The organism is Chitinophaga caeni (assembly GCF_002557795.1).
GTDB classification, from domain to species: domain Bacteria; phylum Bacteroidota; class Bacteroidia; order Chitinophagales; family Chitinophagaceae; genus Chitinophaga; species Chitinophaga caeni.
Genome location: NZ_CP023777.1, coordinates 519,044 through 576,714, shown reverse-complemented (window position 1 = coordinate 576,714; position 57,671 = coordinate 519,044). Strand labels below are relative to the sequence as shown.

Annotated in this window: 41 protein-coding genes and 1 tRNA gene (2 of these 42 running past the window's edge); 25 read left to right on the top strand and 17 right to left on the bottom strand. The window is 40.8% G+C overall.

Annotated elements, in window-relative coordinates; genetic code table 11:
- Positions 1-7 carry the final stretch of a replication-associated recombination protein A gene (locus tag COR50_RS02310; protein WP_098192479.1) on the top strand. It extends 1,265 nt beyond the left edge of the window, so 7 of the gene's 1,272 nt are visible here — the last part of the coding sequence; its start codon lies off the left edge, out of view; it ends in the stop codon at positions 5-7.
- A 72-nt stretch (positions 8-79) separates the two neighbouring features.
- Here COR50_RS02310 and pbpC read toward each other — a convergent pair whose 3' ends face one another.
- Positions 80-2,485, bottom strand: coding sequence for a penicillin-binding protein 1C (gene pbpC / locus COR50_RS02305; protein ID WP_098192478.1), 2,406 nt, complete (start codon positions 2,483-2,485; stop codon positions 80-82).
- Between the two features lie 349 nt (positions 2,486-2,834).
- On the opposite strand from pbpC, the gene COR50_RS02300 reads away from it, so the two are divergent.
- The 4 genes from COR50_RS02300 to COR50_RS02285 all read left to right on the top strand — a co-directional run bounded on the left by COR50_RS02300 (position 2,835) and on the right by COR50_RS02285 (position 6,185).
- Positions 2,835-3,482, top strand: coding sequence for a bacteriocin fulvocin C-related protein (locus tag COR50_RS02300; RefSeq protein WP_317044443.1), 648 nt, complete (start codon positions 2,835-2,837; stop codon positions 3,480-3,482).
- 88 nt (positions 3,483-3,570) lie between these two features.
- Positions 3,571-3,957 (top strand): DUF1573 domain-containing protein, encoded by a 387-nt coding sequence (locus COR50_RS02295; protein WP_098192476.1) that lies wholly within the window; start codon positions 3,571-3,573, stop codon positions 3,955-3,957.
- Positions 3,958-4,018: 61 nt separating this feature from the next.
- The gene (locus COR50_RS02290; RefSeq protein ID WP_098192124.1) at positions 4,019-5,239 is read left to right on the top strand and encodes an IS256 family transposase; all 1,221 of its coding nucleotides are present in this window, start codon (positions 4,019-4,021) and stop codon (positions 5,237-5,239) included.
- Positions 5,240-5,285: 46 nt separating this feature from the next.
- A complete protein-coding gene (locus COR50_RS02285; protein WP_157760590.1) occupies positions 5,286-6,185 on the top strand; it encodes a TlpA family protein disulfide reductase in 900 nt (299 codons plus the stop codon).
- A 160-nt stretch (positions 6,186-6,345) separates the two neighbouring features.
- Here COR50_RS02285 and COR50_RS02280 read toward each other — a convergent pair whose 3' ends face one another.
- The 3 genes from COR50_RS02280 to COR50_RS02270 all read right to left on the bottom strand — a co-directional run bounded on the left by COR50_RS02280 (position 6,346) and on the right by COR50_RS02270 (position 14,625).
- Complete coding sequence (locus tag COR50_RS02280; protein ID WP_098192474.1) at positions 6,346-11,913, bottom strand: alpha-2-macroglobulin family protein; 5,568 nt, start codon at positions 11,911-11,913, stop codon at positions 6,346-6,348.
- An 82-nt stretch (positions 11,914-11,995) separates the two neighbouring features.
- Positions 11,996-13,486, bottom strand: coding sequence for an ATP-binding cassette domain-containing protein (locus COR50_RS02275; protein WP_232516256.1), 1,491 nt, complete (start codon positions 13,484-13,486; stop codon positions 11,996-11,998).
- 71 nt (positions 13,487-13,557) lie between these two features.
- Positions 13,558-14,625, bottom strand: coding sequence for a fatty acid desaturase family protein (locus COR50_RS02270; RefSeq protein ID WP_098192472.1), 1,068 nt, complete (start codon positions 14,623-14,625; stop codon positions 13,558-13,560).
- A gap of 485 nt (positions 14,626-15,110) precedes the next feature.
- Between COR50_RS02270 and COR50_RS02265 the strand changes: the two genes are divergently transcribed.
- From COR50_RS02265 to COR50_RS02255, 3 genes are all read left to right on the top strand, one after another.
- The gene (locus COR50_RS02265; protein ID WP_098192471.1) at positions 15,111-16,127 is read left to right on the top strand and encodes a LacI family DNA-binding transcriptional regulator; all 1,017 of its coding nucleotides are present in this window, start codon (positions 15,111-15,113) and stop codon (positions 16,125-16,127) included.
- Positions 16,128-16,990: 863 nt separating this feature from the next.
- Positions 16,991-19,285, top strand: a complete 2,295-nt coding sequence (locus COR50_RS02260; protein ID WP_198405759.1) for a GH92 family glycosyl hydrolase — start codon at positions 16,991-16,993, stop codon at positions 19,283-19,285.
- Positions 19,286-19,392: 107 nt separating this feature from the next.
- On the top strand, positions 19,393-21,687 hold the full coding sequence (locus tag COR50_RS02255; protein ID WP_098192469.1) for a GH92 family glycosyl hydrolase: 2,295 nt from the start codon (positions 19,393-19,395) through the stop codon (positions 21,685-21,687).
- Positions 21,688-21,746: 59 nt separating this feature from the next.
- Here COR50_RS02255 and COR50_RS02250 read toward each other — a convergent pair whose 3' ends face one another.
- A complete protein-coding gene (locus COR50_RS02250; protein WP_098192468.1) occupies positions 21,747-22,361 on the bottom strand; it encodes a hypothetical protein in 615 nt (204 codons plus the stop codon).
- 545 nt (positions 22,362-22,906) lie between these two features.
- Here COR50_RS02250 and COR50_RS02245 point away from each other — a divergent pair.
- The 6 genes from COR50_RS02245 (at position 22,907) to COR50_RS02215 (ending at position 28,543) form a co-directional block, all read left to right on the top strand.
- Positions 22,907-22,981, top strand: a tRNA-Pro gene (locus COR50_RS02245).
- Between the two features lie 352 nt (positions 22,982-23,333).
- A complete protein-coding gene (locus tag COR50_RS02240; RefSeq protein ID WP_098192467.1) occupies positions 23,334-26,156 on the top strand; it encodes a porin family protein in 2,823 nt (940 codons plus the stop codon).
- A gap of 316 nt (positions 26,157-26,472) precedes the next feature.
- Positions 26,473-26,670: a hypothetical protein gene (locus COR50_RS02235; RefSeq protein WP_098192466.1), complete on the top strand. Its 198-nt coding sequence runs from the start codon at positions 26,473-26,475 to the stop codon at positions 26,668-26,670.
- Between the two features lie 248 nt (positions 26,671-26,918).
- Positions 26,919-27,176, top strand: coding sequence for a 6-bladed beta-propeller (locus COR50_RS02225; RefSeq protein WP_232516255.1), 258 nt, complete (start codon positions 26,919-26,921; stop codon positions 27,174-27,176).
- A gap of 235 nt (positions 27,177-27,411) precedes the next feature.
- Positions 27,412-28,080 (top strand): hypothetical protein, encoded by a 669-nt coding sequence (locus tag COR50_RS02220; protein ID WP_157760589.1) that lies wholly within the window; start codon positions 27,412-27,414, stop codon positions 28,078-28,080.
- 220 nt (positions 28,081-28,300) lie between these two features.
- Positions 28,301-28,543, top strand: a complete 243-nt coding sequence (locus tag COR50_RS02215; RefSeq protein WP_098192462.1) for a 6-bladed beta-propeller — start codon at positions 28,301-28,303, stop codon at positions 28,541-28,543.
- A gap of 880 nt (positions 28,544-29,423) precedes the next feature.
- Here the strand turns inward: COR50_RS02215 and COR50_RS02205 are convergent.
- From COR50_RS02205 to COR50_RS02190, 3 genes are all read right to left on the bottom strand, one after another.
- Positions 29,424-31,790: an outer membrane beta-barrel protein gene (locus COR50_RS02205; protein ID WP_098192460.1), complete on the bottom strand. Its 2,367-nt coding sequence runs from the start codon at positions 31,788-31,790 to the stop codon at positions 29,424-29,426.
- 651 nt (positions 31,791-32,441) lie between these two features.
- The gene (locus COR50_RS02195; protein ID WP_098192458.1) at positions 32,442-34,022 is read right to left on the bottom strand and encodes an FAD-dependent monooxygenase; all 1,581 of its coding nucleotides are present in this window, start codon (positions 34,020-34,022) and stop codon (positions 32,442-32,444) included.
- Between the two features lie 40 nt (positions 34,023-34,062).
- Positions 34,063-34,896 (bottom strand): helix-turn-helix domain-containing protein, encoded by an 834-nt coding sequence (locus COR50_RS02190; protein WP_098192457.1) that lies wholly within the window; start codon positions 34,894-34,896, stop codon positions 34,063-34,065.
- Positions 34,897-35,079: 183 nt separating this feature from the next.
- Between COR50_RS02190 and COR50_RS02185 the strand changes: the two genes are divergently transcribed.
- The gene (locus COR50_RS02185) at positions 35,080-35,577 is read left to right on the top strand and encodes a leucine-rich repeat domain-containing protein (protein WP_098192456.1); all 498 of its coding nucleotides are present in this window, start codon (positions 35,080-35,082) and stop codon (positions 35,575-35,577) included.
- Between the two features lie 101 nt (positions 35,578-35,678).
- Here COR50_RS02185 and COR50_RS02180 read toward each other — a convergent pair whose 3' ends face one another.
- The 5 genes from COR50_RS02180 to COR50_RS02160 all read right to left on the bottom strand — a co-directional run bounded on the left by COR50_RS02180 (position 35,679) and on the right by COR50_RS02160 (position 41,991).
- Positions 35,679-36,488, bottom strand: coding sequence for a hypothetical protein (locus tag COR50_RS02180; protein ID WP_098192455.1), 810 nt, complete (start codon positions 36,486-36,488; stop codon positions 35,679-35,681).
- A gap of 18 nt (positions 36,489-36,506) precedes the next feature.
- Positions 36,507-39,821: a TonB-dependent receptor gene (locus COR50_RS02175; protein WP_098192454.1), complete on the bottom strand. Its 3,315-nt coding sequence runs from the start codon at positions 39,819-39,821 to the stop codon at positions 36,507-36,509.
- Between the two features lie 67 nt (positions 39,822-39,888).
- On the bottom strand, positions 39,889-40,875 hold the full coding sequence (locus COR50_RS02170) for a FecR family protein (protein WP_098192453.1): 987 nt from the start codon (positions 40,873-40,875) through the stop codon (positions 39,889-39,891).
- 65 nt (positions 40,876-40,940) lie between these two features.
- Positions 40,941-41,537, bottom strand: a complete 597-nt coding sequence (locus COR50_RS02165; RefSeq protein WP_098192452.1) for an RNA polymerase sigma factor — start codon at positions 41,535-41,537, stop codon at positions 40,941-40,943.
- Positions 41,538-41,691: 154 nt separating this feature from the next.
- A complete protein-coding gene (locus COR50_RS02160; RefSeq protein WP_098192451.1) occupies positions 41,692-41,991 on the bottom strand; it encodes a hypothetical protein in 300 nt (99 codons plus the stop codon).
- Between the two features lie 111 nt (positions 41,992-42,102).
- Here COR50_RS02160 and COR50_RS02155 point away from each other — a divergent pair, with 111 nt between their 5' ends.
- The 8 genes from COR50_RS02155 to COR50_RS02120 all read left to right on the top strand — a co-directional run bounded on the left by COR50_RS02155 (position 42,103) and on the right by COR50_RS02120 (position 53,503).
- Positions 42,103-42,681, top strand: coding sequence for an RNA polymerase sigma factor (locus tag COR50_RS02155; RefSeq protein WP_098192450.1), 579 nt, complete (start codon positions 42,103-42,105; stop codon positions 42,679-42,681).
- An 84-nt stretch (positions 42,682-42,765) separates the two neighbouring features.
- Positions 42,766-43,806 carry a FecR family protein gene (locus COR50_RS02150; protein WP_098192449.1) on the top strand — a complete coding sequence of 347 codons (1,041 nt, stop codon included), beginning with the start codon at positions 42,766-42,768 and terminating at the stop codon, positions 43,804-43,806.
- Positions 43,807-44,033: 227 nt separating this feature from the next.
- On the top strand, positions 44,034-47,426 hold the full coding sequence (locus COR50_RS02145; protein ID WP_157760588.1) for a SusC/RagA family TonB-linked outer membrane protein: 3,393 nt from the start codon (positions 44,034-44,036) through the stop codon (positions 47,424-47,426).
- A gap of 17 nt (positions 47,427-47,443) precedes the next feature.
- Positions 47,444-48,886: a RagB/SusD family nutrient uptake outer membrane protein gene (locus COR50_RS02140; protein ID WP_098192447.1), complete on the top strand. Its 1,443-nt coding sequence runs from the start codon at positions 47,444-47,446 to the stop codon at positions 48,884-48,886.
- A gap of 18 nt (positions 48,887-48,904) precedes the next feature.
- Positions 48,905-49,609, top strand: coding sequence for a DUF4843 domain-containing protein (locus tag COR50_RS02135; protein ID WP_098192446.1), 705 nt, complete (start codon positions 48,905-48,907; stop codon positions 49,607-49,609).
- Positions 49,610-49,648: 39 nt separating this feature from the next.
- Positions 49,649-51,088 carry a PKD-like family lipoprotein gene (locus COR50_RS02130; protein ID WP_098192445.1) on the top strand — a complete coding sequence of 480 codons (1,440 nt, stop codon included), beginning with the start codon at positions 49,649-49,651 and terminating at the stop codon, positions 51,086-51,088.
- A 21-nt stretch (positions 51,089-51,109) separates the two neighbouring features.
- The gene (locus COR50_RS02125; protein WP_098192444.1) at positions 51,110-52,216 is read left to right on the top strand and encodes a TlpA disulfide reductase family protein; all 1,107 of its coding nucleotides are present in this window, start codon (positions 51,110-51,112) and stop codon (positions 52,214-52,216) included.
- A gap of 141 nt (positions 52,217-52,357) precedes the next feature.
- On the top strand, positions 52,358-53,503 hold the full coding sequence (locus tag COR50_RS02120) for a sialidase family protein (RefSeq protein ID WP_098192443.1): 1,146 nt from the start codon (positions 52,358-52,360) through the stop codon (positions 53,501-53,503).
- Positions 53,504-53,827: 324 nt separating this feature from the next.
- Here the strand turns inward: COR50_RS02120 and COR50_RS02115 are convergent, their stop codons facing one another.
- Positions 53,828-54,019: a DUF6496 domain-containing protein gene (locus COR50_RS02115; protein WP_098192442.1), complete on the bottom strand. Its 192-nt coding sequence runs from the start codon at positions 54,017-54,019 to the stop codon at positions 53,828-53,830.
- Between the two features lie 236 nt (positions 54,020-54,255).
- Here COR50_RS02115 and COR50_RS02110 point away from each other — a divergent pair, with 236 nt between their 5' ends.
- Complete coding sequence (locus COR50_RS02110) at positions 54,256-54,606, top strand: hypothetical protein (RefSeq protein ID WP_098192441.1); 351 nt, start codon at positions 54,256-54,258, stop codon at positions 54,604-54,606.
- Positions 54,607-54,709: 103 nt separating this feature from the next.
- On the opposite strand, the gene COR50_RS02105 is transcribed toward COR50_RS02110, so the two are convergent.
- From COR50_RS02105 to COR50_RS02095, 3 genes are all read right to left on the bottom strand, one after another.
- Positions 54,710-55,159, bottom strand: coding sequence for an META domain-containing protein (locus COR50_RS02105; protein ID WP_098192440.1), 450 nt, complete (start codon positions 55,157-55,159; stop codon positions 54,710-54,712).
- A gap of 110 nt (positions 55,160-55,269) precedes the next feature.
- Positions 55,270-56,727: a DNA/RNA non-specific endonuclease gene (locus tag COR50_RS02100; protein WP_098192439.1), complete on the bottom strand. Its 1,458-nt coding sequence runs from the start codon at positions 56,725-56,727 to the stop codon at positions 55,270-55,272.
- 43 nt (positions 56,728-56,770) lie between these two features.
- Entirely contained in the window at positions 56,771-57,148 is a 378-nt protein-coding gene (locus tag COR50_RS02095; RefSeq protein WP_098192438.1) for a ribosomal maturation YjgA family protein, read from the bottom strand.
- Positions 57,149-57,325: 177 nt separating this feature from the next.
- On the opposite strand from COR50_RS02095, the gene COR50_RS02090 reads away from it, so the two are divergent.
- Positions 57,326-57,671, top strand: the 5' portion of a protein-coding gene (locus COR50_RS02090; RefSeq protein WP_098192437.1) for a DUF2147 domain-containing protein. 95 nt of this gene lie beyond the right edge of the window; only the first 346 of its 441 coding nucleotides appear in the window; its start codon is at positions 57,326-57,328; the stop codon falls past the right edge of the window.

Here is a 57,671-nt window from a genome sequence, read left to right as displayed (position 1 = left end):
GTATTGACCGGTGCGAGTAGAGACAAGGCATGCTTTGTCTCTACGATATGTATCCACGTTATACACTTGGCATCAACCATTATTTCCCACGTTTTTTATCCAAAATTTCAAACCGCACCATCTCTTGCTCCCCGGACTCGTCAATAATTGATAATACATGATTTCCCGGGCTTGGATTCAACGAAATTTGATGAAAGGTTGTCGTACTGCCGATATATTCATCATCCAAATGCCAGAATATAACTGCATCCGGATCCCGGTGCGTGGCTTTAAATACCGTGGCGCCTTGCTTCCCATCGATTTCAACAGGTACGTAAATCTTAGCTTGATCCCTGGGGTAGATGATCTCCATGCTTTGTCCAGCTTGCCCCCCGGTTTCACACCCAGGTTTAAAAGGAGGTAAAGGCTTATAAAGATGCTTGGCCCTGTAATAAAACTCCATCGTGGGCGGTAAAACGAACCAAGATACATGTTGCATATTATAAGGCGCTTCGCAATTAGATGTGACGCGGTATTTCCCGGTAGCATCTAAATGGATCAACTGGTGATAGGGACAAGCCTTCACCTTGCTGCCGGATTTGGGATATAAAACACTGTCAACATCGGGGCAATTAGGCCCGGCTTGATAGCCCGATTGCTTACATACTGCGATCTTCTCCATATCCTGCGAAGGTTTACTAAACCATTGCCTGCTATCCATCATCCTTGCCACTTCAAATAAAATCGGCGCCGCCGTTTGTACGCCGATCAATCCCGGTCTTCCTTCCCCGTCAGCATTACCGGTCCAAACGCCGATGGCAAACCGGGGCGTCATCCCGATGGCCCAACCATCCCGGAAGCCGAAGCTGGTGCCGGTTTTCCATGCTACCCGCTGTGAAGAAGAAAATTGTTGCCAAAGCATTTCTTCACCGGGACGCATCACATCTTCCATGGCTTGCAATGTAAACCATATGGAACTGGCATTTAATAAGCCATGCGTTGAGGGCGAAGAATTTGAAATAACTTTTTCTTCACGGTTGTATATGGGTGGATGAATATCATCCGCATCATATTGATAATTCAAATCCTTGTAATGCAATAATTGTCTGCCTAAGCTCGCATATGCGCCCGTCAGCTCCCATAGGGTCGTTTCACCGCCTCCCAGTATTAAACTTAACCCGTAGTGGCTGGCAGGCTTTTGCATGGTGGTGATCTTCATCTTTTTTAACAAGGCTTGAAAGCGTTCCGTACGGTATTGTTTTAACATACCCACGGCAGGCACATTTAAGGAGCGGGATAATGCCTCCGATGCAGGAACGGCGCCATCGAAGCCCAGGTCAAAGTTTTGAGGTGTGTACCCTGCAATGGCTAATGGAACATCGGCCAATAATGAATTAGGTAATATAAATCCATCATTCAACATCGCGGCAAATAGTAACGGTTTCAAGGTGCTGCCGGGACTTCTCGGCGCCTGGATGATGTCTACATGACTTTGTAACTCAGGATCTTCCGGGTGATAAACATTCCCTACATAAGCAAGCGTATTACCCGTTTCAAGATCCAGTACCAGGACCGCGGCATTATTAATACCGTTTGCTTTTAAATTTTGATGATGCCTTTCAACTGCTTGTATAATGTTCTGTTGTAAATTAGCATCGAGGGTACTATGTAACCGGGTATCTCCAAGTTTCCCATGACGGTACCAGTCTTTTCTGAATTTATCCAGCAGGTGCGGCGCTAGTTGAGGTAACGGGATCGGTTCTCCCGGTAGCGGTTCCAGCTTCGCCAATCTACAGGTGGTAGGATCAATATTTCTGTTGTCTGCAAGTTTCTCCAGCAGGCTGTTTCTCTTTTGTAATAATATTTTTTGATTTTTCCCCGGATGCACCAGAGAGGGACTATTAGGTAAAACGGCAAGGGTTGCCATCTCTCCCCAAGAGAGTTGGTAGGGACTCCGTCCGTAATAGCGCCAAGCAGCTGCATCCAAGCCTACCACGTTCCCACCGAAGGGAGCATTGCTCGCATATAAATTCAATATTTCTTTCTTCGAATAAGAGAACTCCAAGCGGGTGGCCAAAACGGTTTCTATGAACTTCTGCCAAATAGTCCTGGGTTGATCCCTGGATAAGCGGATCACTTGCATCGTTAAGGTACTGGCGCCGCTCACGACCTTTCCTCCGGAAATGTTTTGTTTGATGGCACGGCCCAGGGCTAAGGGATCAACACCCCAATGGTAATAAAACCGTTTGTCTTCGTAAGTAGTGATACAATCTATAAATTTCTGCGGGATTGAATCCGGCGCGGGGAATCTCCATTGTCCATCGCTGGCAATACTGGCAGAAAGGAGTCTTCCATCAGCATCTTCCACAACGAATGAAGTAGGTTTATCAAATAATGTTTTAGGCAGGATGAAGTAATAAGCAACCAATAACACCGCCAAAACGATGCCCCATTTCCTTTTTTTATATAACCACAGTTTTATTTTTTGCCACTTTGTCGAAGGCATGAGTTTGATGCTGTTTTATCTGATTTCAATGTGTTGAAGTTAGGAAAGTTATTATGAATCGTGAAGATATGCTGAAAGGATTTGTAGTACTTTCTTGTTATATAATTAGTTAAGTTTAGAAGTATCCACCTCCGCTGTAAAATGGGATAGGAAATATAAAAATTGCTTAAACTTGTCAAGTTTAATTTGTATTTTCGGTCGATCAAATGTGTGAACCCGCAGAACCAAAGTTTGGCCCATGTTTCTTTAACCTTTAAATATATTTTAATGAAACCCAAATTCCTACCTGTTTTTCTTTTGGTAGTTCTTTTATCTTGTAAGCGGGAGGCGATACAAGTAAACGAACAAGATTATCAAAGAATTCCTGTTAGAAACTAAAGAGCTTAGTGAATTTACCCAAGAAATACTATTACAAAATCCTGTTAGCAGAATTAAACGTGCTTCCTCCTTTTTAAGTGCGGATAAAAAAGAAATACTTTGGAAAAGTAAATTGTATGCTATTCTAAAAAATGATGCTGAACGGCTTACTGTTGAACAATTAAAAATTGTCCAATCAATTGTAACATTATTAGAAGTCAATGGGATGAAGAAATTAATGGAAAATCCCGCAATAGGAGAAAAATTCTTAAATGAAAATTTGGATTATTTTAAGAAGCATTTCACATCAGGCCAGTTATTATTATTAATAGAGCATCCCTATTATGAGAATGATTTCAGCATAAAGAATTCGTTACGGTATTTGACTAACGTAGATAGCAGATCTAATTCAAATGAAAAAAATGCAGGTTCGATAGATCCATTGTTCGTAGAAATGCCAGGAGGTGGTGGTGCCAAAGATTGTAATTGTCTTTACGATTTGGGATGTTCTGCGGGTAATCTTTGTTTGAAAAGTAATGTAAATTGTTCCCAGGTAACAGACTGTGGTCTTTTCGGGACTTCTAATTGTAAAGGAGTTTGTAATCAAGGTAACGGAACTCCAACTCCAGATCCAGTATAGTAAATATGAGTAGGTTACCGTGCAGATCAATATTACACTGTAACCTACATTTTTTTACTGTTAAATTATAAACTGAAACATAATTAGAATGAATTTTAGAATAATAATAACTTTTATTACAGTTTTTACGATAGTTGCATGTAGAGGCGATTTACCAGGTGATAAACTTCGTTTTGATATCTCAAATCTTTCACTTGATAGCATTCCTGCTGGGAAAAAGACACTAATCAAGGGATTGATTAGCAGTAATTGTAAGGAAGATGTTAGAATAGAAGATATACATTTTGATTGTTCTTGTACTCATTCTAACCTGGAAAGCGGCACCATTATTAAGGGTAATAAGGGAAAAGAGGTTGTCTTCGAAATTGAGGCGGATTCTGTAGAGCTAAATACCGTAAAAAGTATAGGGATAATGTTCAGGACAAATACCAAACCGGCCCTTCATGATATAGTATTTGATGTAAAAATATATTAGAGACTGTAAAATAAACTGTGTCAAAGACTAAAAAAACAAGATCTTTAACACAGTTTTTTTTATGGAACAAAAAGGAAAATTTGACTACGAAGAACTCAAACGGAAGACCTTAGAGCAACTCCGCTCTGGTAAGTCCCTGTTTGGCAAAGATGGGGCTTTCGCACCTCTTCTGAAAGATATTCTCGAAGCTGCACTGGAGGGCGAGATGGAGGTTCATTTAGATGATGAGCAACGGGCAAATGGGAACCGGAAGAATGGCAAAAACCGAAAACGGCTTAAAACAGCAGATGGTACTATCGATCTGGAGACACCCCGTGACCGGGCAAGCAGCTTTGAACCACAGATCATCAAAAAGCGGGAGACCATTCTGGCAGAGAGCCTGGAGAGTAAAATCATCGGTATGTATGGGCATGGCATGAGCTTACGGGACATCTCAGCTCATATCAAAGATATGTACGATACAGAGATTTCAGCTGCGACATTATCTTCCATAACCGATAAAGTTATCCCTCTGGTCAAAGAATGGCAGGCCCGTCCTTTGGAGCCACTGTATTGCATTGTCTGGCTGGACGCCATGTTTTATAAAGTCAAAGAAGAAGGCAAAGTAGTTAACCGTTGTGTTTATAATATCCTTGGTATAAATACCGATGGACGCAAAGAGCTATTAGGCATGTATGTCTCGGAGAGCGAGGGAGCTAACTTCTGGCTGAGTGTCCTGGCCAATCTTCAGCAACGGGGGGTATCTGATATACTTATTGCCTGTATCGATAATTTGAAGGGATTTTCCGAGGCTATTGCCACGATATTCCCCTCTACAGCGGTACAAACCTGTGTCGTACATCAAATCCGCAATTCTATCAGGTACATAGCCAGTAAGGACCAGAAGCCATTTATGGCCGATTTAAAACCGGTTTATCAGGCGGTGAGCAAGGAAGAAGCAGAGTCGCAGCTGGATCAACTGGACGAAAAATGGGGAAAGAAATATCCAGTTGTTATAGACTCCTGGCGCCGGAACTGGGATAAGCTCACTACGTATTTCCAATATTCTGAGGCCATCCGCAGGTTGATCTACACCACTAATACTATCGAGGGGTTCCATCGCCAGGTGCGTAAAGTGACCAAAACCAAAGGAGCCTTTACCTCCGATATGGCCTTGCTGAAATTAATTTACCTGGCTGCCCAGAACATCCAGAAGAAATGGACACAGCCCCTTCAAAACTGGAGTCTGACTGTGTCTCAGCTGTCAATTATATTTGGGGATCGACTGAAATTGCGATTATAAATTAAATGTTGACACAGTTTATTTTACACTCCCATATATTAGTAATATGAAAAGGTCTGTTCTCGTTATCTTGATCTCTGTGCTAGCTACCTTGCTTTTTACTATTTTTTGTTATAATCTCGATAAGATATTGGCGAGGGATATACCTAGGATTATTACGATGCTATCGATGTTTTGTCTTTTCGCTGTATTATATCTTATATTATGGAGTAAAACAGCGATGAAGCGCGAAAAAATCTTAACAATTGTAATTATTCCTGTTATACTATTGGATGCTACTACCTTAATAACAGGTTCGGAATTGATTCCGCTTCGCTTTCCCTTCGCAACTATTTTCCCCGTTTTGGGCGCTCTTTTGGGCTATATACTCTCATGCCGAAAGCTGTTACTTTCTATAGTATACATTGTTTTTATAACACTCTTTACCGTCTTATCGGCTTACGTATTCATTCCAAAGTTGATTTTGCAAAAGAGTTTCAGGAATGATGTATCGTTTAATGGAAATTCAATTAAGAATGCCGTATTATTAAATCCTGATAAGCATCCATGCTATATATCTTCTCTTTTGGAGAAAAAAGTAACTTTATTAGAGTTCTATTTCGTAGGGTGCCCACCATGCGAAATGAAGAAAAATGCCCTGGATAGTTTGAGGAAGAAAGTAGATTCTAATAAATTCCAAATAATCTATATCTGTGATGGAGCTGTTACTTCTTGGGATGAATTCGTTAAACATGGGAAGAAATGGGAAGATCAACAACAAAAATATTTTTATGCAGATTCGGCAACAATAACGCGCTTGTATCAGATGGAAAGGCGTTCCTATCCCCTGGAAGTAATCCTGAATGAACAACTGGAAGCTGTTTCTGTTCATTATGGGTATAACGACATATTTAGAGACCTATATTTGGAGAGAACCATTAATATAATTAATAGGGAAATCCAATAAAGATAGTTCTGTAGAATAATACATACACTGAAGGATACTCCCGGTTTTCTTGAGATTGAACATTTTGATCGATAATATCTTCTTCTTCTTTCAGATAAAAATCCCATTGCCTTAGCACGCAAGCTAAATAGCAATGGGATTTCTTATATAACTGGGCAAACTATTTAACAACTTCCACCCATTTTCCTGGTACGAAAGCATGTATGGTATTATCATACATCGCTTCGCAAGTGGTAGCAGGTAAATAATACTTGCCGAGGTAAGAAGCATTTAATAAAACCTGGTAAGTAACCGTTTTCCCTTCTTCTAAATTGAAGTAAGTATACACCCTGTCATCCCGGATATCTTGATAGGTGAACTGCGATGTATGAACTGAACTATCGGAACCCATTAAACGGGTGTTTAGAATTTCCCAACCCGAAGGGAAAACTTGCGATAAAGCCATTTGCTCATAATAACCGCGCTTACCCGGGTTCCTGATCGTTACCGTTGCCACGAAGTCCCTGCCTTGGTGTAAACTTGCGGGATCAAGTGCTTTCCCATCGCGGGTATGGTAACGAACGCTCATATCCAGTACCTCCGGATCATTGCTGGCATATGGATCGGTTCCGGATTCCGGTTGTCCCCGGAGGATTAACCTTGCATACAGCACATTTTGACCTTTATTGTGAATGGCTACATTGCCAACATTTCCACCTTTAACGGGTATCTCTATTTGGGTGACATAATTGTCTGCATTCACAGAGGCCTTTTTACCATTGATCGTATAATCAAACTGCTGTTTCGCCCCGGTTTTATTTTGCCCGCAATAGGTTGCGATCGCGATTAATGAATAAGCTGTCGTTTGGGTACTATACCACCTGTCCTGCGATAAATTACTTGCTATTTCTTTCAACAATCCCAGTGCTTCCGTTCTTTTGCCGAGGATGGTCAAGGTTTGTAAAATGATCGCTTTATCCCGGAGATCACTTCCATAAGTATAACCCATCTGGTTATACGGTTTCACGTCGGTTGATAAGCCTTTTACCAAGTTATTTGCCACGTCGGGTTGACCGGCTAATTTATAAGCCGCAGCCAAATACCATTTCGCAGTGTTGGAAATATATTGAAATTCTTTTAACCTGTTCATCGCACCAATTTCAGGGGTTTTGCCTAAGGCTAGCAGGTAAAGTCGGTACGATTGCGCGAGGTCGCCCCCGTAGAAGTTACGGGTATTAGGCGCCCAGGTAACGGCTTTATTCCGTTGGTATTTCCGCCATTGTTCTAAAAGACTGGCCGGCAATGTATAGCCTGAAGCTTTTGCCTCTAACATGAAATGCCCGGCATAGTTGGTACCCCATTCATCGGCTTGGGCATTACCCGGCCAATAAGCAAATCCACCATCGGTAACTTGGAAGCTCTTAAGTCTTTCCAAACCGGCTTTCACGTTATAATCGATATCTGCTTTTTGTTTATCACTTAGATCCATGATTTGTGATAAATAAAGTTGTGGAAACACTCCCGATGTTGTTTGCTCGATACAACCATGCGGGTAGCGGATTAAATATTCCAGGCGTTTACCCAGGTTGAGAGAAGGGATGGTACTCACTTCTAACACGGCAGTATTGGTGCCTTCCGTACCTACCGGGTGGTATTCCGTATTCCAGCTTTCGCCGCCATTTAAATCTTTTTCTATGATATTAGTAACAAAAGGATTCGGGTTTCTAACATCCAGTTCAATGCTCTCGCTGGCTTGTTCTTTACCACTTTTGGCAACGATATTGAATTTACCGATGCCGGTGGCGGCTTTTACTTTTACATCGAAATATACCAACTGTTCACCCGGCTGGGAAAACTGTACCGTTTGAGTTGCGGAGCCGATTACTTCGAATAAGCCATTAGGTTGTAAAGTAACCTGTGCCGACTTAATTTGACTTTCCAATCCGAACACGGTAACCGGTAGGCGGATCGTTTCGCCGGGTCCTAATACTCTTGGTACGGTTGATAAAACCATCAGCGGCTTCTTAACGCTGGCAGTCTTTTCAGCCGAACCGTATGCACCATCTTGTCCCGCTACCACCATCGCTTTTACAGAGCCTATATATTGGGGCAGTTTGAATGCATGGGTTTGTTTCTGGCCCTTACCTAAATAATAAGGTCCCATGTAAGTAACTACCGGTTTGAAACGGTTAGCTTTAGCTTCGCCGCTGTTCCTGTTGAGGTTCTGGTCACCACCGATGCTCAATATCCTCTCCAGGTCGCCACCCCAAGCGCCGATGACATAATCGAATAAGTCCCATGTTTTGACGCCTAAAGCCTCCCGGGCATAAAATGCGGCATGCGGATCAGGAGTTTTGAAGCGGGTTAAATCGAGTAAACCTTCATCAACAATCGCGATAGTATAGGTCATTGCTTTCCCGTTAGCTTCCGACACCGTTATCTTGGCATCAGATTCCGGGCGCATCGTGTTGGGTAAAGCTACTACCGGTTTCAATATTGTTTCAGGATCTTCCACGATGATCGGGATGGTGCCGTACATCCTGATGGGCAGGTCATTCGCCGTTTGTGCATGCGCTTGGAGTAAACTCACGTTTACATACACGTTGGGCGACATTTCCTTGGTAGCTTTGAATTTATAAATAGTTTGTCCTTTCGATGTTTTGATCCAGTTAACATTTTGAATGGCGCTACCGGATTCGATGCTGATCAATGCCCTGCCGTTATCGCTACTCGGTATGGTAAGGGTGATTTCATCGCCTACTTTATAATGTGTTTTATCGGAAGTAAACACGAGCATCGCTGCTTCCGTAGGATTTTCTTTTTGCAAGCGCTCGCTGTATCCCGGCCAATCTACGTAAACGGTATTTCCCGTTACGTGCCCGCTCTCCATATCCTTTACCCTGATGAGGAAACGCCCCCATTGCGGATAAGGGACATTGAAATTCCAGGAGCCTTTGCCGTTATTCAACGTAACTTTTGAAGATGCAATTAATTGGTTGTAATTATCCTGCGTGAAGTTGGTCAGGTCATCTTCCCCTTCATCCCACCACCAGCGCCAGTTTACTTTATACATTTCCACGGAAACAGTACGTTGGCCACTGATGAAATTACCTGCATCGTCTACATTTACAATATTTACTTTATGATTTTTATCCGTCAGCAACATACCCGTTAGCCTGGCGCCTTCCGGTGTTTGGATGCCCACGTAAGATTTGAATACATGGTAAGGTACATGGCTGTAATCTACGCTGAAATCACCGCCCGGTTCGAATACTTTCGTTTCGAAATTAGCTCTTAATACGCCGGGTGCGCGTTCGCCAACATTCATATCGGCTTTGATGGTAGTTTGTCCGCTTTCACCGAGGCTACCTTCAAAGATGGTTTTGTTTTCTGCTGAAAAGTGCGTGGTAGGATCATCGAATACAAAATCTGAAAGCGCTTTTTGTGGGAAGCTCGTTTTAGCAGCTACCAATGATACATCTACTTTTGCTTTTAAGTCTTTCCCCGGCGCCCCGAACAGCCACATGGCAGATAATGTGCCCGTGTTGTTGCCAAACCTGGAAAGGATCCCATTTTTATTAAAGTCTAAATTGATCTTCAAGCGGTTGGGTTTCACCGTTTCTATGCGCACATTCTTTGTAAATGTTGCATTCCCAACTTTTACCTTGGCGACCCAGTTACCGGTTAGTGCATCTGGATCGGTAGCCGTGGCAAACTTGTAGAACCCGTTTAATGATTCGTGGTGGATGATCCGCTTATATAGTTGTCCCTTGGGATTATACAATTCAAAGCTTACCGGGTGATTAGCCGGAAGTTTCTTGTTTTTATCTTCCAATACAAATGTCAGGAACAGGGAGTCACCCGGGCGCCAAACGCCTCTTTCCCCGTAAATGAAGCCTTTCATGCCGGATTGGATCTTCTCGCCTTTTACATCGAAACGACTTAACAATAAAGAATTGCCATCATCCAATTTTAGATACCCGCGTTCATTTCCTTTCTTGGCAATTAACAGGTAAGGTTTCTTCGGTAAATCGAACTTAGCAAACCCTTCACCATCACTTTTAGCTGTAAAGATTACCTGTTGTTGATAATCCAATAATTCGAGGTCAACGCCGTTCATGGGCTTGGCATCACGGATATCAGTTACTGCAACAACCATTGAATTATCATTCCCTCTTTTGGCAATCAAGCCGATATTGGAAGAAATGATATTCCTGGAAACCCATTTATTGGCATTATAATAAGCCGGATGGCAGGGATTATCTCTCTGGTCCCAATTATAACCGTAAGGATAATAACTATCATATGCCGACCAGAAATCATCTTCATCATCAATCTTATCACCGTAGCTATCATAATAATATACTTCGTTATCATCGCTATCCGCCTGTTTTTCATTACATTTTACGAGCGCATATTCCTTCCTGAAGCCGATAGTGACGCGGTAGATGGCGCCCGGCTCGCTATTAAGATATTTTTCCAGGTCGATGTTAAACCTGTTTTTAACATGCAGGTTCAAGGATTTATCCTGGTCGAGCCGGATGGTAGTCCTAACAATAGGTTTCGCTACGCGGCGGAGTTCGTTATTCCCATCCAGGTTATTATTTTGAAGGTATTGCGGGATATTGTTCTCATAGATCTTCAAGATGGTAACATCAACCGCGTTCAAGTTGATGGCGTCGAATGGTAAAACCAGCTTTTGCGATTGAGGCAAAATTACGCCCTTGCTCGGAACGCTTACGCTTGGCTTGCGATTTTCGAAAGTGATGCTGCTGGCAAAAGTTTTACCGAGCCTATCGCCTCCCGTGTCGAGGATACCTTCGGAAATAGAAACATCGTGATTTCCTTCAAGGTTCTTGTTGCTGTAAACTTTTACCTGGCTTCCATCCACTGTAAATCGCAAATCGCTTACGCCAGACATGTAAATCAAGCCCCTTAAATCTTGGGCGGGATCAATTGGGGCGCTAAATAATACGAGCATATGAACATCCGGTTCATACATCGCCCTTGTTTCCATTACCTTGAAAACTCCCGAAGCCGGTACCGGCAATGTTTTAGTGCCGGAAGTTTTAGAGCCGATGGATTCACCGTTATAATCAATGATCAAATTTTGATCGGTTTTCCCTCTCGTGATGTTCTTTATCGTGAATTTATGTTCCTTAGGATCCGAAGTATGTGTCCAGGTAATTGGTAAGGATTGAGAGTTAGCGCTGGCCTTAAGCAATCGCTCTACCTCTGCCGGTTTTTCTACATCGGCGGTATAGACGACGCCTTCCAGTTTCATCTTGCTGGAAGCGGTATTGCCGTCAACCACTAAACCGAACTCTTCAAAAGAGTAAGAAGGTTTCATTACTTGAAAATCGAAACTAAAGCGATTCAAGTCTTTCGGCACTTCCATTAGTTTACCGAGGTTAAATGTTGCGGAATACTTCTTGCCGGGTTGCAAGTTTTCTTCCGGCCTGAACTCGATCGTGGTGGCATCGATCCAAACAGCTTTCCCTTTGATACTAGGACTGAAATCGAAAACTTTCTCTTCCAGCGGTTCGTTAACGGTATGGGTAATGTTGGTTTGGCCATTCAGTTGTATCCTGATGGCGCTTTGCTTGGATATCACCCCGGTGGTATATGCTTCGATATACTTTGCAAACTCGGGGTTCATGGCTTCCTGGGATTGCTTGCAAGAATGGAATCCCAACAGGATAATTAAAGCCCACAACGATACTAGCAGGTAACGCATGTTAGGTCGCATGTAGTGTAATTTGTATGCTAAATATTAATAATAAATAATCGCACTAAAGTTATTCTTTTATCGACGAATGAACAAAAATAGATTAAGCGAGCTTTTTGAGTTCCAATAATTTGTCAACTGCCGTTGGTATCTCGTCACTGTAATGGGTAACGAAGATCAACGTCATGGGGATATACTTGCATAACATGTCAATGACCTGCTTGAAATGTTCTTTCTGTTCTTGATCTAGGCCTTGACAAGGCTCGTCGAAGATTAACAAGGGTGGTTGTTTTACCAATGCGCGGGCTAATAATGTGAGTCTTTGAATACTTCCGGGGCAAAATTTAAATGATTTTTCAGCAAAATATTGGATTCCTAACAATTGCATCCACTTAAGCGCATTCCCTAATTGTTCCGCATTAACTTTATGATGTACGCCGATCGTATCGAAATAACCTGAAGCAACAACCTGCAAGCAGGAGCTGTTGTTAGGAAAATATTGGTGTAACTCGGGCGATACGAAACCTATCTTTTTCTTGATATCCCAGATACTCTCCCCGCTTCCCCTCTTGCGATCAAATAGAATGATGTTATTAGCGTAGGCTTGGGGGTTGTCGCCGTTTATAAGGCTGAGTAACGTTGATTTTCCCGCGCCGTTTGGGCCCAGTAATGCCCATTTCTCTTCGGGGAGAATCGTCCAATCCAGGTTCTCCAAGATCGTGCTCTCACCATATTTTACCTTGACTTTTTCCATGTGAACGATCTGCTGGAAATTATAACTAGGTGCAGCGGCCGCTAATTGCCGTAGTAACGCGATTTCCGCAGGTTGCAGCTCGAAGCTTTGACCAGGGGCCTTAACCCTTTGTTGAGATACAAATTCCTGCCTCGTAAACTTATTCACTACGCGGTTTTGATCCAATTGTAAAACGTGCGTAATCCCGCTTGGTATTTCACCGGGCATCGTAGCTAAGATCACCGCTGTGCCCGATTCTATTACGTGGTTGATAATACCGTGTAAATGTTGGCGGGCTTTCACATCCAAACCAACGAAGGGATTGTCCAGCAGTAATAACTTGGGCTGCTTTAGCAAGGCTTTTGCTAGTAAAGTTCTCCTCGTTTCCCCGTTTGAAAGCTTAATTAAAGCTTTAGGAAGCAGCGGTTCTAAATTTAAGGGTTCGATTAAAGCTAGTATGGACGGTAATACATCACCAGGTTCCCCGAAAAGGTATTCGCGAACGGAGATTGCTTCATCGGCATCGGCGCTATTGAACCTTTGTTGATAATAAAACTCGGTTGTATTGGAACGGTTCTTAAAATCATGTTGTTGGCCAACCGTAGCTTGCAAATGGCGGTAATTGAAATAAGGATCTTTGATATCATGGGAATCGCGGTAAGCATTATAATAATGATGCTCGATGGCGCCATTGATCACGTTATACTTCCCCGTGATGGTGTTAAGCAGGGTCGTTTTTCCCGATCCGCTTTTCCCCACGATGGCCCATTGTTCCCCGTTTTCAATTTGCCAGGACAAGTCTTCAAACAAGGTGGTATCTAAATATCTTACCCGGATATTTCTTAATGTAAGTAAGGGCACGGTTCTGATAGTTTCGTTAACATAGAATTGCCTGCTAATGTACAGAACATTCTGATGTTATACCACGGAATTTATACCGTTGCCATTGCGGGTGATGTAACTGGTATCCGCCTGGTACGGAACTTAAGAAGTTCTATTACCTCGTCCTCGGAAGCATATCGATCGCCGATGTTGACAAAATGTTTGGCAAGAAGATCGTAGCGCTTGCTTACCAGGTATGCAAATACATGTAGGAAATGGATACCGTCGAAAACAATCGCTTCATTATCAATATATTCATGGAGGGTCTCCTTGAAGTAAACGGGATGATCCGTCCAATGCATACTAGGTTTGAGGTGATGGGAGATATGGTAACCATCGTTCCAGCACTTATGGTTGTACTTGGTATTGATACAGGTTATGCTGTTTTTATAAGGATTCCCCGGATCATGTTTACAAACGAACGCATGTTGTGCCCAATTACCCACCATCATGATGATCCTGGATATGACGAAAGGCAATATAAATACGACGAACGTGGCCCAGAAATTCACGAAGCTTAATCCAACGCACATCAGGATATATAAAAGTTCCCCGCGAACGGATCTTATTAAGAGCTTCTTGCGGTTCTTTCTCGCAAAATATAAACAGAGATGGTATACACCCATAAAGAAAAACCTGGCTAAGTATAATCCAAACCCGCGCAAAGAATCACGTTGGTAGCTCATCGTGGAACTTTCGTCCTCTTCCAAGTTGTTTTCGGGGTGATGCATGCCGATATGGTGACTGTAATAAGTTTCCGGTGTTTGACCGAAGAAGGGGCCTATGAACCAAGGTAAATAATGGTTCATTAGCCTGTATTTTTTCTTAAAAAAAGCCCGGTGGCTGGTGCAATGGAGCATTAGACCGAACGGACCTTTGAAAACGATGTTATTGAAATACTGGTACAGGACCGCCACCGCGAACCATAACCAACCATTTAAAAAAGGCATATATAATAAGATAGCCAAAACCGGTAAGGTGAGAGATATCTTGATCGTCAAGTATAGAAAAGGCAAATCACGTTTGTCCTTGATAAATTGTAATAAGAATCGATCTAAGGCGGTGAGTTCAGCTTTTGGATTATATACCGGGTCTGTTGTGTTGGCTAATAGTTTCATACGCTTTTTTCATGAATTGTGAGGTGAAACAGCAGTGCTGATCTTGTAGTATCGTAATAAGAAAGCTCTCCACTTTAACGGGCTGTTGTGATATTTAATTGCCCCAAGCCTTCTCAATCTTATTAAATAATTTGAAACTACCAAGTTTTTGATGGAAAATCTTCGAAAATGATGCTTTTTTGTTAAAAAATATTTAAAAAGCCGCAGATTAAACTAATAGTCATTACACACAATTTTTCTATATTGAGTTATAATATGATAGTTTTGGATGCGTTTATGGGAGTATTGTAAAAACATCAAACTACGACAATACGTAGCAGCATAGAAAGTTTTAATGTACAAGCTGCCGGGAAATTATACATTTGCAAATCGTGTTGCCCCGGCAGGGCCGCCGGAGCGGCTGTTCTTTATAGTTGAATTTAATAAATGTGAACAATCCAGGTAATTATCAACCAAGTTGACAAACCCAGTAGAAATGGTTAAATATGAAGCGACTCTCCCTTAAAGATGTAGCCAAGTTAGCAGGCGTGGCGCCGTCGACCGTATCGTTCGTATTGAATGGTAAAGCTAAGCAAATGCGTATCAGCGATGAGCTGGCCGACAAGATCCGCGCTATTGTAAGGAAAAGCGGTTACCAGCCCCACCAGGTGGCGGTAAACCTGAGGACGGGGCAATCGAAGATATTAGGTTTGATCGTGGAGAGCATTTCCGGTAGTTTCTTCGCTTCTTTGGCGGGAACGATCGAATCGGAAGCTGAAAAATACGGGTACCGTATCGTTTATTGTAGTACTGAAAACGATGCAAAGAAAGGAGCGGAGTTGATTAACATGTTGAGTAGGCAGCAGGTCGATGGGTACTTGATTACGCCGGTTGCAGGGATGGAGCAAGATATCCAGCAGTTAATGGAGTATAATAAGCCGATAGTTTTAATGGATAGTTATTTCCCCGGTTTACCCGCCCCGCATGTACTGATTGATAGCTACGGTTCCGTAGCAAAAGGAATGGAGCACCTTATAAAGAAGGGACATAAACATATCGGTTTAGTTACGGTAGATATGGATATGGTGCAAATCAAGGAGAGAACTAAAGCGTATGTTGATACCTTGAAGGAGCATGGCATTCCCCAGAGGAAAAAATACCAGTTAAAATTGCCGTATAACCTTGATAAAGAAGCTGCCATTACCGCCATCACCCAATACCTGGAAGTGAACCCTAAGCTGGACGCCATTTTCTTTACTACGAACTACCTCGGGATAAGAGGTTTGGAGACTTTTGTAAAACTTGGTCTGAATCTTCCGAAGGACTTGGCGATGGTTTGTTTTGATGATCATGACCTTTTCCGTTTATACCCACCCGGCATCACCGTGATAGAACAACCGGTAGAGGAGATTGCCAAGACTGCTATACGCATGCTGATGCAGCAATTGAACCAGGTGAAGGGGGGCGCAAAAAAGTGGCAAGTAGCGCTGCCCGGTAAGTTCATCGTACGCGGTTCATCATAAAAACAGAGAAAAATTGTTGAAAAACTAAAAATAATTTTATTTTTACCATGAACATACATGGTGAAAGGTCATGTATACTGAACAGGAAGAGATGAAAGCATCTTTTTTTTATATGTACATGCTAAAACGATTTTGCGAAGGGTTTAATACCCGAAGTTAAAAAATTAATTTAAAAAGTTTAGCGTGATTTGATCGTTGATCGGCATATAAAAAATCGAAATGATTGATTTTCTTTTTTTTATGAACGTTTGCTAAAACGTTTTATGTAAGTAGGAATAAGTTAGCGAAATATGGAAACCTGTTTTGGAAACGGTAGGGAGATAAATACTTTGTAAATAATTTTGCCGTGCTGGCTCCATGTTAGAAAACTGATAGATCTTAGGCCGGTTAATGAATAAAAGAAAGGTAATTCGTATTCAATTTAGTCGCGCAGCTACTTTTTATGAAAAGAAATACAGCCGGGCAAAGCTTATTTTAAAAAATATTAAAATTTTGTGAAGGTAGAGCGTCACACTACCCCGCCCTAGGTAGCTAAATGATAGCTGCAATGTATTAGTTTTGGTGTATATTGCAAAATCGATTTAGCATTGGTTATACTAAAATGTAACCCGTGGGAGGGGTAGTAATTTTGAGGGGCGGTAGAGATTATTATGTTTTATAGATTATTAATTTAGTATCTATATTTGTTAATTTTCTATCATGGTGATGCCTTTGAATTTAAAATACCATTGAATTGACAATAAAGATTTTACATAAAGAGTAGCATAATTCGGCTGGCCTTTTCCAGGGCCGGCTTCTCTCTTATATTTATTATTGTCATTTCGTAGATTGCTTAAACTTATTAAGACTATCAACACATGAATATGAAACGATTTGGATTATTAGCCGTTGCATTTTGCTGTGCAACATTGAGCAAAGCCCAGGAGGTGAGCCAGGTCACGGACCCGGTAGAATGGGTGAATCCATTGATGGGAACAGATTCAAAAATCTCTCTCTCCAATGGGAATACTTATCCTGCCATCGCGCTGCCTTGGGGCATGAACTTCTGGATGCCGCAAACCGGTAAAATCGGTAATGGATGGGCTTACCAATACAGTGCAGATAAGTTGCGCGGTTTTAAACAAACGCACCAACCCTCTCCCTGGATCAATGATTACGGCCAATTTGCCATCATGCCTGTAACGGGAACAGCCAAGTTTACCCAGGATGATCGCGCCAGTTGGTTCTCCCATAAATCTGAAGTTGCCAAACCTTATTATTATAGCGTGTACGTGGCTGATGCCGACGTAACCACGGAAATTACACCGACCGAAAGGGCGGCGCAGTTCCGGTTTACTTTCCCTACAACCGATAGCGCCTTCGTTGTGTTAGATGCTTTCGATAGGGGTTCTTATGTAAAAATTATCCCGTCCGAAAGAAAAATTATCGGTTACACTACCCGCAACAGTGGCGGTGTTCCTAAAAACTTTAAGAACTATTTCGTTTTAGTATTCGATAAGCCTTTTAAAACTGCCAACACCTGGCACGGGGAAACTTTGGCCAAGGATACTTTGGAATATAAAGCCGATCATGTTGGTGCCATCGTAGGATTTGCTACTACCCGCGGCGAGCAGGTTAACGTAAAAGTCGCTTCTTCTTTCATCAGCCAGGAGCAAGCGGAGCTGAACATGCAGCGCGAATTGGCCAACGATGATTTCAACACGACAAAAACCAAAGCGAAAGAAGCTTGGAACAAGGAATTGTCCAGGATCTTAGTTTCTGGCGGTACAATAGATCAAGTGCGTACTTTCTATTCTTGTTTATATAGAACCATGTTGTTCCCACGCAAATTCTACGAGCTGGATGCGCAGAACAAAATCATGCACTACAGTCCTTACAACGGCCAAGTATTGCCCGGTTATATGTTTACCGACAACGGTTTCTGGGATACTTTCCGCGCCGTGTTCCCGTTCTTCAGCCTGATGTATCCTACTTTGGATGCACACATCATGGATGGATTGGCCAATACTTACAAGGAAAGTGGTTGGTTGCCGGAATGGGCTAGTCCCGGTCACCGCAATTGCATGATCGGTTCTAACTCCGCTTCGCTGATTTCCGATGCTTATATCAAGGGTATCCGCGGTTTCGACATCAACACTTTGTATGAAGCGATCCTGAAAAATACCGAAAACGAAGGGCCGATGACTTCCGTGGGACGTAAAGGCGTAGATTATTATAACAAGTTAGGTTATGTGCCTTACGATGTGAAGATTAACGAAAACGCTGCACGTACCTTGGAATATGCTTACGATGATTTCACGATCTACAAGTTGGCGCAAGCCTTGAATCGCCCGAAGGCGGAGATCGCGCGTTTTGCAAAACGCAACCAGAACTACCGTAACCTGTACGATCCTAGCCATAAATTAATGCGTGGTAAAAACAAGGATGGTCAATTCCAGTCCCCTTTCAATCCTTTTAAATGGGGTGATGCCTTTACCGAGGGTAACAGTTGGCACTACACTTGGAGCGTGTTCCATGATATCGAGGGTTTGGCTAACCTGATGGGTGGCAAAGCCGAGATGGTGAATATGTTGGATTCCGTATTCATCATGCCGCCTGTATTCGATGATTCATATTACGGTGGTGTGATCCACGAAATCCGCGAGATGCAGATTGCAGGTATGGGTCAATATGCGCACGGTAACCAACCGATCCAGCACATGATTTATTTATATAACTATGTAGGCGCTCCTTGGAAAGCACAATACTGGATCCGCCAGGTATTGGACCGCTTATACCATGCAACTCCCGATGGTTATTGCGGTGATGAGGATAATGGTCAAACTTCTGCTTGGTATGTATTCTCTTCATTAGGGTTCTACCCTGTTTGTCCCGGTACGCCTGAATATGTATTCGGTGCTCCGTTGTTCAAACATGCCGAGATCACCTTCGAAAATGGTAAGAAGTTTACGATCGATGCCGATGGAAACAGTAAAGAGAATTTTTACATCGAAAGCATGAACCTGAACGGCAAAACTTACGATAAGAACTTTATTACGCACCAGGATTTACAAAACGGTGGTCAACTTCAAATCAAGATGGCTGATCAACCGAACAAATCCCGCGGTATAAATAATGCAGCTTTACCTTACTCTTTCTCAAGGGTGGAAAAGCGTTAAGAGTATGAATAGTTGACATGCTATTTATTGTTCACTGTATGAACCACATCCCGATTCTTCGGGATGTATTTTTTTCTTTTAACAAAGTCAAAGCCTAACTCTTAAAAATGAAACGTATAATTTTTTCCCTTTTCTGTTATGCCGCTATCCCCGCCATGGCTCAAACCGGTGGTGGATTGACCAAGTATGTAAATCCTTTGATCGGTACAGAACGTATGGGACACGTATATCCAGGCGCAACGGTACCATTCGGAATGGTGCAGTTGAGCCCTGATACGGATACCATTCCCTACGAGATGAACGGCCGTTATAACGGGGATGTTTATAAATATTGCGCGGGCTATCAATATACCGATAAAACGATCGTCGGTTTCAGTCATACGCATTTCAGCGGAACGGGTCACAGCGACCTGGGAGATTTCCTGGTGATGCCCACCATGGGAAAATTACAATTGAATCCCGGTACGGCAGACCATCCAGAAACGGGTTACCGCAGCCGTTTTTCACATGATAATGAAGTTGCGAGGGCTGGTTATTACAAGGTGAAGCTGGATGATGATAACATCATCGCAGAATTAACTGCCACGAACCGCGTTGGTCTACATCAATATACTTTCCCGGCGAAAGGGGATGCCCACATCATTTTAGATATGATGAGCGGCATTTACAATTACAAGGAAAAGAATGTATGGACATTTATCCGCGTAGAAAATGATACCTTGATTACCGGCTGGCGTCAAACCAACGGTTGGGCAAGAACGAGGATAGAATATTTCGCGATGGCATTTTCCAAGCCATTTAAGCAATATGGTCATGAGAAATACGATCGTCAAGTGTACCGTGGGTTCTGGGGTAAATTTGATAATTCTAAGAACTTCCCGGAGATGGCAGGTCACCAGATCAGGGCTTATTTTGACTTCGATGTAAATGCAGGTGAAAAAGTATTGGTGAAGATGGCGCTGTCGCCGGTAAGTACCGAGGGCGCATTGAAAAATATGAAGGCAGAATTGCCGGGTTGGGATTTTGCAGCGGTGCGTCAACAGGCAGATCAGCTTTGGGAGAAGGAACTAGCAAAGATCAAGGTCAACACGATCTCCGCTGATGATAAAGTGAATTTCTACACCGCGATGTACCATGCCTTTATCAATCCCACAACTTATATGGATGTAGATGGGCAATACCGCGGGCTGGATATGAACATTCATAAGGCTAACGGCTTTACGAACTATACTACTTTTTCTTTATGGGATACGTACAGGGCTTTGCATCCATTTTTCAACTTGATCCAACCGAAGCGCAATGCCGATATGGTTCAATCCATGATGGCGCATTTTGATCAAAGTGCGCAACATATGTTGCCGGTTTGGTCGCATTATGCTAATGAAAACTGGTGTATGATCGGCTACCACGCCGTTTCCGTGATTGCCGATGCAATCGTGAAAGGGAATACCCCTTTCGATGCTAACAAAGCGCTCGATGCATGCGTTACAACCGCCCGCCACAGGACTTATGACGGCTTAGGTTATTATATGGATAAAGGGTATGTACCTGAAGATAAAAGCGGTTCATCCGTATCTAAGACGTTAGAATATGCCTATGATGACTGGGCCATTGCACAGGCAGCCAAGAAATTGGGTAGGGATGATATTTACAACGAGTTTATCAAGCGTTCTTTGAATTACAAAAACGTATACGACCCCGTTAGCGGTTTCATGCGCCCGAAGTTGGATAACGGTGAGTTCCGCAAGGAATTTGACGCATTGAAAACACATGGACAAGGTTTCATCGAGGGAAATGCTTGGAATTACAGCTTGTATGTACCGCAATACCCGGAAGATATGATCGAGATGATGGGAGGCAAAAAACGCTTCGCGATCCATTTAGACTCACTGTTCACGATGCACTTACCGGATGAATTTTTCGCTGAAACGGAAGACATTACCCGGGATGGAATTATCGGGAATTATGTGCATGGTAATGAGCCATCGCATCACACCGTGTACCTGTACAACTATACCACTACGCCCTGGCAAACACAATCCCGCGTGAGGATGATCTTGAAGAAGATGTACCGTCCTACGAGCGATGGTTTGGGAGGGAATGACGATTGCGGGCAGATGAGCGCCTGGTATATTTTCAGTAGTTTGGGTTTTTACCCGATAGCGCCCGGATCGGGGCAATATTCGCTGGGAAGTCCTGCCATCGTGGATGCTACCTTGCATTTAGAAAACGGTAATACTTTCACCGTGGAGACGAAAAATCAATCCGACAAGAACGTTTACGTAAGTAAAGTTGAATTGAACGGCGTGAAATTAGACAGGAAATATATTACGCATGAAGAGATCATGAAAGGTGGAAAAATTGTATTCTATATGAGTGCAAAACCTAACAAGAGAGCGTAAAGAATTCATAGAATTTTAAGACCGCCTTGGCATGTAGCCGGGGCGGTTTTTTGTAGTTATCAATCATAAGTTTCAGCAAGCACCATCAATTCATTTAACGCCGTTTTCCAATGTTTGCGCATTTCATCGCGGATCAATTCCGTGGCGAGATTTTCCTGGTGGAAACTGATCGTGCTGCGGTGCGGGTCATCGGTAGGAATCACCCTTACCTGTATCGTGGATTCTTTCATCCATCCCGGCAATTGGAAACGCATCCTGAGGTGAGAGTTGGGGCTGATTACTTTAAGATCTTCATGCGCCTCTATAAACTTATTATCGTTGCCTTGTAACCATGTGTTCATGCCGCGTTCCGAAGTAACGAGTATCCAGGCTTGTTCCACGGTAAGCGGGAATATTTTACGTGCGCCAACGTTAAAACCCTCGTCGGCTTGTTGCCCTACTTTCCTGCGCCCGGTAGCCGTGAGAAAGCCGAGGGTGATTTTTTGTCGCCACCAATTGCTTTCAACCCCTTCTTTTTTGAGGAGTTCTACGATTTCCTTGTGGGATAGCTTTAGTGCATGGTTTAATTCCAGCAATTTGAACCAATCATTCCAGTTTTTGCCGGTGGCTTTGAGGATGCCTTCGTCAGTTACATTTACGTAAGTGTTGGGAGTAGTAGGTGATATCTTCGTCATAACGGGTCGCAATTTTCAAATTCAACTTAAGATTCTGAGTATTGTTCTTTCGCGCCATTTTGGAGTAATGCAACGTAATTCGTATTACATGGTATTCAATTTTAAACGTGATCTATTGTCGCTTTGTTACAAATTATGAAATAAATTAATATAGATACATGAAAAAGTCAAAACTTTAACAATAATAAAAAATTTGCAACGAAGGTCGATAGCAGTAAAATTAAAAATTTATAAACATTTTAAAAAGTGTTTGCTGCAAATTATGCTTGTGAATTGAAAGTGTAAAGCGTCGTTTAATAGTATTGCAAGGAGGATAAATTTCCGGGTAAGGCACTGCGGTTTGTTGTCTGTAATCCTTTGCTATATTAGCTTTAAGAAGGATTTAAAATTTTGGAAGCAACCAGGGAGCCAATAAATTTGAAAAAAAGTCTAAAAATATTTGTTTTTCTTATTTAGAATCTGCTATCTTTGCAAACCGAATTACGGAAACGATCACGGAAAAAGCTGTGAATCAAGTAGTTCGAAACAATAAAATGACCATCGTTCGGGATGTAGCGTAGTCCGGTCATCGCGCCTGGTTTGGGACCAGGAGGTCGCAAGTTCGAATCTTGCCATCCCGACAACATTAAAGCTCGTAAATCATAGATTTGCGAGCTTTTTTGGTTTTAAGGGTCTTACTTATCCTCGGCCAGGAGGTTTCAAAGAATTACCACATTCGAACGTCCAATGCTTTGTTCTGAAAATACTTTTATATATTTGTTTTAAATGTACTATTGTACACTTATTTTATTTAACCTAATTAATCAACCAAAGAACAATAATAAAGCAGAAAACTTTTATTTATTTATAGTCCTTACCCAGAAGTAGCTTGGCTCCCCTAAGAACCCGAATTGTTTGCGACTAGCCTTTTGCATTTATTGATGTGTTAGCAATGCCATTTAAAAATATTGCTAAGGATTGGTTTAATATGCCATGAATTGTTTTGTAACTTTTAGACTTATTCCTATAATTTTACTCCTTGGCGCAATAAAGGTAAATGCCCAAAATAGCACTACAGGTAAGTTAAGTTCTATTAAAGGAATTGTTATAGATTCATTACATAACAGCTCTATCCCCTCCTTAACCGTCGCCGTATATTTTAAAGCCTCCGGTAAAATAATAAATTTTGGACTGACGAATAGGTTTGGCGCTTTTACCATCGATAAAATCCCGAGAAATGTTCCATTAAAAATCTTATTGTCACATGTCTCGTTCGGGCAAGTTGTTAAAGAGCTTACCATTGACAGTAGACTTTCGGCGGTTGATTTAAAGAAGATTTACATCGTGCCAAAAATAAACGAGCTAGAAGAATTTGCTATCAGTATGCCTCCCCCTGTTAAAATGAATGGCGATACGCTTGAGTTTAATGCGGATGCATTTGAGTTGGATTCTAATGCCGTTATTGATGATCTGCTACGCCGCTTGCCAGGGATGACAATTTGGTCGGATGGCAAAATAACCGTTAACGGGAAAGAGATTAAGGGACTTACCGTTAATGGAAAACCTTTCTTTGGTGATGATATGTCGATAGCATTGCAAAATCTCCCGAAACTTTCCGTGAAAAAGATACAGGTTTATGAAGATAAAGCAAACGGGTTGTCGGAACCGGAAACCCGTATGAATGTTGTATTGAAAGAAGATAAAAACAAGGGCTTTTTCGGGAAAATGGGTGCTGGTGGCGGAACTGGAAAGCATTATATGCTGGAGGGGACTTTGAATGCATTTGATGGTCGCTCCCAACTGTCTATTGCTGCTGCGCATAATAATGTGAACATGCGGCAAGACAATATGGAAGCGATGCTACGGAATATGTCATACAAGGGAAACGGCGCGAGGGTGGAATTTGAACCGAATTTTGGAGTACTTGGGAACCTGCTTCCGCTCAATTTGGCTGCAAGGTATCTACATAGTTTCAACGAGAATGAAAATTTGGGTTTTTATAATAGGATGCAATTGGATGTTTCATCCAATAAGAATAAACTTCTCCTAGATAAAAATACGTTTAGAATAACCTCTATTTCTGATGAAGAAAGTTTATTAAAGAAGGAGAATTTGAAGAGTGCGACCGTGAATGAAGATCATAGTATTAACGGTAAGTATGAGAAGAAAAAAAAGGGGAAGAGCTTATTGATAAAACCTTTCATTCACAAAAAATATGATTCGCGATCTGACATAAATTATATTGAATTGTCTAGCAGTATGAAAGGAATGCTTTCGTCTTCTTCTAATAAATACAAATCGCAAAATGAATATGTACAAGGTGGCTTTAATATCGAATATGCATATGACAGGGATGCATTTGACTTAAGTAACTATTCAAAAATTCAGAAATGGTCATATTCATACAAATTGAACTATACTTTCTTGGCTGCTGAATCAAAGCGGCTTATTAAGAGGGTTGCTTCCCTAAATATGCAGGGTGGGGCGAGTATGACTGATTATGATAGGAATTATAATGAACATGGGAATTCCTTATTCAATGAAGTAGGGATTACTGTTAATGGAATTAAAGCCAGAAATTATAATTGGCTGAATTCTCATAATATAAAGTTTGATATCTATGCAAATGTTAAATGGAATAATGAGAAGGACGATAATTATGTTTACGATATCCTCAATGAGGATGTCAAAGTAAATAATTTTGGTTTAACTAACAATCGGGTAATAAATTCTTATACAGCTTCTTCTGGTTTATCCATGAATAAATCTTGGGGCCAAAGCGATATTACTGGAAGATCAAGTAACTGGAATCTGCGTCTATCATTGAATAGTCAATGGTTTTATTGGAAGTCTTTGGCCACTCAGCCAAAACAGAATCTGAGTATGAAATATTTGAAGTTTACACCTAAAGCGGAATTAAGTCACTCAAAATCCAAAACATCTAAATTTAATAAGTGGTTTTCTATAACTTTCGATCAATATTTTACTTACCCAGTATTGGAGCAGTTACTACCCTTGGTGGATAGCTCTGTTATATATTATCAAATCCTTGGTAACCCAAACTTGAGAGAAACATTACATAATGATCTTAAGATTAATTATACCTTGATAAGTTCGAGGAGATCCAATAACTATGATATCAGGATGTTTGTAGGTGCTGGTATTTCAAGAGATGCACTTACGGATAGCGTCTATATCGATTCCGTAGGTAGAAGTCTTATTTATTACTCGAATGTTAATAGTAAATATGGGAATGCTTCCATAGAAGCTTCTAAATCATTTAAACTGAATGAGAATAATAGATTAGAGTTCACATTTAATACACAGGCTTCATTAAGAAAACTGCCTTCATACTTTAATGGAATTAGACTGGAAACTCTCAACTTTGGCACTGATACGAAGATTTCAACACTTTTTAATTATAGGGATATGTTTAGTGTTATAATGGCGAATGGTATTGTCAATAACTTTGCCAAGGTGAAAGGGCAGGATCGATTTACTACTAGTACAATCGTCAATTCATTGGGTGCCGCATACAAATTTTTAGAGGGTTGGAGCATTGGATCTACATTATCCTTGAATTATACAAGGTCCAGTAGGGGTTCAAATAACCAGTTTAATATTTTTAATATGAATGTTTCCAAAAGATTTTTGAAGAAAAGAAACCTTGAGATGAAGCTTTCGGGTTACGATTTATTAAATCAAAATAAGGGGGTGTTAAATTATGCAAAGGGAAATTATTTTGTAAATGGAGATGTAAATGTCTTGACACGATATTATATGTTATCTATATCATATTTCCCAAGATTTTTTTAATCCATTTATTCATTATTGTCCGACTAAATTTTCAATGAAAAATTATCATCGCCTCAAATGTTCGATTCAATGTCCACCTGCACATTTATTTGTACTTTTTTGCTTGCCCAAAAAAGTACCAAGAAAGGGCACAAATTGGCCATCACGGCCGCCAATTTGATCGCGGGATCCAGCTTTTGTACTACTGTATCGCTTCGCTATTAAAAGTGCGAAGTTCCACGGTTCTCTTGGTAGGGCCGAATAGATCATCCTTCGCTTATGTCCTTGACCAGGTAAGGAATCTAAGTTAATTTAATTCAATTTTAGCCGGACAACAATGAAAGAAATTAATAAAGTTATAGTTGATTATGGAAATGTCATACAAGAGTTCGATTTATCTGGAGAGTATTTGAAAGGATACGATGTTACTCTGTCGAATATAGAGTATTTAATACCAGCTGAGGTGGAATATAAATATAGACATTTTGTCGATGTTGAAGATGATGCAATTTACTGGAGTAAAGATGGCTGCTGAAAATTATGGACTTAAGGTTTATACACTTTCAGATGAATTATTGAGACTATTCTTGGAAGGGAAAAATCTGCCATTTTTGTTTTACTTAGATGAAGACTTAATAACTCATAAAGTGTTTTTGTCATTTAAGGAATACCCCGAGAATACTAGAGAATACATACAATATATTTTAAGTGAAAAATAGTTCTATGAGATTTTTATTGATGTTGTTTCTGATAATTTCTTGCTCAATATGCACGAACGCGCAAATGAGACAGGAAATTAGGCTTAACCCAGCTGAGTGGGTTGGCGCCTCGGCTGAAGATGTTTTGGATAGTGTCGAGTATATGATTATTAAGCTAGATAAGAAAGATTTTAGAATCAATAGACTTGAGAAAATGGAAATTGTCGATGATCATATCTTTATTTTTGATAATTGGCAAGGAGCTATTTTTGTATTTAGGATTAATGGTGATTTTGTATCACGAATAGAAAATTTATCAGGTAAATGGGGGGCGGGGGGCTAAATTTAAAATTGGTAGTTTTACAATTGATAGTAAGAGGAATCTAGTAATAGTTGAATCAACGGATGATAATGATAATTTCTTTTACCAGTTTACTTATGATGGTAAATTTATCTCGATTTTACCTAAGCCACGAATTTATTATTCTAGTTTTAAAGTTTTAAATAATGGTAATTACCTGTTTTATCAAAACCCACCTTATAAAATTAAGGATTCGGTAGTGAATAATATGTACCATGTGATAGAATATGATTCTCTTATGCAATTGAGTAATCATTATATTCCTTCTGATACTTCTGAACGTATGGATGTTTTTTATGACTATGTAGATAATATATTTATGTCGGGAGACAATAATTCTGTTTATGTAACTAATTACTATAGTTACGAATTATATGATATATCAAATAAAGGCAATATTAATTCATATATGTTTGTCTTGCCCTTAGCTAACTCTATTTCTAAAAAATATATGGATAGAAAGGGCAGTATAGAATTCGTTCAATATTTAAAGCAAAATGAAAAAATTATTTTTGGCTTTAATGATATCTATCGAGTTGATAATAATTTATTTATAAGAACATTAAGTGCGATGAAAACTCATTTAATTGGTGAAGTAGATAATATTTTTGCATACAATTTACATTCTAAAATATTGCTTTCTTTAAACAAAATTCAACCTTCTAAAATTAGCCATAATATTCCATTATTCTATGATAGTAGAGGGATTATCTCTGTAGATAGAGGATTTGTTTATACATACTTCTTATCGAGTGAATTGACCAATTTAGGTGTTAAATTAGACGATTTAGCATCTGGATTTATAAAATCAATGCTCGAAAGTGATACTAGTTGGGATGATGGATTTATCTTAATTGGCAAGTATCATTTTAAAGGTGATCTATAAATTATGTGTAAGAATGTCAATAAGATTTTTTTCGATTCCAAATATTACTCTTGAATTGATGACTCCAGATATTATTAATAGCAATAGAAATTGAATATGATCTTTTTGTAAATGTCTTGACATTATAAAAGCTGCAGCTACTGCATGTATCTTACTCTCATTTGTTGGGCAAATTATTGCCAAAGAAAAACTTGAAATTAGGTTTGACCCTTCCCAATATTTGGGTGCTTCTGCGGATGAGGTAATGGATAGTGTTTCTTACAGTTTGATTAAACTAAATAGCAGTGATACAAAAATTGCCCGTGTAGAGAAAATGAGGATTGAAGATGGCCATATTTTTATTTGGGATAATGTACAAGAGGTCATTTTTATATTTAGCAGTAGCGGAGATTTTGTGTCGAAAATTGAGAAGTTGCCGGGAATTAAACCACGGGTTCCGATGGAAAATATTCGTAGTTTATAATTGATGAAGATAGGCATTTTGTAATAGTTGAACCGGGTCTTTTTAATAATGATACGGTATATTATAGATTTATATATGACGGTAAGTTTAACTCGATATTGTCAAAACCTCCAATTGATTACGCTAATTTTATTGTTAAAGAAAATGGTAACTATTTATATTATCAAAATCCAGTAAAGTGGGCAAGACGTAGCTCCGAGATTTTGTACCATTTATTAGAGTACGATTCACTCATACATTTAGTGAATCACTATGCCCCTATGGATACATTGAAATGTTTTGATCGTATTTATAGCTATAATGATAATATTTTTACATCTAGTGATAAAAAATCGGTATTCTATACAGATTACTACAGTTATGAAGTATCGGATATATTGAACTGCAATAATATTTTGACGTATAAGTTTATTTTACCGCTAACATATTCTATCCCTACAAAATTTGAAAATAATAAGTGTGATAAAGAATTTATAGCATATTTTTGGAGCATGGCGATGTCGTCAATGGATTTTCTGATGTATACCGTGTAGGGAATAACCTGTTTTTCAAAGCTTTTACTAATAGTAGTGAAAGAGCTCCTGCTACGAATAATTTTTTATTTAGTTTAAATGGCAATAATACCCTTCTTTCTTTATATGATATCCGCCCCTCGGATATTAGTAATTAAATGCCTTTATTTGGTGATTATACTGGTATTGTTTCCACAGATAATGGTTTTATTTACCTATTTTTTGCCTAGTGAGATTGATAAAATTATTCACCAACCTAATAATAAAGCTTCAGCGTATTTGAAGTCATTATTGCGTGATAATCTAATTTCACACGGACAGTGTATATTAGTAGGCAAATATCATTTTAGGGATGATTTGTAGTAAACTTAATCTTTAATATCATTACTTAAAACTTTTCTAATGGGTTTAGGGCTGGTCGTTAAATTGCCAAATCTATATCCGATGGTTAATCCAACTAATCTTGCCGGGATATAGCTAATGTTGTTTTGGTAGAGATTCGATGTGGAAATTAACTGCTTATTTTTCCATTCGGAATTAATAAAATCAAAACAAGTTAAATTTATGAAGCCCCGTTCATTAGCGAAATTCTTATTCAAGCTGATTGAATAATTTCTGGTGGATGCTTCATATCCTTGAAACGTGGGACTATTTGTATTCAGCATAGCTGTTGCTTGTATTCTCCATGACTTTTTAAACGATACTGTCATATTGAAATAAGTTGAATTGAATAGGGTTTTATTGTCGGAACTCTCCGAATAAGAATAATACCCTAAGCTATTAGTTAGATATATATTTACAATTTTGAGAAGTTTCAACGAGCCGCCTAACATGAAATACCAGGAATTGGTGCTGCCAAGTTCTTGCTTATCTGTTATAAATGAGTTAAGTGTAGTATCAAAGCTTGTAAAATTCGAAATTACATTTGGATTGAAATCATAATTAATTTCGGTAAATATGCTGAATTTATTTGAGTTCGTATATTTCTCTATTCCGAGCGAGAATGCATGGTAATTTTGTTGTGATAAACGGGCATTTCCTCGATATAAATTTTGGGGATCAGTTGAGTTTATTGATAAACTTATCGCGGTTTCATTTGGCCTTTTGACAGATCTTTGGTATTTAAAATATGCTGTCGATAATTTCGTGACTGCATATTTGAAATCTATGAGGGGCTTAATTGTAAATATAGATGTGTCTGTATCTTGTTGAGCAGCATTTATATATGAAGCTAATTCAATATTGAGACCGTAGAGAAGTACATATTTCTTATGACTTTTTTTTACATAACTGTAAATGGAAGAAATTACAATTTTATTTAATTGATTATCGGTAAATGCTATTTCATTAACGGTCTTTTCGTCAAAAACTGTCACATCACTTTTATAGGAGCGTTTATAATAAGAGATTCCCGATTGAATTTTCAGTTTGTTCTTGAATAACATTGAGTACGAAAGTCGACCGGCTAATTCATTGTTATTCCTATTGTTTTCCGTGTTGTTTAACAAATGGGAAGAAGATGTAAATATTTTTTTACCCTCTATCATTTGTTGAAACCGGGATTGATTATATTTAAATGCTACCGACAGCTCTTTCCCGCCCTTTTTAAATTGTTTTAAAAGTTCCCCTCCAAGTTCATAAGAATGTCTTAGTTGATCCGTTCGCCCCCGGTATAGGTAATCCTTATCTGCTGTAGATGAATCCAGAAAGCTATAAGACGCGTTATTATCTGTTCTCTCCTTATTCTTGTAGGCTGTTCCATATATATTCAGCGCCCATTTATGGGTAAATTGCTGATTGAATGATAATTCCCCGCTGTAGTTATAATTTCTATTCTCTAGATGAATTTTGCTATCTTGATTTTGTGGCTGTGGCGATTTAATGATAGATGAATTTTTCGATGTTGAGGGCGATTGCTTGGTGTCAAACCGGAAATTGGCTTGCAATGTTGTATTGTTATGTTGGCTTAGAATATAAAAATTATCGCCTGATCCTAGCCGGGTATCTATATTGCCTTCTATATTTCCAACGGTGCCTCTGAAATATCCGTTTACTGTTTCGATATTCAAAATGGCATCCACTCCTTCATTTTGATACCTAGTGGGCACTGTTGAAATTAGTTGTACTGATTTAATAACATTTGCAGGAAAGCTTTTTAAGGTTGCATCCGGATTGTTGGAGATGATTCCGAATTTTTTTCCGTTTACCAATACAAGTAATTTTTTATTCGTCTTGTAATTTATTTTACCATTTGGTGAAGTTTGTATAAAAGGGAGATTCCTTATAACATCTATCGCGTTTTTTTTAAAAAAATTGGAATCGCCCTCCACATTGAATTCAATTCGATCAATATCAATTTTAAGCTTTGATCGGGTTGATGTTATTGTAAATTCTTGTAGGTTCTTATAGCTTGGATTTAATGAGACAATAATCTCGTCATCTTGATTAGCTACTATGTTACGGATATTTATATTCTTAATTTTATAATCAATTCTTCTAAGAACTATTTTTTCAAAATGGGAGTTAGATATACTTATGCTCGCGGTGCCGTTTTCGCTGGTATATACAGGGGGCGTTAATATCGAATCCTTAGCGTCGGTAACTACTATACTTACTAGTGGTATTGGTGCTTTGCTAATAGAGTCGATAGTTTTTATAATAAATGATCGGTCTTGAGCAAGCGATATAAACTGATAAAAACATAGGAACAAACAGATGGTAAACTTTAAGTTCATTTTAGAGACTTTAGTAAATTCTCAAATCCATTTTGATTGGGTGATTGATATTGAATTTTATCGATTGCCCCGTTTTTGATATAAACTATCATCGGGTAAATCTCATTTTCTATTTCTGGGAAAGTTAATTTGTTTTTCGAATCAATTATAACATTTTTCATATTTAAAATGTTATTTCCGAGCTTTCCAATTAGTATTTTCTTAGATTGTAATCTTGTGAAAATAAGCTCTACAAGCAATTGTGAAGGGTTATAAAGATCATATATCTTTAATATTAATTTTGTATGTTAAAATTTTATGAGAATCTCCGCAGTTTTATACGCGGATCTCATCTGGGTTATTATTTTAACAGTCATATTAGATTAGGTTATAAATATTTTAATACCGTTGGTTAACTTTTTAGGATCCTAAATTTTAATGATAAATAAAATTGAAAATTTACGAGTATAAATAAAATAGCACAAAGGTTGTGTTTTATAATGTGTATCAATTGATCCCCTATACTTTGCCGGATTTAAAGCATTTTATCGGTTGAACGAAATTTAAATATAATAAGTAGAAGCCAATATTCGAGTATTTGTATTAATTAGTATGTTTCTGATGTAACCTGGTATGACAACTTAGATGTAAAATCGAATTATTAATAGACGATTATATTGAATTGATACGCTTTATATCCTTCACATACCACCTTCCCATTTCTCTGCCCAGTTCACTAATATCAAAAGCGCCCTTATCTACCCAAACCACAACACCATCTGGCCTGACTAACGCTGCACTGATCCCCAGTTGTACTTTCACTTTTCCATGTAGGTAATTCAACTGGTTTTTATACCCGGCAGCCAGGTTTTCGAGCGATGAATCTTGTAAGAAGTCCAGCAGTAGCCCCTTGCCGTCATGCATATAATGACCAATTGTTGTGCCATCCTCAAACTCAAAATTCGGTACACTTTGGCCAACCAAGGGATGTTCCACACCTAGGTCGTAGCCGGTAGAAACTCCCCATACCCTGCCTGCAAAATATGTAGCGCCGTCGCGGGTATTTAACAGGTCACGGAATATGCTGTTCAAGGCTTTCGAAGAAGGTTCAGGTTTCATAATCGCAACTTGTGCCCTCGACCAATCGAGTACTTTTTCGCCAATGGGATGCCGTTCCGATTCGTAGCTGTCAAGCAGGTGTTCGGTGGTTGTATGATGAATGGTAGCTGCTAGTTTCCAACCTAAGTTCATTGCGTCTCCCAAGCCTAGGTTCAGCCCTTGGCCGCCTAATGGTGAATGGATGTGCGCTGCATCGCCTGCTAAGATTACCCTGCCGTTCCGGTAACGGGAAGCTTGCCTGGCCCTATCTGTCCATGTTGTTGCAACCATGAGCTTAGTAAGGGTAACGTCTGTCCCGGATATGCGGCGAAGTACTTCTTGCAGATGTTCTAACGTGACTGCTTGACCTGCTCCATGAAATTTTCCGCCGTCAAAATCTTGTATGATGATATAATCTTTTTGTGATAGTAAGTACATCCCGGTTGATGTTACATTCCGGCCGGGTGCAAGTTTTTCCGGATCTCTTATCTCAACGGTAGCGGAATAGCCGGTGAACTCGGGTTCTGTTCCAACAAATTCAAATCCCCCCAGTTTACGAACGATGCTCTTACTTCCATCACAACCTACCAACCACCGGGCTTTGAATGCTTGGCTGTCGGAATATACGATCACATCATCCCTTGTTTGATGGAAATTCATTACAGGTGTTCCGTATTTAATCACCGCGCCTAATTCCGTTGCCCGGCGACTTAATACCGATTCTAATTCTGCCATTTCAGACAATAGTTGAGGTGCTGTGGCCGTAGGTAACCGGTTTGTCCAATGCGCATGATCAATATCTTCGGAATAAAATGGTATACCTGCAAAATGTCCTACCTGGTGTTTAGGCTGTATGTCTTGCGTATTTTTATGATTTTGATGAGGCTGCTTCATCCGCTTGGGAACCTCTAGTTCATCCAGTAAATTCCGGCGGTAGAGGGCTTCGATTGAGGGCGCATTCAGCCCCCTGGTGCCAAATGGGAATTTCTTTAACACGGATCCCGGCGTACTCTCTTTTTCCAGTACCAGTACTGTGCATTTAGCTAATGCCAGTTCGCAGGCGAGGAATAAACCTACCGGGCCTGCCCCGGAAATTATTACATCGAAGTCGGTTGAACCGTATCCTGGTTGTTGATGTTTAAGTGTCTCTTTCATCAAGTATGATTGAAACACAAAATTCAGACTTGTCCTGGAGTCAGGATTGTACAAATGCGACAAAATCCCTGTCCGTAACTTCCTGTCTTTTCAATGCTTCCCTGGCAAATACTGCCGGGGTAGTGCCGCTGAATCGTTTAAATTCCCTGCTAAGGTGCGCTTGGTCTGTATAACCGGCATCGATGGCCAAGCCGGCAATATTGGCATCGGGATGTGACCATAGCTCGTTGCGTACTTTTTCGAAGCGCATCAAACTGGATACGTCTTTTACGGTGTAACCGGATGATTTTTTAAATTTCCGCTCCAGCGTCCGTACCGTTGCGTGGGCTTTTGAAGCTACTTGGTTAACGGGCATATTGCCATTGGCCGCTCTCATGGCTATCCCGGCCTTTGATAAAAGGCTATCGATGGCTACATTTTCCCTTGCCTTTGCAAAATACCGGGTGAGTAGATGTACAGCTGCCGTTATATTTCCTGCTTCAACAAACATCGACAATTCATCTTGAAGCTTTGCAAGCGGATGCTCGAATATGTGTATTGACTTTTTCGTTGATGGTATATCAAGCAGGTCGAAGACCGTCCAAGGAAAACACCGGATGCCTAGAACTTCCAGTTGATTTTCCGAATGTAAATGAACCGGTTTGTTAAATAAGCCCATCATGCTTGGAGAAGGTAATGGCTGCAAGGTTCCATCGATTGATACGTAGCAAGGTTCACCAAAATGAAAGGTTATTTCGGTATAGCCATCCGGGATAATCTCATAACTTGTTAATTGCTTTGTGAAAAGTATTTTACTATACCAAATACAATTGATGGCATCCCGGGTATTTTCCGGAACTTCGTATTCTCGATGGTATATTTTTGGGTACTTCATGGAGCCTGTTATGATCTGATGCCGCCCATTAGCAATTAACCAAGGGTGTAACACGAAATTAATGAAAATGTATTAGTAAGCCGGACGAATATGGCTTGATCTGCTAGGAAACAAATACTGGGCTTTCAGCGGAATAATTAGTAAATTAACTTACATTCTAATCGTTCTTTACTAACATATACCATGTCAAAAAATAAATCTGAAAAGAGGTTTTGGGAGAAGTTTTACGGTATCTCTTTAGAACAAGCTAAACAATTGGGCCCGCATACCAACAGCATTAATTTCAGGGAAACGAACCTGGACGATGAAGGGTTAGGGTATTTATTAAACCGGTTTAAAAGGATCGATTTTCTCGATTTGGATTATACGGATGTTTCTGATGTTGGTGCTGAACATTTTCTCAACCTGGAATATGTTAAAGAGTTAAGATTGAAAGGCTGTAGGGAGATTACTGCCAGGAGTACACCGGTACTGTCCAAGCTACCGGGTTTGGAATTGTTACACCTTGCAGGCACGGGAATATCCTTAGATGACATCGATGGTTTATCGGGCAGTAGCAGTTTGAAGGAATTGTATCTTTCTTCTGACGCTTCCGAAGCGGAAATTATAAACAAGGTTAGCCGGTTGAAGCAATTATTACCTGGCGTTAAGTTTATTGTGAATTATAAGATAGTGGGTTGAGAAACGGGCAGGGATAAAATGAAACCGGCCAACTAAATGTCAACCGGTTCATAATAGTGCGTCGTTAAAATGCAGCTAGCTAGGGTATAGGTTTTGAAGTACTATCTGAAAATGTCCACTAAATTGATTTGTGGTTCAATGGATATGTTTGAATTTTGATCGGTATAACCCAGGTACCAACTGGCAACTAGTCCTTGTGTTGTATATTCACCGGGCATTTGAACGCCAATATAACTGAAGTTCCTGCTGTTATTACAATAATATTCATCGCTACCCGACTTCTTCATGAATACATAGGCTTGAATTTGTGATTCGGGATCGGTTTTTTCGATACCGGATAATTTTATTTCGATATATTCCGTCCATTCCCTTGGATTGATATTTTGAACCAATGGAATCGTATATGAATTAATGGTAAACATGTATGGCGGTGTGGAATAATCGTAAATAATTTCCTCTGCTTCGATTACAATATCCATGGGGGCCGCATCTGCCGGAAGGTCCGCATAGAAGTTTACCAGGAATTTTGTTCCTTCTACAGCCGGGTAATCGTAGGTACCAGAGAATTGTTTTCCATCATAATAGAAATTCGGTACGATCGCGCTATCGTTTTTAATATTGAATTGTTGCGTATGAACAACCTTGCCGCTTCTTTTACTCCTGAATTCCATTTCCATCACATCTTTATCAAATAAAAAATTGGAATAGGTGATGTTCCTGCCGTATAATTCTCTCACTTTTTGATTGTCAAAATACTGCTCCAAGGTATCGCCAATAACGAATCCACTCATCTGGAAGGGCTTTAATGCTAATATATTCGGAACAACTTTATCTCCTTCTTTGTCGCAGCTAGCCAGACCTAAGATGATCAGCAAGGCTAATGTATTTATAATGTAAGTTCTTTTTTTCATCGTTGGGATTTTTAACTGTTAGAAATTATAGCTTAATGAAAAACTAAAGGACGTACCTGTATAGCGGGTGAAAGTATTACGATCACCAATATTTTGCATGATATCACTATCGCCGTTGGTTCCTATGTATCCTTTTTCATATTTTTCTGAAAAGCCCCATTTGTAGCGATACACATCTTGCCATTCAGCATTCTTAGGCCAATTCTTAGCATCTTCCATACCCGGCTTATATTCGTAAGTGGTATGGTCATTGATGAAGAACCGGAAAGGTGCATCGAGGATATTGCTGATGTTGAACTTGGCTTGTAATTTTCCTTTCAGCAGGTTATAGCTCAACTGGGCATCCAGTTGATCGCGTGGCCTTTCGTATTCTACCAGGTTCGGGTCGCTCCCGGTGATGAATGTTTTATACCCGGTGTGGTTGAAAACTACGTTGACACCAAGTTTTTCACCCATGTAACGAATGCCCAAGTTGTATAATACCGGCACTTGACCAAATAAAGCCCTGGGGTATTTTAAGTATGTATAGGTGATCGAATCTTTCCCTTCGGCATCGGTAAAAATGTGCCGGTTCCGCGCCCTTACTACGGAGTGTTGTAAAGTCAGGTTACCGTTGATATAAATGTCGCGTAGTATTTTGGATGATTGGGCAATAAAGCCCAGGCTTTTCCTCAGTTCGAATTCCCAGCCGTGAACTTTTGCCCAATCTGAATTGGTCACCACGATCAGCCCGCTTCCATTATTGTAGGGATCATCCCTATAAAACTCGGCCGGTTTGTCGAAATACTTGTAGAAATACCCGGCAGAGACAATTTCGCCGGCGCCGGGAAACCATTCCAATTTTGCATCGTAGTTGGTTATTAATGTGCTGACAACACCATTTGTTTTTAATACACTGCCCCAGGAAGGATTATACCTTGAGAAACGCGCATTTTCCATCAGGCCCGGCCTCACCACGCTCTTGCTATATGATGCGCGGATATTAAAATCCTTGACGGGGGTAAACGTAATATTGGCCGAAGGAAGGATATACCATTCCAGGGAATCGTCGAACATAACAACACGGGTAAGATCCTCCTTGCTACTGGCAGCATTTTTTAAAGTGTCCAGTTTGAAGTGATCGGCCCTTACTCCCCAAACTACACGCAGGTTCGGCAACAGTTTTTGGTCGAACATAGCATAGAAGGCTTTGTTAATTGATTTTCCTTCAAATTCGTTGAGGGAGAAATTGGCGGGATAGTAGAAGATATCTTTTGTCGGGTTATCCATTGTCATATAATCACCCCATTCCTGGATAGGAATAATGTTGTATTTATGCGTGTAATCCGCGGTAACAATGGGTAATATATTCCATTTGTAGTTGGCATGTTTTGATAAGAAGTTCCCGCCAACTTTAAAGCTATGTTGCGTGCTACCGAGTTTAAAGGGCACGGCGGCGCTGAATGTACCGGATAAATTCTCTTCTTCGTAATTATAGCGATCCCTATGTAATATCCCGAAACCGGGCTCACTGGCTGCGCCGGGACTATATTCGTAGAAGGGCGCTTTATTACCGTATTCCCTGCCTTTTAACAACGCTGATACGGCATCCGTTTCCAATGAGCTTAACATGGCCCTGGCAAAGGACCACTTGATCGTGACGGGTTTTACTTGGTGCTTGCCGCTGATTTTGTTCTGTAATAGCGTTACGAATTTGGGTCGGTCATCTTCCTGTATATCTGGATAAAGGTTGCTGGAGTTCTTCGGGTTTTCATGTGACCAACCTTTATACCTGTTGAACTTATCATCAAACATCCTGGTATAGATATTATGGATAGTGATTTGATGGTTTTTGCTTCTGTATCCCGTGTTTAATAACAATCCCACCGTGGTATTGAATCCATAAGTATTGCCGGTATTGATATCTTTAGGATCATCGTAGTTCGTGGGTCTTTGGCTCCATTGTCCCCGCCTGATTTCCGAGATGTAATCATTACTTTGCGTATTCCGATAGCTTAATGATCCTACGAAACCGAACCTGTTTTCTTTTTTCTTTCCAACAAGGTAAGATCGGCCCATACTGAGCTGGTAATTCTGCGAAGGCATACCGTTATACATCCTTGCTCCCAATCTTTCCAGTCCGCCGATACTTTTATTTTGAGCGCCTACTTCGGCTGCGGAAATGGGATTTTGTTCATCCGGGAGCCTCGGGTTATAGTCGGACAATGGCTGGAGGTTACCGGGTATTACGTTCCTGCTCTTATCATTCAACCCGAGAAAATCATATTTACCCCTTGCATAGCCGTATATATCTTTATTAAAAACCCGGTTATTTACGGATATCCCGGCGGAAAATGTTGTGAAGCTTCGGGATGGGATTGCTTTCGTGTTAATCTGCACTGCACCTCCACCAAAACCGAATGGCATATCGGGCGTTACGGATTTTGCAACGATAACATTATCGATGAGATTGGAAGGGATCAGGTTATATTCGAAATCCCTGTCTTGAACATCCGTACTTGGTAACACGCTGCCATCCAGTAAAGTCACGTTGTAACGTTCGGCAATTCCCCTTACGACAACCCGTTTATTGTCATTGGTGCTAACGCCGGTAATTCTTTTAAGGGTTTCCCCGATATGCTTATCAGGTGTGGCGCTGATCTGTTCCGCGGAGATACCGTCGGATAACATCGCGGCATTTTTTTGTTGCGTAAATAGCGAAGCGATGCTTTCTTTTCTAACAGAGCTTGTAATGACAACGGTTGATAACTGCCCCTTGGAACGTTTCATCGTAATATTTAGATTCAAAGGTTTATTTTCGATGACTTTTACATCTTCGATAACTTTTTTGGTATAGCCGATGGAACTAATTTCTGCTTGGTAATTCCCTTCCGCGACACGTAACGTAAACCTGCCTTCTTCATCGGTGATGGCGCCGCTTTGAGCGATTTTTACCGTGGCGCCGAAAACCGGTTGACCGTTTTCTTCATCGATTACGCGGCCGCTAACGCTCCCTAATCCTTTATTAGAAATGATTAAATAATTATTGACAGCCTTGTAGCCGAGGTCGGTACCTTGTAATAATTCGGTTAAAATTTTATCTAGCCGCTGCCGGTTAAAGTTTAGTTCTGCCGTGTTAAAGCCGCGGGTAGAGCTAGCATCAAAGCCGATGGTGATACCGCTTTGAGCTTCCAGTTTTTTGAGCGCCGCATCCAACTTTTCCTTGTGAAATGCGATGCTGATTTCTTTCTGTAGCAAGTTTTGAGCCTGGGTACCGAGGGAAATGCCGCAGGCGGCCAGGGCAAGGCATAGCGATCGCGTAAAGACTATCACCTTTTTTGCATTAAGTTTCATACTTTTGTTTTAGTTTTTATTACCTGATTTTGAGAGGTGCCTGTTACCAGCAGGCATCTTTCTTTTTTTAATGATATTTTGATATGAGGACAACGCTGTCTTCTTGGATGATAAAATCATTATTGTGAATGGCAGCTAATACGGCAACCATATCTTTCATCGGGGTATGATAATTTAAAATGATGTTATAAGTCTGTCCCGAAACACTTTCGTTATTCGTAATGAGCGGAATGCCGTAGATTACTTCAAATGCGTCTGATAATTCGCGGAATGAAGCTGATTCCAGTCTCCATTGACCTTTTTGCCACCTGCCCACTTGTTCTGGAGGGATATCAGAAATACGGAACGGTTGTTGATCATTGGTTGCGTACAGTTGTTTCCCTGCTTCCAGGACGACCTTTTGATTTGCCCTGCTGACCCTTACTTTGCCCGAGTTTACAGCGATATTGATCCGGTCGTTTTTATGAAGGCGAATCTCGAAGGAAGTGCCTAACACCACCGTGCTGAGCCATTTACTTTTTACTTGGAAGGGGATGTCGGGCTGACTTTTGATGTCAAAATATGCCTGCCCGGCAACCAGTTCAACCTCCCTGATCTTGGCGCTGAAAGTTACTGGGTAGCGGATGGTGGCGCCGGAATTTAATGTTATGCGACTTTGATCGGGCAGCCTAAGTACGCGGGTGGCGCCAATCGGACAAGTATATACCAACATTTGCCGGGCTTCGGTTGTTGCCTGCGTAGCGTTATTCCGCGCGTGCGGCAGTTCTTTAGGTTGCGGCCAAAAAGTGAAACAGGCCATACCCAATATTATGGCCGCGGCACTGTACCAGGTATACCGGAACCTATTATCCCGCGATCGGGTTTTAACATCAATTTGTTGCCACAATAATTCCAGTTGATTTTTTTTATCCTCTTCATCTACATACCAATTTCCTTTTCGAACTTGTAAATGTTCAAACCAATCATCCAGTAATGCTGCTTCATCAAGAGACAGGTTCCCTTTGCGATGTTTAATCAACAGTTCTTTGAAAATATGTTCGTTGAAAGGCTTCATATATATACAAAGCAATTCAAACGAGAGAAAGTACTATGCAGGAGGTATGAACAAATTGTTAAGCCTTAAAATAAGCTGGACGCCAAGTAATGGGATAACTTCAATTTTAATCTTTGCTTGGCATGCTGTAGTTGATTTTTGACCGTTTGTTCGGAGAGATCGAGCTTACCGGCAATCTGTTTGTTGCTATAGCCATTGTCGCGGCTGAGCTCAAATATTTCGCGCATCTTGGCAGGCATTGCATTGATTTCTAGCTGTATGATCGCTTGTAATTCCTTGGCATTTACGCTATGATCGCTAGGGATTTCCGAGAGGAATTGCTGCATAGCTGCGTCAGAATAATTTTGTTGGCGGAGCTTTTTATCGATGAGGTTGAGGATTTTATTTTTAACAGCGGTTTTTAAATAAGCCTCAATTGATAATTGGTTATGATTGAATTGTAATTGATTCTTATGTTGCCATAACCAAATAAACACTTCCTGTACCGCATCCTTAGCATCTTCTGTATCCCCGGTTTTGGAATATGCAAATTGGATCAATGCACCGGCATAGCGATCATATAATACTTTAAATGCATCATGGTGACCATCCTTGACCAGGGAGAGGAGTGCTATATCTTCAGTTACTGTCATGCTAGGTAGATGCTGTAAAATTAACAGCATAATATTACCTTATTATTAATTGTTAATAAAGAGACTCGCTAAAAATTCAAATATCAGTCTATTGTTAACCTTTATAATAGAAGGGTTAAGCCATAAAAGCCAAATATTTTTTATTTAGCTTGGCCAAATAAATTTTTTAACGGGTTATTTCCCCTTATTGCCTGAGTTTGACATCTTCATATTTCTTACTTAAATAATGAAATATCAAATGTGCCGGGATATGAAATTCTTTTTTTGCTTTTAATATAAGTGCGCCTCCGCCTAAAATAATACGTGTACTCATATCCGGAATACTGGCCTCAACGATTATATATTTCTTTTTTACGAATATATCTGCCCCGTAATAATTGGTTTGATGGGCAATGATACATGGTGTGAAGAGTCTTTTCCCAATTCTAAATTTCATTTCAGGAAATTCTGTAGCCAGTTCTTCCAGTAAAGTTTCTAAGTTCATATATAGAGATATTCTAATGGCAGCTAAAATATAAAAAAGGGAATCGAATATATTCAAATCTTTTACTATTCCTTAATCGTTAACTTTTTATTATTTTGTTGGCTGATTGCCATGAGTTTTGATGAGAAACAGTTATTAGCATTATTAGCGCAAGGAAGTGAATATGCTTTCACGGAACTATTTAGCCGCTACCGGGGTAAGGTATACAACCTTGCTTCCAAGTTCCTGCGTTCCAATGCCATGGCAGAAGAAGTTGTGCAGGATGTTTTTCTGAAATGCTGGCTGAAGCGTTCCGAAATGACAAATATTGATAACCTGGATGCCTACCTGAAAACGATCACTAAAAATATCGTTTTGAATTTGTTCCGGAAAAAAGCCCTCGAATCTGACTATCAGCAATCGATCATTCCCGGTGGACAACAGGTAGATAATACCGACCACCGTTTGAGAGAACATCAATACCAGGATATATTACAGGCGGCATTGGCCAAACTGCCCCCGCAGCAAAAGGAAGTATACCGCTTGGCCCGTGCAGAAGGCCTGAGCCATGAAGAAATAGCCGAAAGGATGCACATCTCGCGTGCTACCGTGAAATCTCATATGGCCAGGGCCTTACAATATATTAGGAAATATATAAATGAAAGCATGTTGATCGTAAGCCTGATCCTGGCCCATAAAAACTTTTTTTAGCCGAAACTCCACCCTCCTCCCATTTCAATTGTCTTATTAATATATACTGGCTGGATAATACCCCGGTGCTACAATGAATACGTTATGGATAGCAAGGAAAGGTTGCAAATATTATTGGATAAATATATCGATGGTTCTATTACTCCGTTCGAATGGCAAGAGTTGTCTAAAATGGTGAAAGGCGGCCGGTATGATATGATGTTGAAAGCCAGGATGGATGCTATCTGGGAAGAGGATACTGCGGATGATGCCGTGCCTTTCGACAGGTATCACGAGATGGTTAATAAAATACTTTCTGCCGAAGAACATTTATCTGAAATTTTACCCCGGAAGCGATCCGTTTCCGTATGGAAAGCGCTGGGTTGGAGCGCTGCTGCGGCAGCCGTCGTGGCATTCGTTGCTTTATTATGGATGAATATGCTCGACAGGGTTCGTGAACCGATCATCAGCGAACCATTGGCTAACAACGAAGTGAGATCGGATTCCATCGTTAGTAAGCATGTACAATTCGTTCACTTACCGGATGGAAGTACCGTGCTGCTGGGTGAAAATAGCCAGTTGGAATACGATATGGATTTCAACCGGACGCACCGGGTGGTAACTTTAAAAGGGGAAGGATATTTTGATATCAAGAAGAATGAATCCAAACCTTTTATCGTGAAATCGGGCGAAATTCAAACGGTCGTTTTGGGTACTTCTTTTAATATGAAAGCATATCCCGATCAACCGAAGGTGACCGTTACGGTAACCAGGGGGAAGGTGCGGGTAGAAGGGTATAATGAGAATTTTGGAATCGTATTACCGGATCAACAGTTGGCGATTAATAAGGATGCTAAAACGATCACGCTGTCGCAGGTAGATGTAAAGAAAGAAATTGCTTGGAAGGATCGTTACCTGGTATTAGATGATATCAGCATGGAGGATGCAGCGGTGATCTTGGGCGATAAATATCATTGTAAAATTTTATTTGCCAACGAAAACTTGAAGCATTGCAGGATCAGTGCTACGTTTTCAAATGAGCAATCTTTGGAAGTTGTAATGATGGTGATTTGCGGCGTAGTAGATGCCAACTATAACATCCAGGCCGGGGACACCGTGTTGCTGAGTGGCGAGGGTTGTAAATAGTTATTTATATCAACCAAATATATAGTTCAACAGTAACGAGGAATCGAAACTTCATCCAGGTGCAATAATCATCGCGTACGTTATTGCATTCCCCTTTGTAAAAACATATTAAACCAAAATCAGAAACCAACCTCTGGATTATGACATCAAATGCCATAAGGGATTGCTATGCCCTTCACGCAACTAAAAAGGCATGTTTGTACAATCAGCCAAAATTGCGATTCATTATGAAGATGAGTATTATTTTTTGTGGGTTGCTCTTATTCGGTTTGCAACTACTGTCGGCAAAATCAGCTAACAGCCAGGATTTGCACCGCACCAAGATCACGCTGCAATTGAATGATGAGAGTTTGCCTGCTGCATTCAAAAAGATTCAAAAGGCTACCGGTTTACTCTTTGCTTACCCTTCCAAGGAAGCATCAGAGTATCAACACATTTCTTTACCGAATGGTACCCGCTCTATTGCCATTACCCTGGATTCCATTTTAAGTGGAACGCCTTTCCTTTACAAGCAGGTGGATAATAATATCATGATATTCCACCGTAAAGAGGATCAGCAACGGGGAGAAATAGTCGCGAATGCCGAAGCGGAACAAAGTAAAGAATCCTGGATCGAAGGAAAGGTAGTAGATGCCAAGACGGGAGAAATCATCGTTGGCGCTACCATCCTTGAAAAAGGCGCTGCCAAGTTGAATGGTACCACTTCTAACGAACTGGGCGCTTTCAAACTCCTGGTTAACCTTGTAAACGGGCAGGCAGTGTTGCTCGTCCGTTTCGTAGGTTATGAAACGAAGGAAGTGCCGGTAACCGGCGCCGGCAAAGTGCTGGTTAAACTGGAAACTAGCTCAAGATCGCTGAATGCCGTAGTGGTAACGGGGCTGTATAGCCGCCCTGCCGAAAATTTTACGGGTGCGGCTAGCTCCTTTACCAAGGAAGAATTGACCAAGGCTTCCGGTAATAACGTACTGAATGCGCTACGCTCCCTCGATCCTTCCTTCCAAATGCCTGATAATTTGCTGAATGGATCTAACCCCAACGTACAACAGGAAATCGTTTTGCGCGGAGGTAACAGCTTGGCTGACCTCGGCACTTCAAATTCTAGCGATGTATTTAATTATACCAAAAATCCGAATGTACCCTTATTCATCCTCGATGGTTTCGAAGTACCGTTGCAAAGGATCAATGATCTGGATATGAACCGCATCTCCAAGGTTACCATCTTGAAAGATGCTTCGGCTACGGCAATTTACGGTTCCCGCGCAGCGAATGGCGTAATCGTGGTAGAAACCATCCGCCCGCGCGAAGGAAAGCTTCGCTTGTCATATACTGGGTCCGTAACCAATGAATTTGCGGATCTGAAAGGTTATGATCTGTTAAATTCCAGTGAAAAACTGGAGTTGGAAAAAGATGGCGGCATCTTCAACGGCTACTCGGTTCCGAGGTGGCAAGAGGAAAAGGATGTTATGTACAGTTACCGCAAAGCCCTGGTAGAGAAAGGAAATAATACGGATTGGAAAACCAAGCCCGTAAGAAATGGTATCGGTCATACGCATAACCTTTACCTGGAAGGCGGCAGCGAATCGGTATTGTACGGCCTGACAGGCAATTACAACAAGGTAGAAGGTGTGATGAAAGGCTCCGGTCGTGAAAATATCACCGGGAATACATATTTGTCCTACCGTCATAAAAATTTCATCTTCCGAAATGATTTTACAATCAACTTTACGAAGGCAGTCAACTCGCCGTACGGCGCTTATCAGACTTATACGAGGCTGAATCCGTACTGGTCTCCTTATACTGAAGATGGTAAGCTGGCTTATTACTTAGAAGATATCGAGAGCGTAGAAGGCAGGGTATTATCGCAAGTAACTAACCCGATGTATAACCTGAACTTCAACACGGTAGATGAATCTACGATCCAGAATTTTACGAATAATTTCTTCGCGCAATGGCAGGCCAAGGAATGGTTACGGTTTTCCGGCAGGTTGGCTTATTCTAAAACAAATAACGAATCGGATAACTTCAAACCGGCGCAACATACTTCTTTCGATAATATTCCGGCAGAACGGTATTATGAACGCGGTTCTTACACCAAGGGTTACGGGAAAAATAATATGATCGACGGATCATTAACGATTGATATCAATAAGGCAGTAGATAAACACTTGGTATTCGCTTCCCTGGGTTCCAGTTTCAGGCAAGAGAAATTCAATACGGAGTTGTACACGCTGATAGGCTTCCCTAATGATAAGCTGGATAATATCATGATTGGAAATTATCCCCAGGACCAGTCCCCTACAGGGTTCGAAGGTATCACGAGGTTGCTAGGTTATTTTGCTAACATCAGTTACGCTTATGACAGCCGTTATTTACTCGATTTTTCTTATAGATTAGACGGTTCTTCCCAATTTGGTTCTAACCGCCGTTTCGCTCCTTTTTATAGCGTGGGCGCCGGGTGGAATCTTCATAAAGAACCGGTTTTATCGAACTGGAATTTCTTGGATCAATTTAAACTGCGCTATTCCTACGGCGTTACCGGTTCGTCTAACTTCTCCAGTTATCTTGGTTTAACAACTTCCCAGTATTATACCAACCAGGATTATTTATACTCAATCGGTACGAAATTGTTAGGCTTTGGTAATTCCAGCTTACAATGGCAAAAGACTTTCAAAAGTAATTTCGGGGCAGATATATCCTTATTCGAGAAATTGCAAATCACGGCCAACTACTTCGTGGAAAAAACAAAAGGCTCCGTTATTTCCATTACAACGGCTCCATCAACAGGTTTCGCTATGTATATGGACAATATGGGGGATGTGGTATCAAAAGGTTACGAGGTGAATGCCCGTTATACATTATACAGCAAACCGGGCACGAGGGATAATTTTTCGTTGTTCGTGAATGCCTTCCATGTGTCGAATAAAGTAGAAAGAATTTCCAATACGCTGGAAGCGTTGAATGAAAAGAATGCGACATCCTTAACCACTCAGCCGTTGCCAAGGTATGCGGAAGGTCGCAGTACCACGGCCATTTGGGCGGTTCCATCCCTAGGGATCGATCCTTCCAACGGTAAAGAATTGTACCTGGACAGGGATGGTAAAACTACTTATACTTACGATCCCTTAGATCAAATCATCGTGGGCGATACCCGTGCAGATCTGCAAGGATCTTTCGGTACCAACCTGGAAATCAAAGGTGTTGGCTTGAACCTGTTCTTCGAATTTAGAATCGGTGGCGACCGTTATAATCAAACCTTGATCGATATGGTGGAAAATGCAGATATCTCGATGAATGTTGACAGGAGAGTATATGAAGATCGCTGGCGCAAACCGGGCGATAAAACCTTTTTCAAAGGGATCGTTACTCCTGAAGGGAATACGATTACAGGTACTACCTACAATACTTCCCGCTTCGTCCAAAAAGATAATTGGCTGAGTTTAAGGAATGCCAGCTTGTACTACCGCTTCCCGAATTATCTGAATAAACTTTTAGGGTTAAATGATACCAAGATCACGATGTTTAGTAATCAACTGTTCTGGTTGTCCTCCATTAAGCAAGAGAGGGGATTGGATTATCCATTCAGCCGCAGTTTTACTTTCCAGGTCATGACAACCTTTTAACCGTATAAAATTATCGTATGAATATTATATCTAAATATATATCAGGTTTTACCTTGGCCGGCTTGCTTATGTGTACGGCGTGTTCCAAGTGGTTAGACGTGAAGCCGTCTACCCAGGTTTCTGAAACAGAACAATTTTCAAGCGAACAGGGATTCAAAGATGCACTGATCGGCGTTTATCAACAGATGGCTCAATCCAGCTTATATGGCAAGGAATTGACTTATAGTTTCGTTGATATACTCGGGCAAAATTATACCAGCACCGTACAATCCGATCATAACGAATTCCGCTTGGCAACTTATGATTATACGGATGCTAATGTCGTAGACCGTATCAATGCTATCTGGTCCTCCGGGTACAGCGCTATCGCGCAGGTCAATTACATCTTGAGAAATATTGACAAGCAAAAAGATGTGTTCAGCGGGGATAATTACAATATCATCAAAGGAGAAGCGCTGGGTTTGAGGGCCTACCTGCATTTCGACTTATTGCGTTTATTCGCCCCCGCCGCTGCTGAACCGGGAGCTTCAGCAATACCTTATATGAAGGATTTTACCGTTGTGCCGCAAGATCGTTTGACTGTTGAAGAAGTTATTCAAGCCTGCTTGACCGATTTGCAAGATGCAGAGGAGTTATTATCTGCCTATCCCGAACAAGACCAGATCACGGCGCCTAGCTATCCTAACGGGGATAACTTTCTTGCTTACCGCCAGAATCATCTCAACTATTGGGCTGTGAAAGCAACGATGGCAAGGGTTTACCTATACAACGGGCAAGGCGACCTGGCTTACAATAAAGCCAAGGAAGTGCTGGCAACCGATTATTTCCGGTTCTTACTCCCTTCGGAATTAAATGCAGCCGAAGAGTCCGTTGATCGTACCGGGACGCATGAACATGTTTTTTCTATCTACGTATCGAACCTGAAAACATTTACGGACATATATTTCAGGACCCCGGCAGTTTCTGATTTAAAATCGCAATATATCGTTTCCACGCAAAGGAGGATCGACCTTTTCGAAACAAGTACGGGCGGCACCAGCTCCGAAGTGCGTATCAATCCCGTATTATGGGAAAGCAGCGTGGGGATCGTTTACCCTTCCAAATTATGGCAGGAAGAAAATAATGCTGAGAATTACAAGAAAAGAATTCCATTGATCAAGCTTTCAGAAATGATCCTGATCGCGGCAGAAACGGCCCCGACATTGGAAGAAAGATTGGACTACCTGAATGAATTCAAAGGAGCCCGGAAAACAAAATTAATTACGGACGCTGTAGACGATGACTATTTACAAAGTGAAGTAGCAAAGGAATACCGTAAGGATTTTATTTGTGAAGGACAGTTGTTTTATTTCTATAAAAGGAAACAGTATACAAACATTCCGGGGGCTATCAGCGGCACATTGACAAATGCCCAGTATGTATTACCGCTGCCGCAACAAGAAATCGAATTTGGAAAATAATATTCAAAGCCAAGGATCATGAAATCTATATATAAATTTCTCTTTACTATTTCCTGCATCGCTGCATGTTACGCATGCTCCAAGGAAGAGCGCTTGATGTTTGATGAGCCTGCCGGAATATATTTTTATGATGGTACCAATGTAGTGGACAAGGATAGCGTTGATTATTCTTTTATCATCAAGCCGGATACTTTGGTACAAGACACCGTGTACTTGTATTTACGCATCAGCGGTGAAGCCAGTGATGTCGATAGGGCGGTCAATATCGGTTTTACCGGTAAAACAACGGCTATAGAAGGCAAGCATTTCACCTTGACGCCCCCGGTGATTAAAGCCGGCGAATATGATGCCGAGGTGCCGGTTTATTTACATCGCACGGAAGATATGCAAGACAGCACCTTCGTGATTCAATTTGAAATTAAGGATAACGAAGTTTTCAGGCAGGGACCAACAGATCGGTTATTGTATAAAATAACCGTAACGGATCAATTGATAAAACCAAGCGATTGGCAAACCTTGTTCTACGGAAGTTACTCAAAAGTGAAACACCAGTTCATGGTATCCCGATTGGGAACCACGGCCATCACCATTTCAACAGGCGCACAATTCTCTCAAATCATGTCCATCCTGCAAAAAATGCGCGTGGAATTGTTGAATTACGAAAAAGAAAACGGGCCCTTATTTGATGAGAATGGTGACCGGGTAACGTTCCCGACGCTATAGTTAGTTGTATTTGCATTTGTTGATATCAATTTTTAAAGCATGAAATCATCATATATTTTTATTTTATTCTTCAGCTTCATCTTCATGGCATCCTGTGTAAAGGATGACAGTACGCATGACCTGGAAACGCTCAACCAGATTGAGATTAATGACACTACGGCTACCGGTGTGATTTTACAATTCGATACGCTTACGATAGTTCCCGAAATAGAACAAAGTATTCCCGTACCGGAAGATGAATTGCTATATGCCTGGACGCTCCGCGCCGAAGATGGCTACGGGGATCTCGTTTTCCTAGATAGCAGCCGGAATTTGCACAAACCCATCGGCGTATTACCCGGCGATTATACGGTTACCTACCGTGTAACGGTAAAGTCAACCGGTGTCATGTTCATGAAACTCTTTCCTTTGAAAGTGATCAACCGTTTCAGCTTAGGTTGGTTACTGCTGGAAGATAATAGCGGGACAGGCGATATTTCGATTGTATTACCGAATGATACGGTTGTAAACCATATTTATTCTGAATTGAATCCCGGCGAACCATTAAATATGCCATTAAAAGAAATTGGTATCACCGACACGTATGCAGGGAAATATATCAATATATTTTCAGAGAACCAGGGGATCCGTTTGGATTATGACGTGTTGTTGAAAGACTCCGAAATGAAAGATTGGTTTTGGGAAGCCCCTACAAATTTACATCCCGAGAAGTTTACACGTTTGTCATCATCATTGGCTAACATTATCAACAACGGTTTATTGCATATTTATGTAGCCGGTGGGTTTCCTGGTGATGTTAAATATATGAACGCGCTACCATTTCCCGGTGGAAAAGGTGCGGATTATGCATTAGCGCCCTTTATCGGCATTGGTCCGGGGCCTTATGATGGAAAAACGAGTTATACGGGATTGTATTATGATACCAAGACGAAGGGTTTCCTATATTTAACCGGTGCAAGCTTAATTCCGCAATTCCAATTCTTTAACGCCCCAACTGCCAGCGGCGCATTTAATATGAATGAAATCGGCAAAGAATTGTTGAGTATGGACTTAGCTTATAAAGCTAATATGTACAATAATGTCTTTAAAGATGAGAATGGGGAACTGTTTTTATACCAAGTGGAATTGGCGAACTCCGAACCGGCTACCTTGATGCAAAATATCACTGCCGTTAATCCTAGTTTGAAAGGCGCTACAATGTTTGCAAGCTCCGTTTTGCTGCCCCAGGTTTATTGTGTAAAAGGACAAAATATTTACTTGTACGAGATTCCGTCTAATACTTCGACACCAATTCTGTCGATAGCTGCGGGAGAAACGGTTACGAAGTTGAAGATCAATAGTACTTCGATGCAAGTAGCTACATGGGATGGCGCGCATGGACATTTTTATATATATGATATCGATGCCTACGGAAAATTGTCACTAAGTAAAGAATTTTCCGGCTTTGGTAAGATCGTAGATTTTGTTTACAAAGGTTAACAACAAATAAAGCTTAGTCAGATGAAAAAATTATTATTAACAGCTTTGTCGGCTGTTGCAATGTTGCAAGTAGGCGCTCAAAGTAAATACAAGATATCCGGGCAGATAAAGAACTTTGAAGGCAAGTATATTTACTTGCATAAGTTTACCGGAACTTCGGATCAGCTGGATTCCGTTTTGTTGAAAAATGGTAAATTTTCCTTTTCTGTACCGGTCTCCAATGCCGAGATGATCGCGATTTCAGGTACATCAAAGTTTAGTCCTGCCTGGAAAGCATTCTTCATGGATACCCATGACCTTACATTTACCGCTTCCGGTAAAAGCTGGGCGGATGCCGTTATCAAAGGTTCAGCAGCAAACAACATCTATAATGAATGGGATGCTGAATGGGAAGCTATCAGGCAAGATGCCGGTAAATTATACAAAATGCTGGATAGTGCAGGTAAACTGGAAGATAAATCCGCTGGAGAAGCGCTGAGAAAGAAGGGAGAAGATGGGTTTGCTGCATTAGATCAACGGATGGCTGATGCAGTTACAAAGATAGTAGACAAATATCCTAACTCCCCGGTGAGCGCATACGTAATTGTAGATCGCTATGTAAATTATCCAAATACGGAGAGGGCGGTAAAGGAATATGCGAAATTAGGTGCCCAGGCAAAAGCTTCCTTTTATGGTAAGAAAATCGAAGAATATTTAGCAATTGAACAGAAAACAGCTATCGGTAAAACAATCGAGTTGTCATTACCTGATGTCAATGGAAAGATGGTTAGTTTATCTGATTATAAAGGTAAAATCGTGATGGTGGATTTTTGGGCTAGCTGGTGCGGTCCCTGCCGAAAGGAAAACCCGAACGTGGTAAAAGCATATAAAGCTTTTCATGATAAGGGTTTCGAAATTGTCGGTGTTTCTTTGGATGATAAAAAAGCTAACTGGTTGAAAGCTATTGATGCAGATGGTTTGAGTTGGAAGCATGTTTCGGACTTGAAAGGCTGGAAAGGGGAATATGTTGGTAAATTAGGTATCAGGGCCGTTCCAACAAACTTTATCCTCGATGAAAATGGTAAAATTATCGCTAAGAACCTGAGGGGAGAAGAATTATATCAAAAATTAGAAGAGATATTTAATTAATAGATGATTTTGATAGTCAATCATTAAAATCAAGCTATGTAAAAGGCTTCTAGGTACATTGCCTAGAAGCTTTTTTTATGGCGGCACTTGTATCAAGGATTTTTATTCTATAATTTGGGATCCTATTAAAACGAATTACAAATGCTACTCAAGAAATGTCTTTGCTGCATAGGATTGTTGCTCTCTTTTTCGTTTGCTTTTGCTCAAAAAAAATATACTACGGTTTTCGCAGGAGGAAATGATGGCTATAAGAATTTTAGGATTCCGGCTTTAGTGAGCTTGCCTAATGGCGATTTATTAGCTTTTTGCGAAGGGCGGGTGAATAACGCGGGAGATTTCGGCAATATCGATATTGTAATGAAGAAAAGTAATGATCATGGTAAGACTTGGTCTGCATTGCAAGTGGTGGTAGATGTAGATCACTTGCAGGCCGGGAACCCGGCCCCTGTCGTGGACCTGGCAGATCCGAATTACCCGGGGGGAAGAATATTTTTATTTTACAATACGGGAAATAATCACGAAGGTGAAGTTAGGAAGGGTCACGGTCTCAGGGAAGTTTGGTATGTATGTTCTACCGATGGCGGAAATTCTTGGGATAAACCGGTAAACATTACCCAGCAGGTTCATCATCCCAATAATTCCAGGTATCAAGATTCCTTAGATTGGAGGAGTTATGCTAACAGCCCCGGTCATGCACTGCAATTTAAGTCCGGAACATATGCAGGACGGATTTACGTTTCTGCCAATCATTCACGGGGAAACCCGCAGCCGCATTTTAAAGATTACCAGGCACACGGCTATTATACTGACGATCATGGCAAGACGTTTCATCTTTCTGAAAATGTGCCTTATGCCGGTGGTAATGAATCCATGTCCGCTGTATTGAGTGATGGGAAGCTCATGATGAACGCCCGCAATCAACAGGGCAATGAAAGGGCGCGGATTATTGCCATCAGCAAGGATGGTGGGGCACACTGGGATACGACTTATATCGATCATCAATTACCGGACCCGGTATGCCAGGGAAGTATATTATCTTCCGGTACAAAATTGTTGTTCTGTAATAATGCCAGCACTACCCGGCGCGATAATCTAACTTTGTATGTCAGCCGTGATGACGGTAAATCATATGGTAAGAAATATGTGATAGCCAAAAGTCCGGATGCGGAAAGCAAGGGAAGCTATTCCGCTTATTCTGATATCGCGTTCATTAACAAGAAAACGGTTGGTATTTTATTTGAGATCGATGATTATAAAAGGATCGTATTTGCAGTGCAGAAATTTTGATAAGGAGCTGCGGGAAATGATCAATTTTCTTTATAATTCGTACTGATTTCCGTGGAAGCATATCTCTTGCTACGAGATTCGAATGCAAGCGTCGAAACTTCGATTCATTTTTTGAATGGTTTGCCCAGATGCTCAAAGCGCTTGCCGATCCGGGTTTTCAAGATCGGATCCAAGCACAATTTGAACTAACAAGGACCTCCTGCTTACCCGGGATAGAATAACAAATCTCAATCACGAAAAAAGCTTTCCGACAGCAATAGAATCGTACCGGAAATATCCTCCTACGGAAATATGTACGGGTTTAACCTTGCAATCAAATGCCGGTTAACTTTTCTTTTTGCTACTACTTTTTTTAGGCACTTTGTCACCCTCTTCCCTTGCTTCGGAAAGTCCGATAGCGATGGCTTGTTTCCTGCTGGTTACTTTTTTACCGCTGCCGCTTTTCAACTCACCTTCTTTCATTTCGTGTAAAGCCTTGCCTACTTTTTCTTGGCTTTTCTTTGAATATTTAGCCATGATTGGATCAATTTATTTTATATTAATAAATAAGATAAATAGGACTTCTATATATAAAATCGCGCAAATTGTAGACCAATTCCAGATGGACCTTTTACCGGCATTAAGTATACTAAACATGTGGATAAAACTACCCGAACCGTGGAGATCAGCCCACCGCCAATAGCGGTAAATGCTTGAGATTCCATTTGGCATAGACTTTTCACTATTAACATTGAACATCAAACTTATTTGCCATGAAAAATGATGCTAAAAGTGGAAAAAATAGGAAAAATTACCCGCTGGATCCTACCAACAAGGATGAAAAGGACTTGAAGAAATATAGTCGCCGCTCTAAATATTACGATGAATTTATTGATAACTCACCTAATAAATTCCCGCCTGGAAAAGTAAAGCGTACTGCTAAGGAAGCATATGAGGATGAAGAAGCGAAAGTTCCGAATGAAATGAATGAAGGGGGCTTTGATCCGGATATGGAATCTCATTTGGATGATGAAAATCATGAAGCGGATCCTAGTAGGAAGAATTTATACGGAAAAGAAAATACGGAAAGGAAAATTCACCTGGGCAATAAACTCCGCTACTAAGTCAATACACGGTATAATGCTGTAGCATACGGCTTACCGGGTATTTTGATGCGAATACCGGGTAAGCCGTTTTCCAGTTATACCGATGATGATCTTAATGATATTATTTCAGCCCCTTCACGGATTTTACTGCTTCGAATCGGGCCAGGGGCGCCATGCGGGCTTTATTAAGCATCAATCTATTATCCACCAGGTTGTAATTATCTGCCATTTCGAAAACCTTCATCAACTTGTTTTCCGTTTCAAGTACATCGCAGGCCATCATCGTGCTGATCATTTGTGAAAAACGGATACGGTCGCCTTCTTTTAATTCATAAGTGCCCCCGAAACCATTACAGCCTGCGAATCCCTGCACCTTGTTGCCGTCTTTCCTGAGTATAAAATATATGTCTTTCCCGGTAGCCGGTTTAGCGGTTACCGCCTGGCCGTTTAACTCGACCAATTTCCAATACGTTTCTTCTAATGTGGGGTTCATAACGCTTCCGGATGGGGCTTTGGTTTTACAACTAAATGCTAAAATGCAAACTGCTGACAGTAGGATTGCTAATCTCATAAATAAATAATTAATATGATTATGAATGTGTTATAAACTATGATATAAAGGTTTCGAGGTCATAAATGTTACACATTCAATAAACAATTAGTCTTTAAAATAGTTGCATTTTACCGGCCCTGGTCGGTTTTATATATTAAAATCTCCCGGGTGCTGTCCGGCAAACTTGTGAAAAAATGATAATGGGTTGCTGCTTCGATCTCCGCTACAGAGGTGATATATTTCCGCCAATTATGATCAGCCGTATTGCTATTGGGCGTATTTACAGCGATGACCCTCGTGTTTTTATTGATACGCGCCAAATCGTTATTCCCATATGGAATCACTACTATTATTTTCCAGATATGGCTCGGCACCGTAATTCTTTTTTTATCGATCTTTTCTATTTTCCCACGGTTGCCGATACCTCCAATGCCGTAACTTCCCATTATTATGTAAACCTCGTTGCCTCGTTTTACCAGTCCTCTCGTATACTCTTCCAAGTTGGCCCATAGGTGCTGGTTATGGTTGGGCGCTTGGGGTAGCATATTGGTCATATAAAATGTTGCATTATTGGCTTCCCGGCTGGAAGTCCGGTCTGCTGAAGGACAGTTATGCCCGCGGTCGAAACCGCTGCCGGAATAACTGGAGTGGCTAACTTGGTACCAACCTGGAGGCAAGGATCCGTCCTGGTTAAAATCTTTTTGCCTGGATGCCTTTCCCATGTCATTTTTGTCTAAATGCCAACTGACCCAGTTGGGTGTTCCTTTAGCCTTGTTGTAGGATAGTTTGAAAAACTTTTTGTCGAGTAAGTAATTATCAGGGAAGCTGATATCGGTACTGGCATGGCTAGGGTTACCGAGCAACAGGTGATCATCATCCAGTTCAGATTTTTTATGATCTGCGCGTGAGGGTTTGTTTACAACCCTGCGATCCCGGTATGAAATGGCAATGGCATCTATATTGACGCGGTTATTGTCGCTACCTGATTTCCTGATTTCGAGACGGAGCGCGGAAGCTTTCGGAATATTGAAATGCGCTCTTTGTAATTGTATTGCATTACTGCGAATCGTATTGCCGGCTTGTTTGTAAGTAGCCCCCCTGTCGGTAGAATACCATAACTGCCAGGTGCTGGCGGCATCATTACCGAAGCGTGCATGCAGGATGCTAACGTGTATAGCAGCTTCCGGCTGCAAGTCGTATTCCATGCGGATAAAGCCATTGTTGCGTAAGCGGGCAGCCTGTTTCCCGTCTTTATGATCCATCTTGAGATCCCCGATCATGGCATCTTTGAACAACCATGGCCCGGTCGGTAATTCGAGAAGTTCCCGGTTGTAAGCCGGTTTGGCGCTGTATTCGAAGCTTTCCAACAGCAAATGCCTTTCATCGGAAGTTTCCGGTGCAACTTGTTCATCCGGCCGCGGATCATTCCCGGTAATCGTTGTAGGTAAATATTCCTTGATATTTGTAAGTTGCCGGGAACAGGTGCTGACAATAAATGCTGCTGCAATTAATATCAACCATACTGTAAACTTATTCTTCTGTTTACTTTTATTTCCTTTCTTCTTTTTCTTTCGTGTTGTCGGCATAATACTTTACAAAGGGCACAAAAATAATGGCAGGCGTAAATACTTATTTTGTTTTGGCTTCAATAATTTTCGCGATAGGATAAAATGTTATTACTCCTAAAGTATAACATAAGATATCGATCCATTCAAAGTGATTTCCGATCACGATGTTGGCCATACGGCTATGTTGTAAGCCGAGTAGCTTGACGAGATTAAAATATTGGGCCAATTCAACGAGGTAAGCAAATACTAAAACACAGGCGCTACCCAACCAAACCGGTATTTTAACAAATGTAGCCAAGAAGCAGTAGATTAACATGACCACAAGAAAATCTCCAAAATACGGCCTGATAAAATCATCGTGAATATAAACCGCGATAATTACTTCAATTATAAATAACAGGATGGTTAATACAGCAAATACCCGGTGAAATCTTAGCATAGGATGTGAATGGTTCATTCGGTTATAAATGCAAATTAAACATAAAATTAGCTTATCTAGGAAGATATCTTAAACGGTAAACCGTAAAATTGTTTTCAACGCTTCCGGAAAACATATTTCCGCATCCTTTCAAACCAAAATTTCATCGTAAATTTAATAACACCAAAACCATGCAATATGAAAAAGATAAGTTGGTTACTCTTTTTGTTCATGAGCTTCGTAAGCTTTGTTCATGCACAATCTGCTGACGCTGTATTGGGAACTTGGTGGAACCAGGAGAAGGATGCAAAAATAACCATGTATAAAAATGGTAACACGTATGAAGGAAAGATCACCTGGTTAAAAAATATGTATGAAGATGATGGTACTACACCACGGAAGGACAGCAAAAATTCTGATTCAAAACTGAGAACGCGAACATTGATGAACTTAGTCATCTTGCACGGCTTCAAATATGATGACGGCGAATGGACCGGCGGGAAAATTTATGATCCTAAAAGCGGTAAAACGTATAGCAGCAAAA

What these genes read in the sequence shown, in the direction of transcription:
- COR50_RS02140 (WP_098192447.1), top strand. Translation starts at nt 47,444, where the DNA reads ATGAATATTATATCTAAATATATATCAGGTTTTACCTTGGCCGGCTTG.
- COR50_RS02125 (WP_098192444.1), top strand. Translation starts at nt 51,110, where the DNA reads ATGAAAAAATTATTATTAACAGCTTTGTCGGCTGTTGCAATGTTGCAA.
- COR50_RS02105 (WP_098192440.1), bottom strand. Translation starts at nt 55,159, where the DNA reads ATGAGATTAGCAATCCTACTGTCAGCAGTTTGCATTTTAGCATTTAGT.
- COR50_RS02260 (WP_198405759.1), top strand. Translation starts at nt 16,991, where the DNA reads ATGAAACGATTTGGATTATTAGCCGTTGCATTTTGCTGTGCAACATTG.
- COR50_RS02160 (WP_098192451.1), bottom strand. Translation starts at nt 41,991, where the DNA reads ATGAACTTAGAAACTTTACTGGAAGAACTGGCTACAGAATTTCCTGAA.
- pbpC (WP_098192478.1), bottom strand. Translation starts at nt 2,485, where the DNA reads ATGCCTTCGACAAAGTGGCAAAAAATAAAACTGTGGTTATATAAAAAA.
- COR50_RS02190 (WP_098192457.1), bottom strand. Translation starts at nt 34,896, where the DNA reads ATGAAGTACCCAAAAATATACCATCGAGAATACGAAGTTCCGGAAAAT.
- COR50_RS02115 (WP_098192442.1), bottom strand. Translation starts at nt 54,019, where the DNA reads ATGGCTAAATATTCAAAGAAAAGCCAAGAAAAAGTAGGCAAGGCTTTA.
- COR50_RS02250 (WP_098192468.1), bottom strand. Translation starts at nt 22,361, where the DNA reads ATGACGAAGATATCACCTACTACTCCCAACACTTACGTAAATGTAACT.
- COR50_RS02145 (WP_157760588.1), top strand. Translation starts at nt 44,034, where the DNA reads ATGAAGATGAGTATTATTTTTTGTGGGTTGCTCTTATTCGGTTTGCAA.
- COR50_RS02180 (WP_098192455.1), bottom strand. Translation starts at nt 36,488, where the DNA reads ATGAAAAAAAGAACTTACATTATAAATACATTAGCCTTGCTGATCATC.
- COR50_RS02225 (WP_232516255.1), top strand. Translation starts at nt 26,919, where the DNA reads ATGAGACAGGAAATTAGGCTTAACCCAGCTGAGTGGGTTGGCGCCTCG.
- COR50_RS02240 (WP_098192467.1), top strand. Translation starts at nt 23,334, where the DNA reads ATGAATTGTTTTGTAACTTTTAGACTTATTCCTATAATTTTACTCCTT.
- COR50_RS02270 (WP_098192472.1), bottom strand. Translation starts at nt 14,625, where the DNA reads ATGAAACTATTAGCCAACACAACAGACCCGGTATATAATCCAAAAGCT.
- COR50_RS02235 (WP_098192466.1), top strand. Translation starts at nt 26,473, where the DNA reads ATGAAAGAAATTAATAAAGTTATAGTTGATTATGGAAATGTCATACAA.
- COR50_RS02195 (WP_098192458.1), bottom strand. Translation starts at nt 34,022, where the DNA reads ATGAAAGAGACACTTAAACATCAACAACCAGGATACGGTTCAACCGAC.
- COR50_RS02120 (WP_098192443.1), top strand. Translation starts at nt 52,358, where the DNA reads ATGCTACTCAAGAAATGTCTTTGCTGCATAGGATTGTTGCTCTCTTTT.
- COR50_RS02285 (WP_157760590.1), top strand. Translation starts at nt 5,286, where the DNA reads ATGAAAAGGTCTGTTCTCGTTATCTTGATCTCTGTGCTAGCTACCTTG.
- COR50_RS02290 (WP_098192124.1), top strand. Translation starts at nt 4,019, where the DNA reads ATGGAACAAAAAGGAAAATTTGACTACGAAGAACTCAAACGGAAGACC.
- COR50_RS02265 (WP_098192471.1), top strand. Translation starts at nt 15,111, where the DNA reads ATGAAGCGACTCTCCCTTAAAGATGTAGCCAAGTTAGCAGGCGTGGCG.
- COR50_RS02205 (WP_098192460.1), bottom strand. Translation starts at nt 31,790, where the DNA reads ATGAACTTAAAGTTTACCATCTGTTTGTTCCTATGTTTTTATCAGTTT.
- COR50_RS02130 (WP_098192445.1), top strand. Translation starts at nt 49,649, where the DNA reads ATGAAATCATCATATATTTTTATTTTATTCTTCAGCTTCATCTTCATG.
- COR50_RS02155 (WP_098192450.1), top strand. Translation starts at nt 42,103, where the DNA reads ATGAGTTTTGATGAGAAACAGTTATTAGCATTATTAGCGCAAGGAAGT.
- COR50_RS02295 (WP_098192476.1), top strand. Translation starts at nt 3,571, where the DNA reads ATGAATTTTAGAATAATAATAACTTTTATTACAGTTTTTACGATAGTT.
- COR50_RS02185 (WP_098192456.1), top strand. Translation starts at nt 35,080, where the DNA reads ATGTCAAAAAATAAATCTGAAAAGAGGTTTTGGGAGAAGTTTTACGGT.
- COR50_RS02280 (WP_098192474.1), bottom strand. Translation starts at nt 11,913, where the DNA reads ATGCGACCTAACATGCGTTACCTGCTAGTATCGTTGTGGGCTTTAATT.
- COR50_RS02150 (WP_098192449.1), top strand. Translation starts at nt 42,766, where the DNA reads ATGGATAGCAAGGAAAGGTTGCAAATATTATTGGATAAATATATCGAT.
- COR50_RS02110 (WP_098192441.1), top strand. Translation starts at nt 54,256, where the DNA reads ATGAAAAATGATGCTAAAAGTGGAAAAAATAGGAAAAATTACCCGCTG.
- COR50_RS02255 (WP_098192469.1), top strand. Translation starts at nt 19,393, where the DNA reads ATGAAACGTATAATTTTTTCCCTTTTCTGTTATGCCGCTATCCCCGCC.
- COR50_RS02165 (WP_098192452.1), bottom strand. Translation starts at nt 41,537, where the DNA reads ATGCTGTTAATTTTACAGCATCTACCTAGCATGACAGTAACTGAAGAT.
- COR50_RS02100 (WP_098192439.1), bottom strand. Translation starts at nt 56,727, where the DNA reads ATGCCGACAACACGAAAGAAAAAGAAGAAAGGAAATAAAAGTAAACAG.
- COR50_RS02135 (WP_098192446.1), top strand. Translation starts at nt 48,905, where the DNA reads ATGAAATCTATATATAAATTTCTCTTTACTATTTCCTGCATCGCTGCA.
- COR50_RS02175 (WP_098192454.1), bottom strand. Translation starts at nt 39,821, where the DNA reads ATGAAACTTAATGCAAAAAAGGTGATAGTCTTTACGCGATCGCTATGC.
- COR50_RS02095 (WP_098192438.1), bottom strand. Translation starts at nt 57,148, where the DNA reads ATGCTAAGATTTCACCGGGTATTTGCTGTATTAACCATCCTGTTATTT.
- COR50_RS02170 (WP_098192453.1), bottom strand. Translation starts at nt 40,875, where the DNA reads ATGAAGCCTTTCAACGAACATATTTTCAAAGAACTGTTGATTAAACAT.